Genomic DNA, 57671 nt, shown 5'->3' with positions numbered 1-57671 from the left:
ACATCGGGAACACGAAGTCGCGCACGAATTCTTCGCGCAGGTCTTCAATGAAGATGTTTTCCTGCTTGATGCCGAGTTGCAGGGCTTTCTTGCGCGCCGGTTCCAGCTCTTCGCCCTGGCCGATGTCGGCCGTAAACGTGACGACTTCGGCGTCGTAGTTGTCCTGCAACCACTTCAGGATGACGGAGGTGTCGAGGCCGCCCGAATAGGCGAGCACGACTTTCTTGATATCGCTCATGGTGAACTCGTAGCTGGAGAAAGCGGGAAAACAGGGCGCACCGGGCGTTCCGGAGCGCGGAAAATCACTATTTTGACACTAAACCGCCGGGCGCCCGCGTTTTTGGGACGGCGCGGTGGTGTAGCCGGGTCTGCTTGCAACTGCGGACCGTGGCCGGATGCGTGGCGCTAGCGTGCTTGCCTTGCCTCGCGTGCCGAGGCATCGCCAAGGCCCCATCGCGCTTCACGCAGATGCTGCGCGATGGCTCGCTTAGTGATTCAGCTTGCCGAGCAGCAGATATTCCATCAACGCCTTTTGCACGTGCAGACGGTTTTCCGCCTCGTCCCACACGACGCTTTGCGGACCGTCGATTACTTCCGCGCTGACTTCTTCGCCGCGGTGGGCAGGCAGGCAGTGCATGAAGAGCGCATCCGGATTCGCGCGCGCCATCATTTCGGCATCGACGCAGAAGTCCGCGAACGCTTTCTTGCGCGCTTCGTTTTCGGCTTCGAAGCCCATGCTGGTCCACACGTCTGTAGTGACCAGATCGGCGCCCGCACAGGCTTCGTTCGGGTCGTCGAATTCCTGATAGAAGGGCGCGCTCCCGGCGGCGACCAGCGCGTGGTCGAGCTTGTAGCCCGGCGGCGTGGACAGGCGCAGCTTGAAGCCGAGAATCTGCGCGGCTTCGATCCATGTGTACAGCATGTTGTTGGCGTCGCCGACCCATGCGACCGTCTTGTCGCGAATCGGCCCGCGATGCTCGAAGTACGTGAAGATGTCCGCCAGCACCTGGCAAGGGTGATATTCGTTGGTCAGCCCGTTGATCACCGGTACGCGCGAATTCTCGGCGAAGCGCTGGAGGATGTCCTGGCCGAACGTGCGGATCATGATGATGTCGACCATGCGCGAGATCACTTGCGCCGCGTCTTCGATCGGTTCGCCGCGGCCGAGCTGAGTATCGCGCGTGCTCATGAACACGGCGTGGCCGCCCAGCTGGAAGATGCCGGCCTCGAACGACAGGCGCGTGCGCGTCGAGTTTTTCTCGAAGATCATCGCAAGCGTGCGGTCGTGCAGCGGATGGTAAGTCTCGTAGTTCTTGAATTTGCGTTTCAGAATGCGCGCGCGTTCCAGCACGTACTCGTAGTCTTCCAGCGAGAAATCCTTGAACTGCAGGTAGTGGCGAATTTTCTTGGCGGTCATGAAACAAATACGGCGGTCTCACCCGGCAGAATTGCCGGACGGCGCCGCCGTCGTTTGTGGTAACTCAAAGCAGCATAAAGGATTTTGCTTCGTTTGACGAGTCGGCCAAAAGGCTGGGTAAGCCCGCTGAAAGGCTCGCTCAACCTTCAGACGGAGCTTGTGTGCGCTGCGGAAAAAGGTCCTCTGCGCTATAATCTGCCGGTTATCCCTAAGCCCAGCAGGCCGGTATTGAGCTTGCGGGACACGGCTCGCGCGGTTCGGAAAGTTTCCTCGTGGTGCGCCGTCATGATGAGCGCCGAGGCGGGTCAACCGGCCTTCGCCGTTTTTGGTGGCGCAGCTCGCCAAAGCGGCCTATACGACGGTGGCGACGTGTTCACGCATCCCAAAAGCCGCTTTCAGTCAGCTTGCCGTCATCCCGCTGGGCAGTCACACAGGTATTCCTACATGGCCGAAGCAGCTCCAACCGAATATTTCATTCAGGGCATCACGTCGACCGGAAAAAAGTTTCGGCCGAGCGACTGGTCGGAGCGGCTCGCAGGCGTGATGTCATGCTTCGGTCCCAGCCCGGGCGGCAAGGGGCCGAACGCCTACCTGCAATACTCGCTGTACGTCCGGCCAACCATGCTCGGCGACCTCAAATGCGTGATTCTCGATTCGCGCTTGCGCGACATCGAACCGATGGCCTTCGATTTCGTCCTGAACTTCGCGAAAGACAATGACCTTGTCGTGACCGAGGCGTGTGAGTTGCCACCTGAGCACGGCACGCAACAACCCAAGAACACGCGTTAAGGCTTGCCGCGGGATCGGCAAAACAAAAAACCCGCCAGCAGCGGGTTTTTTTATGCCTGAAGGAAGCGCTGGCTTTAATGAGCAGCCGGTTGACTCGCGAACATGCGCAGCAGCCAGCTGACTCGCAAGCGGACCCTGATGAGTATCTGGATCAGCAATCCCCAAGCAAAAAAGCCCGCCGAAGCGGGCTTTCATGATGCAGCGGAAACAGGAGGTAGCCCACCGAAGCGGGCTGACCGAATTTACTGCGCTGCGGACGCTTGCAGACCCTTGAGGGCTGCAGCGAGGCGGCTCTTATGGCGAGCTGCCTTGTTCTTGTGAACGATTTTCTTGTCGGCGATGATGTCGATGGTCTTCGACGACGCCTGGAAGATTTCAGCGGCCTTAGCCTTGTCGCCGGCGTCGATCGCCTTGCGGACAGCCTTGATAGCCGTGCGGAACTTCGAGCGCAGTGCCGAGTTGTGCGAGTTTGCCTTGGCGGCCTGGCGGGCGCGCTTGCGTGCTTGTGCGGAGTTAGCCATGACGGTTCCTTATCCTGTTCCTGTTTCCAGTACCTGACCTTCAAGTGGTGAGGCGCTGCTTTGAATCCGAACCCCTGGAAGCGATTGCCCAGGAGCGCAAAAGTGTCGAAATAATCAACGAATCAGTCGATCGAACTACGCGAAGGCGGGCTCGTGTTCCGGTGCGATCAGAGGCCGCTTGGAGCCGACCTGAACCCCATCCGAAAATTGAGCGAGCTTCGAAACCGGCAATTATAGCAACAAAATCAGGCACGTGGCAACGGGCAATGAGCAATCCAGATGCGCCGGCGCGGCGCGCGAAGCCTTGCGTTCCGTAAGCCGCCACTTGCCGCGCGCTTGCCGAAGGCCCGCGATGGGCCCGCAACAGGCGGGCGGACCAGCAAGCCAATCAGCAAAAAAGCCGTCTCGATCGGCCGCCCGATCGAACGTCTGCGGCCTAAATCGGTCCGATTCGCTTCCCGGCTCGTCGTCCGCACGTGCGGCACCCGTATAATAAGCGCCCCATGAATCTATTCCGAGCCCTGCTGACGGTCAGCGGCTTCACGCTGCTGTCGCGCGTGACCGGACTGGCCCGCGAAACGTTGATCGCTCGTGCGTTCGGCGCCAGTCAATTCACTGACGCGTTCTACGTCGCCTTCCGTATTCCGAACCTGCTGCGCCGCATTTCCGCCGAAGGCGCGTTCTCGCAGGCCTTCGTGCCGATTCTCGCCGAGTTCAAGAACCAGCAGGGGCACGACGCCACCAAGGCGCTCGTCGACGCCACCTCGACCGTGCTCGCCTGGGCGTTGGCGATCCTGTCGGTGATCGGTGTGGCGGGGGCGTCGGGCGTGGTGTTCATCGTCGCGTCCGGTCTGGCGCACGAGGGCCAGGCGTACGCGCTTGCCGTCACCATGACCCGCATCATGTTCCCGTACATCATTTTCATCTCGCTGACGTCGCTGGCGTCGAGCGTGTTGAACACGTACAAGAACTTTTCGCTGCCGGCGTTCGCGCCGGTGCTGCTGAACGTCGCGTTCATCGTCGCGGCGGTGTTCGTCGCGCCGCATCTGCGAACGCCGGTCTACGCGCTTGCGTGGGCGGTGATCGCGGGCGGCGTGCTGCAGTTCGCCGTGCAGTTGCCGGGTCTGAAGAAGATCGACATGCTGCCGCGCATCGGTCTCAATCCGCTGCGGGCGCTCGCGCATCGCGGCGTGAAGCGCGTGCTCTTAAAGATGGTGCCGGCGATGTTCGCCGTGTCGGTCGCGCAGATCAGCCTGATTATCAACACCAATATTGCGTCGCGGATCGGTCCGGGCGCGGTCTCGTGGATCAACTACGCCGACCGCCTGATGGAGTTTCCGACCGCGCTGCTGGGCGTGGCACTCGGCACAATTTTGCTGCCGAGCCTGTCGAAAGCGCACGTCGACGCCGATCCGCACGAATATTCGTCGCTGCTCGACTGGGGCCTGCGCATCACCTTCCTGCTGGCCGCGCCGAGCGCGATCGCGCTGTTTTTCTTCGCCGAACCGCTCACCGCGACGCTGTTTCATTACGGCAAGTTCGACGGCCACGCGGTGGTGATGGTCGGCCGCGCGTTGGCGGCATACGGCATCGGGCTGATCGGCCTGATTCTCATCAAGATACTCGCGCCCGGGTTTTACGCGAAGCAGGACATCAAGACGCCGGTGAAGATCGGTATCGGCGTGTTGATCGTCACGCAGTTGAGCAACTACCTGTTCGTGCCGATTTTCGCGCATGCGGGCTTGACGCTGAGCGTCGGGCTCGGCGCGTGCGTCAACGCGCTGTTGCTGTTCCTCGGTTTGCGCAAGCGCGGCATTTATATGCCGTCGAAGGGCTGGCTGAAGTTCTTCGTGCAATTGCTCGGCGCGTGCCTCGTGCTCGCCGGCACGATGCATTGGCTGGCGATCAGCTTCGACTGGATCGGCATGCATAGCCGGCCGGTCGACCGCATCGTCTTGCTGGGCGCGTGCCTCGTGCTGTTTGCCGCGCTATATTTCGGTATGCTTTGGCTGATGGGCTTCAAGTACGCGTATTTCAAAAGGCGAGTGAAGTGATCACGATGACGCGAGTTCTCGACTATTTCAGCACGCTCGTCGCCGAAGACGATAGCCTGCCGCTGACCGAGGCGGCGCTCTCGCTCGCGCAGGATGCTTATCCCGACCTCGATCTGCAAGGCACCTTGGCCGAGATCGACGAGTTGGTGGTGCGTCTTCAGCGCCGCATGCCGGACGATGCCGACATCAGGCAGAAGGTCGGCATCCTTAACCGGTTTTTCTTCCGCGAGCTCGGTTTCACCAGCAACCTCAACGACTATTACGATCCCGACAACAGCCACCTGAACGCGGTGCTGAAACGTCGCCGCGGCATTCCGATTTCGCTGGCGGTGCTGTATCTGGAGATGGCCGAGCAGATCGGCATTCCGGTGCGTGGCGTGTCGTTTCCCGGCCACTTTCTGCTGCGCGTGACCACACCCGATGGCGACGTGATGCTCGATCCGACCAGCGGCCATTCGCTCTCCGAATCGGAGATGGTGGAAATGCTGGAGCCGTATGTGGCGTCGGCGGGCGAGTCGGTGAGCAGGGCGCTGCACATGCTGCTGCAACCGGCAACGCGTCGCGAGATCATTGCCCGCATGCTGCGCAATCTGAAATCCACTTATCTTCAGACGGAACGTTGGCAGCGCCTGCTGGCGGTGCAGCAGCGTCTCGTGATCCTGTTGCCGGAAAGTATCGAAGAAGTGCGCGACCGTGGCTTCGCCTATGCGAGGCTCGATTATCTGCGCCCGGCACTCGAGGATCTCGAGCGGTATCTCGGCGACCGGCCGGATGCCGAGGACGCGACGGTGGTGGAGTCGCAATTGCACGAGTTGCGTCAACGCACCCAGCACGACGATCGCGACTGAAAAGCGGTCCCGAACAAAACAAAACGCCTGCACATGATTCATGCGCAGGCGTTTTTCATTGGCGCGGCCGCGTAAAAGCGGCGCACGGCATGCATCGTTACTTGGGCTGCATGCGGATCGCGCCGTCCAGACGAATCACTTCGCCGTTGAGCATCGGATTGTCGAAAATCTGCTTGGCCAGCATCGCATACTCCGCCGGTTTGCCCAGACGCGGCGGGAACGGCACCATTGCGCCGAGCGCGTCCTGCACTTCCTGCGGCATGCCGAGCAGCATCGGCGTTTCGAAGATGCCCGGTGCAATCGTCATCACGCGGATCGCATTGCGCGACAGGTCGCGTGCGATCGGCAGCGTCATGCCGACCACACCGGCTTTCGACGCCGCGTAAGCCGCCTGGCCGATCTGGCCGTCATACGCGGCCACCGACGCCGTGTTGACGATCACGCCACGCTCGCCATTCGCGTTCGGTTCGTTCTTCGACATTGCCGCGGCGGCGAGCCGGATCATGTTGAAGGTGCCGATCAGGTTGATCGAGATGGTGCGCGCAAACGAATCGAGCGGATGCGGACCATCCTTGCCGACCGTCTTGACGGCCGGCGCGACACCCGCGCAGTTAACGAGGCCGCGCAGCGTGCCGAGCTTCGTGGCAGCTTCGACCGCTTGCGTTGCGTCTTCTTCGCGGCTCACGTCGCATTTGACAAACACGCCGCCGAGCTCTTTCGCGAGCGCTTCACCTGCATCCTGGTTCAGATCGGCGAGCACCACCTTGCCGCCGTTTTCGACGAACAGGCGCGCGGTAGCGGCGCCGAGGCCGGATGCGCCACCGGTGATCAGGAATACGTTGTCACGAATCTCCATGTCTTCTCCTTTGCTTCAGTTCGGTAATGTCGAGATCGAATATTTTTTCGATAAACGATTGTAACGACTATGTTGCAGCGCGGAAAGCGGCGCGGCGGCGGGCGTATCGGCTCAGCGTTTCCCATCCGTGAACAACCGCTACGGATGGCTAAATAATGCTGAGCGTGGCGTTCGGCGGTGAGCGCAAGGCACGCGGCCGGCAATAAAAAAACCCGCCGAAATGGGCGGGTTTTTTTTAACAGATCACGCAAAGGCGAATTTACTTCAATGCATCGAACGCACGGGCGCGAATTTCTTCGACCGTGCCGAGGCCCGAAATGCGCCGGTACTGCGGCGCCTTCAGCGGCGACGACGGGTCGCCGTTCTTCGCCCAGTTGTTGTAGTACTCGATCAGCGGCTTGGTCTGCGCAACGTACACGTCCAGACGCTTCTTGACTGTTTCTTCCTTGTCGTCGTCGCGCTGGATCAGCGGCTCGCCCGTCACGTCGTCCACGCCTTCGACCTTCGGCGGGTTGAACTTGACGTGGTACGTGCGGCCCGACGCGGCGTGCGAGCGGCGGCCGCTCATACGCACGATGATCTCGTCGAACGGCACGTCGATTTCCAGCACGTAGTCGATCGCGACGCCGGCCTGCTTCATCGCTTCAGCTTGCGGGATCGTGCGCGGAAAGCCGTCGAACAGATAACCGTTCGCGCAGTCCGGCTGCTGCAGACGTTCCTTCACCAGGTTGATGATCAGCTCGTCCGTGACCAGTTCACCAGCATCCATGAAGCGCTTTGCCTCGATGCCAAGCGGCGTGCCTGCCTTGACGGCCGCACGCAGCATATCGCCGGTGGAAATTTGCGGAATGCCGAACTTTTCCTTGATGAAGTTTGCCTGAGTGCCCTTACCCGCTCCGGGAGCACCCAAAAGGATCAAACGCATGTGATATCTCCAGATCTATGTGAATTCTTTGGCGGCGCTGTAGCCATCCCACGATTCGTCCGGGGACCCGCATCGGCTGCCGCGGCGCGCCTCGCGCCGCGCGTCGAGAACGACGGCGCTGCAAGACGACGACGGCGCGACCGGGTGCCAACCCTGACTCTCGCTTTTAACGGGAGGCGCGCAGAACCGTCTGATTATGCCATGGGTTTTTCTGCTCAAGCCCCGAATAAAGCCTGCACGCGCGCCAGATCGGCGGGTGTGTCGACGCCGGGCAGCGGCACGTCCTGGGTGACGAGCACCGCGATGCGCTCGCCGTGCCACATCGCGCGCAGTTGTTCGAGCGCTTCGGCCTGCTCGATCGGCGAGATCGCGAGACTCGGGTAAGTGCGCAGGAATTGGGCGCGATATGCATACAGGCCGATATGCCGGTGGACGGCCGCGGATGCGGGCGGCGCGGGCATTGTGGCCACATTGGGCCAATACGGTTGATACGCGTCGCGTGCCCACGGAATCGGCGCGCGCGAGAAATACAGCGCGACGCCGCGCGCATCGAGCACGACCTTGACGACATTCGGATTGAAGATTTCGGCGGGGTCGGTGATCGGGTGCGCCGCGGTGGCAATCGCGCAGCCGTGGCTGGCCGCGAGGTGCGACGCAACGCCGCATACCAGCGCGGGGTCGATCAGCGGTTCGTCGCCCTGCACGTTCACGACGATCGTGTCGTCGCTCCAGCCGAACCGCGCCGCCACTTCCGCGAGACGGTCGGTGCCCGACGGATGATCGGCGCGCGTCAAGACGGCTTCGAAGCCGTGCTCGCGGGCCACGTCGAGCACCGCTTGCGCGTCGGAGGCGATCAGCACCTGTTGCGCGCCCGATTCGCGCGCGCGCTCGGCGACCCGCACAACCATTGGTTTGCCGCCGATGTCGGCGAGCGGCTTGTTGGGCAGACGCGTCGAGGCGAGCCGGGCGGGCACGACGGCGATGAACGGGGGAGTGGTGGCGTTGGTCATCGGAAAGATGAGCGGCGATGAAACTGGAAGAAAGCGCCCGCGATTGCACCGCGAGCGCTAACAGGAAAGAACGCAAATGCCGAACACAAATGCGGCAAATGCGGCAAATGCGGATCGGAAGCGCGGGGTTGTCGGAATGCAGCAACGCCGCGTGGGCAAACTCAGGCGACGGAGCCAGGATTCAGGTCGACGGGCGTGCCTTCAACGGTTTGCCGCGCTTCGTCCACGAGCATCACGGGAATACCGTCGCGGATCGGATAGGCGAGCTTGTCGGCATTGCAGATCAGTTCCTGCGCCGCGCGGTCGTAGCTGAGCGGGCCCTTGCAGATCGGGCAGACGAGGATTTCAAGCAGGCGAGCGTCCACGGACTTTCTCCACAACTAATGCAATGAGGCGATGATCGAGCGCGGCTTCGACCGGGACAACCCAGATGCGCGCATCGTGCCAGGACCCTAATTTTACCGCATCCTTTTCCGTAATCAGGATGGTATCGGCGTCCACGTCTGTAAAAGGATTGCGCTCGAACGCGTAGTGATCCGGCAATGCGCGGGTAGCGGGCGTGAGACCGGCGGCGCGCAGCGTCGCGAAAAAGCGCTCCGGCGCGCCGATGCCGGCGGCCGCCAGCACGCGATCGCCGCTGAACTGCGCGAGAGGCCGGCGCAGAGCCGGATTGTCGAGGTGCCAGGCGTCGGCGGGCGCGAGTTGCAGCGCGAAGGTGTTCGGCCACGCGGGCAGCGAGCGCGCATACGGATCGTTGATCAGCGTCGCATCGCGGCGGCGCGACAGCGGCTCGCGCAGCGGGCCGGCCGGCAGCAGAAAACCATTGCCGCCGAGCCGATGATCGAAGACCACCAGTTCGGCATCGCGTGCGAGGCGGTAATGCTGCAAGCCGTCGTCGCTGACGATCACGTCGACCTCGCGATGCGCGGCGCACAGCGCCTGGGCGGCTGCGACGCGGTCCGGGCAGACCCACACCGGTGCGCCGGTGCGGCGTGCGATCAGCAGTGGTTCGTCGCCGCCGACGCTCGCCGCCGACGCGGACGTGACCGGCGTCGGCGCCTTGACGCGCGCGCCGTAGCCACGCGACACCACGCCGGGCGTAAAGCCGGCCGCGCGCAACGCTTCCACCAGCGCGATCACGGTCGGCGTCTTGCCGGTGCCGCCGACGGTCACGTTGCCGACCACCACCACCGGCACGCCGATGCGCACCGATTTCAGCCAGCCGAGCGAGAAGGCGGTGCGGCGTGCGGCGGCAATCGCGCCGAACACGCACGCGAAAGGCGTCAACGCCCACGCGAGCGGGCCGCGCTGCTGCCATTCGCGTGTAAGTCGAGCCTCGAGACGGTTGGTCAGATCGCTCATCGGCAAGCCGCCGGGACGTGCGACGCGCAGCAGCGCACCAGAAGTGGCCGGGGCGGTGGCGCAGAAGCGCAAGGCGCGATACACGGGGCAAGCATCAACGCGGTTCTCCGGGCAATCGAAAAGGCAGTTGAAAATGAGGCGGCGGCATCCGACGCCCAGCGTCCGACACCGTCAGCAGTGTGCCGCAACGGCGAGCGCTGCGGGGCGTCCCGCGCGCCGTCGAACCCGCCACTCTAGCGCGCGGGCGTCCCGCGCGGCAAGTCGCGCGCCGAGCGTCGCACGGCGAATTGACACTTTTGGCGAGGCGCGCAGCCTGTGGATAACTTTGTGGAGAACCTGCCTTCCGACAGGCTGGGAAGGCCGCTCCGAGCGCTCCGTATCGGCAATCATTCTCTTTAACGAGATATAAATGCCATATAAATCAATAACATGCTTCCGATTTTCAAGGCCTGGCGGCCAATTTGGCGGGGTTCGTCTGGCGGCTCCCGCCATGTGGACATTTTTAACAATTCATACGCTGCGCTGGACGTCGGTGGCCGCTCGGTCTATCGTCTGTCCGGCCAGTCAAACATATTCCTCGCATGAATTCCGAAAGCCCTTTTTCGTCGTCGGCCGCACCCGGCGGTGAGGTCGTCATTCCCGTTTCCGCGCTCAATCGCGCGATCGGCACGATGCTTGAACGCTCGTTTCCGCTCGTCTGGGTGGCCGGCGAAGTGTCGAACTTCACACGCGCCGCCAGCGGCCATTGGTATTTCTCGATCAAGGATGCGCAGGCGCAGATGCGTTGCGTGATGTTCCGCGGTCGAGCGCAATACGCCGAATTCATGCCGCGCGAAGGCGACCGCATTGAAGTGCGCGCGCTGGTGACGATGTACGAGCCGCGTGGCGAGTTGCAACTGAATGTCGAGGCGGTGCGCCGCACGGGGCAGGGGCGTCTCTACGAAGCGTTTCTCAAGCTGAAAGCACAGCTTGAAGCGGAGGGCCTGTTTGCCGCTGAACGCAAGCGCGCGTTGCCGGCCCATCCGCGCGCGATCGGTATCGTGACGTCGTTGCAAGCCGCCGCGTTGCGCGATGTGTTGACCACCTTGAGCCGTCGCGCGCCGCATATTCCGGTGATCGTTTATCCGGCGCCGGTGCAGGGCGTGGGCGTCAGCGCGAAACTCGCCGCGATGGTCGATACAGCAAACGCCCGGCGCGAAGTCGACGTGCTGATCGTGTGCCGCGGCGGCGGTTCGATCGAAGACCTGTGGGCCTTCAACGAAGAAGTACTCGCTCGCGCGATTGCGGAAAGCGCGCTGCCGGTGGTGAGCGGCGTCGGTCACGAAACCGATTTCACGATCGCCGATTTCGCCGCCGACGTGCGCGCGCCGACGCCGACCGGCGCCGCCGAACTCGTCAGTCCACAGCGCGTTTTGTTGCTGCGCGAACTCGATCACCGGCATGCGACGCTTGCACGCGGCTTCGGCCGGATGATGGAGCGGCGCGCACAACAACTCGACTGGCTCGCGCGCCGGTTGGTGTCGCCGGCCGAGCGGCTCTCACGGCAGCGTGCGCATTTGCAGCAACTGAGCGTGCGGCTCGCGTCAGCGGGCACACGCCCGGTGCGCGACGCACGAGCGCGTTTTTCGCTGCTGCAGATGCGCTGGCAACGCTGGCGTCCCGATCTTGCTGCGCATCAGGCGAAACTGAAGGGTCTCACGCAGCGTCTCGACGATGCATTGTTACGTCAGCATGAACGTCAGACCGCTCGTATCGCGACGCTCGCCGCTCGGCTCGAGGTACTGAGTCCGCGGCGCACACTGGAACGCGGCTATGCCGCGGTGCTCGATGCGCAGAGCGGCCGTGCGGTGCGCGCGCCGGCGTCGTTGAAACCCGGGCGGCGTCTCACGGTGCATCTCGCCGAGGGCTCTGCGGACATTGCACTCGCCGATGTGCAACCGCGTCTTACTGAGGGTTTCTGACACTTCGCCGACGCCGTACTTTTGACCTTGCAAACGGCATGCGCGAGCACTAATTACGCCATCCGTGCAGCATGTTCGCCGATGCCGGGCATAAAGTCCGTTGGTTTGCGGGGTTATTCCAAGTCGCCTACAATCCAGTGCTCTACAGCGTTATCCGCAGACTCCCCATAAACAGATACAGATAGAAGGAAAAAGCACCATGGAACATACGCTCCCGCCGCTGCCGTTCGCGAAAAACGCACTCGCTCCGCACATGTCGGAAGAGACGCTCGAATTTCACTACGGCAAGCACCACCAGACCTATGTGACTAACCTGAACAATCTGATCAAGGGCACGGAGTTCGAGAACCTGTCGCTCGAAGAAATCGTCAAGAAAGCATCGGGCGGCCTCTTCAACAATGCAGCGCAAGTGTGGAACCACACGTTCTTCTGGAACAGCCTGTCGCCGCAAGGTGGCGGTGCCCCGAGCGGCGCGCTCGCTGACGCGATCAACGCCAAGTGGGGTTCGTTCGACAAGTTCAAGGAAGAATTCGCCAAGACCGCAGTCGGCACGTTCGGCTCGGGCTGGGCATGGCTGGTGAAGAAGGCTGACGGTTCGCTCGACCTCGTGTCGACGAGCAACGCTGCTACGCCGCTGACCACGGACGCCAAGGCACTGCTGACGATCGACGTGTGGGAACACGCGTACTACATCGACTATCGCAATGCGCGTCCGAAGTTCGTGGAAGCGTACTGGAACATCGTGAACTGGGCATTCGCCGAGAAGAATTTCGCGTGAGATTGTCTGTTCCGTCACGATGAAGTTTGGAAACGGCGACAAAGTCTGGAAACGCCGCAGGATGTTTCGCAATAGACTTTGGAAGCCGTAGCCGATCTGAAAGCCCTCCGTCGCGAGGGCTTTTTTTCGTCTGTTTCCGCGCCTGCTTGAACGTTGCTTGACGGGTTGTGGTACGCGCTTCGACTGACGGCCGGCAAGCCCGCCTCAAAGCGGTTTTCGCCGTGGAATTCGGGCCGCTGGGCCTGCGCGCGCAAGTTGGCGCAGGGTGTCCGTGCGACTGTCGGAGGCGGGCACCGGGGACGTAGGCGCCGGGGCAAAGTCACGTACTGCCGCAGCAGCGTTTCGCCGACGACAAATTTATAGCTCATGCAACCCGATGGAAGCGGGGGCTATCCAAAGGTGTGATGGGACATCACAACCTGGCACAACTACGAAGTGTACGGAGACTTGTCCAATATCGGATCAGACGGTTCAGGTCCTGGATTTGATTTGCCTACCTATTGCAAGGCCAGATACGGTGTACCCTTTATCGTTACCGAGTGGAACACGGGTCCTGAACAAACCCACGTCTATCGAGCGAATTACATCGCCGCAAAATTGGCTGAGTTCTATCAGGCAAGGAAGACGGACAATATCCAGTCCGTGATGTACTTCGTGCTTGATAGCGGAGAGAACCCATACGGCGTTATGAATAACGGTGTTGCACTGAATCCCTCGTACAGTGCATTGACCATCTTCATAGCGAGTCACCGTGATAATTAATTGATCCGCTCGTAGCTTACGACGTAGCTATTCCACGCTTGCCTCGCGAGCGGGGAATAGCTGTATCGCGATCTTGCTACAGGTCATACCGATGCCTGCCTGCGGCACCGAGACTGATAGACGGCGTCTTAACCCGCGTCTTGCTACGTGGAATGAGACATCGGCACGCGGGGCGCCTCGATGTTACCGACCGGGTACTCCGCTCAGCAATCTTCCCCACTCGTAGTCAATGCTGTCAGGCGAAAAAGGCAATACGCCAGCGCCGGGTGTGAACGTCAGTTCGCCAAAGTAGACTTCGTTATCGGGAGCATAAAGATCCACGCGAACATAGTCGAAGTCCTCGGATAGCATGGCAGCAGCATTCAGTACTGACTCCAGATTCTCCGGCGGAAGGGCGGGCACGGTGCTGCGTTTGTAGTGGCCGATGGCTACGTCAAGATGATTCCAATTAGCGTCGTACACGTCGCCACGTGTTTTGCTCCCGAATCTGTCCGAGATCACCAGTATGTAGATGATGGGTCGTCCCTGCCGGCCACCGAAGCAGTGCAACTTGTAGTCGGCGGGAATCTGGCCACGCTGATCTAAAAGTAGATGCTCGAAGAAGATGCGCGGTTTGATTTTCAGATAATGCCGCTCTCGCGCGACCCAGTAAAATTCGGTAGACAACCATTGCGCAGCAAGATGCTGCAATTTTTCGAAAGACGTCTCCGACTTGTCTCTAACGATCTCGACGAAATTGCTACCGTGGTTCGCCTTCATTACAAAGGCGCTCGGCAGAGCGTCGAAGACCGCGCGCGTGAAGACCTCCGGTGCTGCGACTAACGGAATGAGGTGCTCATTCCCAAGCTTGGCCGCAACATATTCTCGAACTGCAAGCTTGTCGGCCAGTGTGACGTAGCGTGGATCGGGTCTGAGGCTGCGCTGCAGGATCTTCTCATTGAAGGTGGTGGGGTGAATGAGCTTTGGGTAGCGGCCGATGCATTTATGGTGCAACAGACTCAGAAAAACAGCATCGGGTAGCGCAGACTTTGCAGCCTCCTTGATTCTTCTGACAATTGAAGCGGGGCGCTGCGACGAGCCATGGAGATAACCTGGCGACGCCCTCACATCGTTTGAGCCAACTTCTTCAGGCAGTTCAGCTTCCTTTCGCTGTGGATCGGACGCGCGAGCGTCTCGTTCGAACCGTGCGGGCTTGATTGCTGTCATGTTTCATCCATAACCTGTCGCCTTACAAAGCGGTCTTTAAGGTTGCACGGTCTTCAAGCGATAGCTCGCGCGGGGTATCCCAGCCTTCGTCAGGAGTCAGGTACAGTTCTCCGATTTCAAAGTGCTGGCGCGCGCGGAAGCGCGTGGGCGACATACCGTAACGTTCCTTGAATAGGCGCCCCAGGCGGTTGCCGTCACCCATACCACATCGTCTTGCAATCTTGTCTACTGGCAAATCTGTAGTCCTTAGCAAGATGCGAACGATTTCAAAGCGCGTGCGTAGTAGGTATTCGAGCGGCGTCATACCAAATTCATCCTTAAATCGACGTTGAAAATTACGCTTGCTCATCGCGGCAGATTCCGCTGCCTGGGCGACTGAAATCGGCTTGCTATAGTTTTCCTTGATCCACCGTGCCGACTCGCGAATCTTCTCGGTGGTTGTAACTATGCATACGTCATCTACCTCTGGTTTGGTGTGCTTGATGAAACCTGCTTGCAACACGCGGGCGATTTTTCGAGCGGTGTCCGCATTCAGATCCCGCTCGATTTGTGAAAGTGCCATGTCGGTGGGCGTCGCACCGCTCGTCTGTGTTTCTTCGAATGCATCATCAAAAAGAAATATCGGCACCGTTGACTGCAACGGTTTCTTGCGGACAACGGCCAGGTTCGCTCCGTGCCGGATACCAAATGATGCTATGGAGGCTTGCCGTGTAATCCATGAAAGAAGGCGCTCGTTAGACTCCATTGTTACTGCAGCGTCGCGACAAGCCACAAAGAATGCGTGGAAATCGACCAGGCTGTACCGTTCCAGTCTTTGTGTCCAGATCAAGACGCTGGATGAACTGGTCACAAAGCCGCCCCCGTCTGAAAGCACAGAAAGCCGATAAGGGGGAGCATCGCCGCCGGCCTGTTCGAACTCGTTCGCGAGACGGAAGGCATCTCCGATAGCGCCCGTGATAGCCATGGAGCAGTCGTGAAAAACCAGAAGACCAATATGTTTCCTGGCCTTCGGCTCATCCTGACGATCTTTGACGTGAGACGTTGGGAGGTCGATGAGATCCAGCATCCTTAGTTCTCCGAACAGCAGTATCAATCCACGCACCGAGCATAGCGTACCGAGATGTGAAGGACGATACTTGGCTGGTTATGCCTGGTGAATTGGCGGAATGATCCGGGGGCGGGCAACTGTTACCACGACGTTGATGGACGATGCTTGAAAAGCATCTCCGTGCAGGCAATTTTTTCCGAGGCAAAACGACATGTCGACAGTGCAGTAGGGTGACGGCGAAAAGGCCCTAGGTCCTGCGTGGCAAGGAGATACGGCAGGTGGAAGTGCGTCCGGCCAGGGTTGGGCTGGGATGAACAGTCACTAAAGTTGTGTTACTGATTTTGATGCGTCTCGTATAACTCTGTTACATCAATTGCAGATCGCAACAACGCTTTCTTATGTGTGAAATCTGTAATGCGCTCCACGTAATCGGCCAATAACACCCGAATTTGCGCCGAAGACAATTTGGTCCCTCTTGTGGGCGCTATGCTTCACTGCAACATGGACACAGATATTGTCGATGGACTTCTCGATTGTTGAAATCTGCAAGATGAATGATTGGCCTCGAGAGGCCATCCAACGCTGTCGGAAGGGTTTGTCCAGTCGTCAATGTGCGAGTACCGGCTCGATGGCCTCAGATATGGGTCTGAGGCGTGACGCTTCCTCGGAAGGGTGCGAGCCGGCATAGAGCGGCGCGCATGGAGGTCAAGTTCCCCCCGAGCCGCTTGCAACGAGCGACCATGGTTGGATATCCGCGGCAAGGTTTAGGCGTGCACTGGAAAAAAGTTAGATCCGGTCTGGATTGATTGGCCCGTGTTCCGTTAGCGGAGCGGCAACCCTCAGTGCCAGACCCTGAGAGCTGCGCGGTGGCAAGGTTCTCTCATGAGGTTTTGATCTAACCAGACGGTCAGCATCACCGATACCAACAGGTCAACGTGTCTTCGCCTTCCGGGAACTGAGCAGGGGCTCGTTCGTGGCACACAGCGAGAACGTATTTCGGATTTTTCGTTACACAAATAATTTGTAGTACGAATTGGCTGGAGGTATTGAATGCATCTAAGAAGTTCGTCTATTGAGCACAGAACCGATGAGTTTCTGATGAGGTCATCAACTGTGCTCGCGGTATACCAAAGTCATTACTGCCCGACACCGTTCAGGAAATTTTGAGAGCGGCCAGGCTGCATAACGAAAACCCGTACGGAATTCCAGGGCGCCGCCGGCGAGTGCTATACGCATGTCGGCCGGCGACGGGTCAAGCTCGTGAACGGGTGGTGCCGCGGGAGCGGCTTCACATCATGACTCTGTGCCCATCGAACATGGAAGGATCACGCCGGTGGATTACTACCCTCAAAATTCGCTCCCTCCTGCTGCCGGTATTGAGCGCAGCCAACTCAGCGTAAGAGAGATGCTGAACTTGATGCGGGATCATCTGTGGGAGATTCTTGCCGCCACGGCGGTTGTGCTTACCTTGGCGGTGGTTTATCTACTCATTGCAACGCCAATTTACTCCGCCGATGTCCTCGTGGGGATAGACCCGCCGGAGCCGAATGCGCTCGGCATCGCTATACAGAACCAGGAAGCGCTTCCGCCACCTGCGCCGGCTGCCGTGACGGAGATGGCTGTGATGCGCAGCCGTTCGGTACTTGAGCCGGTGATTGAGAAGTACCGGTTCGATGTTACGGTGACGCCGCACACCATTCCGCTACTGGGCGACATCGCCGAAAAATTGGCCACCCCAGGAAAACCGGCAGCGCCATGGCTTGGTTTGAAGTCTTTCGCGTGGGGGGGCGAGAGCGTTCAGATCGGTGCCCTGGACGTTCCAAAAGATCTCGAAGAAGAGAAACTGACGTTGATCGCGCTCGATGGGGGCGCGTATGAGTTGCGCGGTCCGTCGGATGAGGTCCTGGTCGAAGGCACGGTAGGCACCGTCGCTCACGGCAACGATGTTTCAGTGCTGGTGAAACAATTGACCGCGCGACCGGGTACGAAATTTAAGGTAATTCGCTGGAATGCGCTCGACGCAGTTAAGCGCTTTGGCGATCTCGTGAAAGTCGGCGATAAGGTTAAAGATTCCGGCCTCCTTCAAATAGAGTACGCGGACAAGAATCCGAGTAAAGCCGCCGAAGTCGCCAATACGTTGGGGCAGCAATACCTTGCATCTTCTGTCGCGAGCCGACAGCTGAACGATACGAAAACGCTAGCGTTCATCAACGGCGAGCTTCCCCATTTGCTCGCGGATCTCAGGAAGTCCGAAGACGCACTCAAACGATTCCGGGCGACCTCCCAGTCAATGCAACCTGGTAGCGAGGCGCAAGCCTACCTCCAGGGGGGCCTCGACCTCGATAAGCAAATCGCGGGCCTGCAACTGCAACGTACTCAGCTACTGGAACGCTTCAGGCCCGATAGCCGCTGGGTGCAGACTATCGACACCCAGCTATCGCAATTGAATAAGGCGAAGTCGGAATTTGACAACCGTTTTGGAGGCATGCCAGCGTCTGAACGCGAGAGCGTTGATCTGATCCGTGCGCAGAAGGTTGCAGAAACGATCTATATGGGTATGGTTCAGAAAGCCGAACAATTGCAAGTACGGCGTGCAAGTACTACGGGAGGTGCGCATATCGTCGACGCGGCGATCAGGCCACATCGCCCAGTCAAACCGGATCGCGTGCTCGTACTCTCGGGTGGATTGGTCCTTGGCCTTTTCTCGGGCGCGGTCCTCGTCTTTATGCGCCGCCACGTCATGATAGGAGTAACGGATCCGAAGTACGTTGAACATCGATTGAACGTGCCGGTATTCGGCGAGGTCTTATTTAGCCAGCAGCAGTCGTTGCTTGACCCAGACTCCCCGGGCGGAGTCCGCAAACCTTTGCCGGGCGCCGGAGCGCGAACTACTTTGCCGTTCCAGCGAGGCAGACCCGGTATCGAGTCGCTACGCGGTGCAAGCGAGATGGGTCCAGCAGCATCGTTGCATGCCGGCGGCAGCAGAGTCCTCGCTGCACGATTTCCGCATGACCCATCTGTCGAGGCGCTTCGCGCTGTACGTACAGCGTTGACACGCGACCTTGCGCACACGCGCAATAACATCGTCCTGGTCATCGGGCCGACACCGTCCGCCGGAAAGAGCTTCGTCGCTGCCAATCTGGCGGTCCTGCACGCCGAGATCGGCGCGCGCGTCGTGCTGATAGACGGCGATATGCGCCGGGGGCGCCTTGCGTCGTTCTTCAAGCAAAACAACCGCGGGGGTCTTTCCGAGGTGCTCTCGGAGCGGACGCCCTTACGTAATGCGCTACGGCATACAGGGATTGACGGCCTGTCCTTCCTGTCGTGCGGGACGCGTCCGGAGAATCCCGCCGCATTGTTGATGAACCCGCGCTTTAACGACGTTCTCGAACGGCTGCGCACCCAGTTCGATCTGGTGATTGTGGATACCCCTCCGTTTCTCGCCGTCACCGACGCCTCCATTATCGCGAGCGATGCCGGCGCCTCGTTGCTTGTCTTGCGCTCGGGAATGCAGAGCGAGCAAGAAATTGCCGACACAGTCAAGAAGATGGAGCGCGCCGAGGGGCGCATTGCGGGCGCAGTTTTCAATGGCATCCCGCTACGGCGCAGCACCCGGAACTATGGATATCCGACGAATTACGCCAGCGACTTAACGGATCTTGAAACGGCGAGCTGACCTTGCTCGGTCGTCAGCGAGTTGCGGCCAGAAGTCGCGTGACCTACCTCGTCGAACGGAGAACGCTATGGCCTTCGCAGTCAACGGAAAGTTCACCTCGTAACTCATCACTGGCGTTCAAAGGGTCGCGTATGAACTGACAAGAGCAATGCAAATGCACGCAATTCCTGGCGACGAACTGGAGGTCTTCGTGCCTGAGAACGCGACTGAACCGGGCACATTGCTTAAACGGCAACGGCGCTTGCCCCAGGCAACTTTTTGGCAAGGTCCGGGTTTTAACGTCGACAAAGAACGCTCACGACCATACGAGCGCGCCATGCAGGACCACGTTGAGCGGATCCATATTCCGGCTTCCTAGAACATCCGCAGTTACCAGACGTATGTTGTCTACGGTGCTTTCCGAAAACGACATCGTGATTCAGGTGAGTGCCGGAGCCGGTTGGCGCACAGTCACTGTGGCTGGGGGGCAAGGCGCTGACGTCGCGCCAGCCAAAGGTCGAGTTCATTGACGCCCTGACTGGGGTCGTTGCTCCTCCTGAGGACATCGGTCTGATCTGGGAGGACGATATTTTGAGTATTCGATTTAACGTGCCAGGTCGAGTCGATGGTGCCGACAACGGTCCTGACAACGGTCCACCCAGGCATCGCGCGTATATCGTTGTCCATCCTCAGTCGTAGAAATCAGATGGGCGAAAGGCAATGTTCAATTTGATTGCATTTTCACGCTTGCCAAGTATGTCGTCAGTTTCACGGTCTGTTGATGTCGACCGGCCGAACCCTTTAGATAGCGTCGAGATACTATGAAACAGGTCACTGTCGTCATCTGCAACTATAACTACGAGCGCTATCTGGCCACGGCGATCGACTCGGCGCTGGAGCAGGACTATCCGGGCACGCGCGTGCTTGTCATCGACGATGGTTCGACCGATGGGTCGCGATCGATCATCGACAGGTATGGGGCGCGCCTATCTTCGGTTTTCAAAAAAAACGGCGGTCAGGTGTCCGCTTACAACCACGCGGTAGAAATCCTTGAGGCGGAATATGTGATATTCCTCGATTCCGACGACGTCCTGTATCCGAGTGCCGTATCTGAAGTGATGCGAGTATTCGAAGGCGGTGATTGCACGAAAGTGCAGTTCCGCCTGGATGTTATGGATGCGATGGGAAGGCCGACTGGCGCGTACGTGCCACACTCCGAACCACCCGCCAATTGCGGCAGATTGTTGCTGGGTGGCTGGCTGTATCCGTCGCCGCCTGCATCGGGTAACGCATATCTCGTCAGCGCGCTAAAGCAGATTTTTCCGGTTCCGGAGTCGAATATAAACCGCTACGGAGCAGACTTCTACGCGATCTACGGCGCTGCGTTGGTCGGTACTGTCGTAACTGTTCAGAAATCGCTTGGCAGTTACCGCGTGCATAACGCGGCCGGCTCCGCCGTGTCGTTCGCTAACTCGGAACAGATCAGCAAAGCGCCGAAAGCGTTCAGTATGCGCTGGGAGATATTGAGGGAAATCGCCCGCTCCCGCCTGCAGGTCGAGCTTCCAGCGTTATTTCACGACTTTGCCCATGAGAAGGCTCTATTCTGTTCAAGAGTCTATCGTGCGCCATTTCTAACACGGTGGCGCTGGATGACGCGGGACTCTCACTCCTATCTGCATACGATCGTTGCGAACCCCTTCTGGAGCCTCAAGAAGAAAATCGGCACCCTCGCTCTGTCAAGTCTTTGCCTCGTACCGTATTCGCCACTTTCTGACTTCGTGGTTCGTTACATCACCAACCCGCTTGCCCGCCGTCGTGCGGCCGGGCGCTAATTGTCGGAATGTGCGTTGAGTCGGTCTGAAGGGGGACGGGATGAATAGACGAGAGAACGTTGACGTAATTGCATTGGGATAGTTCGACCTGCATGGGGCGCCCGGGCTCAACCGGGTGCCGCGAAAGATGAATGAAACAGGTTTGCCCCGCGCGAACGCTTGATTGTCGTCTCAAAGAAGGTCGAAGTGAAAGTCGCTATTGTTCACGATTGGTTGGTGGTGTCGGGTGGTGCCGAGAAGGTGCAAAAAAATATCGTTGAGTGCTTCCCGAAAGCAGACATCTTCGCGATTGTAGATTTCATGGAAGACCGAGAGCGTGTGAAAGGAAAATCTGTCGAGACATCGTTCATCCAGAGGCTGCCCTTTGCGCGAAAACGTTACCGGGCATATCTGCCATTGATGCCGCTCGCTATCGAACAAGTCGACCTGTCCGGCTACGATCTCGTCATTTCCAGTTCGCACGCCGTCGCGAAAGGTGTTCTTACCGGGCCGAACCAGTTGCATGTGAGCTATGTTCATTCACCCATTCGTTATGCCTGGGACCTGCAGCATCAATACCTCAGGGAGTCTCAGCTGGCGACTGGCCTTAAGTCTGCAATGGCGCGGATTCTGCTTCACTACATTCGGGGCTGGGACTCCCGCTCGGCGAATGGAGTCGATCACCTTCTCGCCAATTCGCAGTTCATCGCTCGCCGGATCAGAAAAGCGTACCAGCGTGACGCAACAGTCATTTATCCGCCCATCGATTTGAAGAACATGACGATGTGCGCGGAAAAGGATGACCTTTATGTCACGGCGTCACGCATGGTGCCCTATAAGCGTATCGATCTGATCGTGCGAGCCTTTTCGCAGACACCTGAGCGCCGGCTTGTCGTGATTGGGGATGGTCCAGAGATGAAGAAGATCAAGTCCGTCGCTGGGGAGAACGTCACGATCCTCGGCCACCAACCGTTCGATATTCTTGTCGATCATCTGCGGCGCGCGCGCGTTCGTGTTTGCGGCCGAGGAGGACTTTGGCATCTCGGTTGTGGAAGCCCAGGCTTGCGGCACGCCGGTCATCGCGTTCGGCGGGGGCGGGGCGCTCGAATCAGTTGTCGGTCTGCCTCTTGAACGACCGACGGGCGTTTTCTTTGGTGAACAGACACCGGAGTCGCTGCTGGAGGCAGTCAGCCGATTTGAACGCAACGCGAGCCTTTTTGATGCACGGCAATGCCGGCGGAACGCGGAGCGATTTTCGTCCGAAAACTTCAAGGCAGCGCTGACGAATTTCATTGGCACGCGACTTCCGTACGGAAGCGTAGAACAGTTCGTTCCGTATCGTGTCAGCGAACACATTCCGGCCGATGAGCGTCAGTTAGTTGGCGCGGCTTCATAAGTCTGGGTGCGATACCGGATTTGGCGGAAAAGGGCGATGACAGAATGCGCATGGTTGTGGATCGTCGGCGAATGCGCGTCAATTAAATGTTGAAGCGGTGCCGTGTGTCCATAGGCGAGCATCGAGACCAGCAAAAGGCTTACTGTCGACCAGACTGGCCGGAAGCGCTCAAACTCGACGTAACGAGCGGTGCGTAAAAAGACCGCAGCGACAAGTGCGCCTAAAACCCAGCCGGCAAACACTTCGGATAGCGAGTGCGAGTGGTCCATTACCCGGGAAATGCCGGTAAGGAGGCCAACGATCATACCCGCGACGATGCCGAATAGCGGTGGTTGACGCCACCACTTGAGTTGGAGAGTGATTGCCACTATCCATACCGACGTCGATAGCATGGTGTGCCCGCTGATGACACGGAAATCAGAAGCCGGAAAGGATATGCCCCACCCGGCATAGAGGATCTTGGTTACGCCAACCATTGCTATGCCGGCAGCGAGTGCGCCGGTCCATCGGCATGCCAGACGGACATCGAATAGGGCGATCCAGCCGGCGCAAATAGCCGCCACGGGTAGCGTCAGGGCGGCGTCGCCTATGTTGGTGAACATGATCCACATAACAACGTCTTGTCCTCGCATCCTCTACCTTGCAAACCCGCACCTTGTCTATAACAGATCAGGCTGGCCTGCCGACGTTATTGTGCACGCGTGCCGGCGCTTGACCTGTGCGACGCTGCTGAAGCTCGTTTGTGGTGCCGGACCGCGATGCCAGTAACAAGGAGATGACCAGGGAAAGGATCAGAACATTCGATGGCGAAACCAGCCGATGTTCAGTCGCAGCCATAACAAGAAGGCAAACAGACGAGATCTCAACAAATCGGAAGGCGGTGAAGTTCTTTCCACCGCCTGTCAACGCGGCAGCGGCGGCGCCCTCTTTGCCCCACTCAATGAGTCTCCAGTAGAAGCTCAGCATCAGCATGAGTCCGACTATGCCGAGCTCAGCGAGGAAATTCAGATAAGAGTTATGAGCATGAGAGTCACTATGTTCAATGACAACGTCTGAGGGTACGCCCAGGAGATTGAAGTAAGAGGCTACACTGCCGATATGATCATCAAACGACCCAAAGCCGAGGCCTGCGATCGGGCTTTGCCGGAAGTACGTGATAGCCCGCGGCCACAGCCATTCATATCGAATGTCCAGGTTGGCGACTTTCGCATCCTGATTGTGAATGGTGAAGGTGTACCCCATGTAGTCGACTGACGGGTCGGTATGGTAAATGGCCATTGCGACAGAGCCAAGCACGAGGCAGGTCATCAATGTGGCCAGGATCCAGCGCTTACGGCCGAAATAGAGATATGGAAGTATTGCAAGGGCACCCAGCAACGAACCTCTGCTGTAGGTGGAGAAAAGCATCAGCGCGTTGAGGCCGAGCAGCGCTAGAAGCAGGTTGCTTCGTTTCTCCAGGTAGCATGCGACGCCAAGACAAAACAGCATGGCGAGAAAGCCACCCGCAGCGTTGCGAGCGATAAAGTAGCTGCCGAAACTGTCATCGGGGTGGGTGAAGATACTGAGCAATCCATGTGTCAGTATGTAGTAACCGTACAACGGTAAGTTTATGACTACCGCGAACACGAAGAACGCTCGAAGGACTTTGTTCAGATCCCAACGGTGTATGTAGAGGCAACCGGCGAAGATCGGCGCATACGATATAAAGAAGTCGCCGTCGCGGCGATAGAAGTCAAATTCAGTGAATGATCGGGGGTCGTATAGCAGCGTCGAGACCACTGCAAAGAGGGTGAAGGTCGTCAACGGCGTGATAAATGCCGGGTAGCTTCTTCCGACGAAACGCCACGAACAAAAGAAGATGGGTAAAAACCCAACCGCACTGACAGGTAGCAGATTGGTAACTGTCAGGAAAAGTGCAAGTAACGATATGTATGCCATTGCGACCCCATCAAACAGACCACGCACAGTCACTAACGAGATGACGGATTTTCGCGGACGCCTTCAACCGGATAGGACATCGTCGGAGTCCTACCTTTGTGAGGCCGCCGTCGACAAGTTCACTCGAAGGTATCACGTGTAGGCGTTGATTTCCAAGTTGACGCCTCTTTGGGAAGGCCGGAAGACGGGCTGCCCGATGTCGATGAGAATCAGGTACGACGTTCACGGCCAAAACCTCAACGGTTCGCGCCAGACATGCTGTGGTGCAGCGTAACCTGTCTATCATTCATCACATCGAGCACAGCTTTGTCCGCTTCAACCTGCTGGCAGAACTTCGACGCGTGTCGTGCTCCTTGTTACACGTGATGGAGTTGAGGTCAGTCCATGTCACAGCCGAGGCTTCCCGACTCGGATCATATTCGCGGCGTTCGTGTGCGTCCTTTGTAACCGCGGACGGAACGGCTGCGTAGTGGATGAAACCACGTCATTTACAGGGACTATTGGGCAGATGCATCGGCATTGTCCAGTCGATAAGCTTGGCCACGGCCACAAGGCATGCCGGGCGAGACAAACACCAGGTGCGACGGCGCGCTGATTAAGCAGCGTGGCGGCATGACGTCATGTAATGGGTCAAGTGAAGGGACATCGATGCGATTCCCGGCAAAAAAAATATTCGTGGGTGTGGAGACGATCATCATGAAACGGACTTGAACACATAGGAGTGTTAAATGGAAAGCGTAACGGTGAATGCAGGCGAGACGGATGTCGCGACTATTGATGAAGCATTGGTGGATTGTTCGCGGCTGGTGCAGGTGATTCTCGCCGGCGGTTCCGGAACGCGTCTGTGGCCGGTGTCGCGTGAGCAGTTTCCGAAGCAGCTGATAGACGTCGTCGGTAATCAGACGTTGCTACAGGCCACCGTGGCGCGGATGAGTGGTTTTAATCCAGCGTGGGATGTCGCGCAAGAACCTGTGATCGTCTGCGGCGCAGAGCATTACTTTGCAACTTCCGAGCAGACGCGTGAAAGCGGTGTGAACGCGCGCATCGTGGTGGAGCCCACCCGCCGCGACACCGCGCCTGCTTTAACGCTCGCTGCGCTGACCGCTTGCTCTGACGGTCAGGAAGCCATTCTGGTCGCTATGCCGGCGGACCACGCTATTGCCGATCTTGGTGCACTTCATCGCGCGATCGAGGTTGCTGCCCGCTATGCACAAGCCGGCGCTATCGCTACGCTGGGCGTTCCGCCTGCCGGGCCCGACACTGGCTTCGGCTATATCCGCCTCGGCATCGCGTTGCAGGACGGTGCGCACCGAATCGACCGTTTCGTCGAGAAGCCCGCCGCGGAACTCGCCGCTCAATATGTCGAAGCGGGGAATTACTGGTGGAACAGCGGCATGTTTGTCGTTCGTGCGTCTGTATGGCTTGCCGTCATCAAACTGTTTCAGCCGGCCATGCACGCGGCATGTGTCCAATCATATGAAAACGCCAGCAAAGCAGGCGGGTGTGTCAATCCCGGTGCTGCTGAGTTCGAGCGGTCGCCATCCGATTCAATCGATTACGCGGTAATGGAACATCTTGGCAGGCCTGACTCGCCGTTCTCAGGTGTAGTCGTACCGCTCGAAGCAGGTTGGTCCGATCTCGGTTCGTGGGACGCCGTCTGGCAAGCGACTGAAAAGGATGAGTTTGGTAACGCTGCGAGCGGCCGCGTATTGTTCGAAGGGGCGACGACAACTTATGCGCGCTCCCAGGGGGGCAGACTTCTGGCGTGCGTCGGCACGAACGACCTGGTCGTGATCGAGACTGACGACGCCGTGCTAGTTGCCGATCGCTCGCACGTACAGGACATCAAGGGCCTCGTTTCGCGTATCAAGCGGGAGAAGTCGCCAGAGGCCGACGCGCATAGAAAGGTTCGCCGTCCATGGGGTTTCTACGATTCCATCGACCACGGCGACCGCTTTCAGGTGAAACGCATCGAGGTGAGCCCCGGCGCGCGCCTGTCGTTGCAAATGCATCACCACCGCGCGGAGCACTGGGTCGTCGTGAGCGGAACAGCGCTCGTCACTCGGGGAGAAGAACAGTTCCTTCTGGGTGAGAACGAGTCGACTTACATCCCCTTGGGCGTGCGCCATCGTCTTGAGAATCCCGGGCATGTACCTCTCCAGATTATCGAGGTGCAGTCGGGCACCTATCTTGGCGAAGACGACATCGTCAGATTCGACGATAAGTACGGTCGTTGCGGCTAATCAACGGTGGCGGACGAGTACGTGCTCTTAGGGAAATCACGATGCGAATAATCATAGGTCTATCGGCGAGATCGTTCGACGTTGCAATGATACTGATAGGTGCATTCGTCGCATCGCAAATCCGTTTCGATGACGTCTCGCAACGAAGTTTCTATCTGGCCTTCGTCGCCTTCGCGGCGGCGTTTTCGCTCGCCGTCTTTCCCGCGCTGGGCGTCTATGAGTCGTGGCGCGGCCGTTCCAGGAGAGCACTCGCGGGGCAGGTCGCGCTCGGCTGGCTAGTCGTGCAAGCCTGTGCAATGGCGTTGATGTTCTCGCTGCATCGCATCGACTTCGTCTCCCGTCTCTGGTTTGCGTACTGGACGGGCATCTCGGGTGCAGCGATGATTGCCGGCCGCATGATGATGCATAGTTTGCTCGGGCGCGTGCGAAACGCTGGACTGAATCTGCAACAGGTTGCGGTTGCGGCATGTGGAGAACACTGCGACGAGATTATTCGCAAGATGGAGACGGAACCGGCGGCAGGCTTTCGTGCCAAGGCGCTCTATAACCTGCGGTCCGGCACCAGAACGACGATGCTCGTGCCGGTGTTCGAAGAGCATGCAGCCTTCGCAAATTACGTCCGCGAACAGAACATCGGTGAAGTCTGGCTCGCGTTGCCGCTGACCGAAGAGCGCGCCATTCTCAAGCTCGTCGACGAGTTTCGCAACGACCTGATCAATATACGTTTCATGCCCGATGTGCGTACGCTCGCTCTCTTCGAGGGAAGCGTCACCGACTTACTGGGCTTTCCAACGATCAATCTGGCCGCCTCGCCGTTGCCGCCCAATGCGATGGTGAAGAAGGAGCTCTTCGATCGCCTCTTCGCGTTGGGCGCATTGCTCGCCGTGTCGCCAATCCTGCTTGCATGCGCAATCGCAGTGAAGCTGAGTTCGCCTGGACCGGTATTCTTCAAGCAATGCAGGAAAGGAGCCGATGGTCGCGTTTTCACAATCTACAAATTTCGCACCATGCGCCTGCACGAGCAAAAGCAAGGCGTCCTCGAGCAGGCGACACGAAGCGACCCACGCATCACGCGCGTGGGCGGATTCCTTCGCCGCACAAGCCTTGACGAATTGCCGCAATTCTTCAACGTGCTACGCGGCGATATGTCAGTGGTGGGGCCACGTCCGCATGCGCTGGAACACGACGATCTCTATCAGAACATCGTCTCGGGTTACATCCATCGTTACCGGATCAAGCCGGGCATTACGGGCTGGGCGCAGATAAACGGTTTCCGCGGCGAAACCGATCGCATCGAAAAGATGGAGGGCCGCGTAGCACACGATTTGTACTACCTGAGAAACTGGTCATTCGGACTTGACGTGAAAATCATCTGCGCGACGATATTCAAAGGTTTGCATCACGCCAATGCCTATTGATCGTTGAGAGGCGACAGCGTCTCGCCGCTAGTTGCGGCTGAACTGCGGCGCCAAACCTTATTCGATATCGCTTGGACACAACACAATGTTACTTGACGTCGAAGGCGTAGTTAGAGGATCTATAAAGAAGGTGGCGCGTTACAAGTTTCACCGGGACCATGGTGCCCAGGCCAGGAAAATCCTTCGATTCCTGGAGGCGAATTACGGAAAAACCGACCCGACGAACTTGAGGCTGGCTGACACCTATGCGCGCGAGGTGTTTGGGGATCTGCTCTACGCGCCATGGCTTCGTGTCTACACGGCGGTCAGCAGAACGTTCAAGGAAGGTTGGATTCCAGATAACTACTATGGCAGTGTCGTGGTGCCGAATATGAAAGGGTGGTACGGCAAGATATCCGGCCTGAAGACGATATCGCGGTTGATCTTCGATAGTGACGCGTTTCCAGATGTGGCCTATTTCGCGAATGGTCTGTTTTTCACGGATGAAAACGTTGCGATTCCCGAGCACGAGGTCGGGAACGTCGTCTTCCGGGACTCGGAGAGAATCGTTTTCAAGCTGGACGGATCTCAGCAAGGCAGGGGTGTTTTCATCTTCGATCGGGCAACGTTCGATCCCGAAGTCATAAAAGCGCTTGGCAATGGCGTCATGCAAAGATTCATTATTCAGCACCGTTCGTTCAATGAATTTGCTTCGAAATCCGTCGCTACGTTGCGCTTTACGACAGTTGTGGACGACCGCGGCGGCGTCTCTGTGCGCGCATGTTTTTTGCGTTTGGGACGAGCGGAGGATACCCACATTCAGACAGACCGCGAGATCTGCGTTCCGGTCAATCTATCGACTGGCGAGCTTTGCCGGGAAGGTTACTTGAGTAACTGGGTCGATATTGAAGCGCACCCGGATTCCAGGGTCAGGTTTGCTGGGGTAAAGATCCCGGCGTTTTCAAAATGCGTCCTTACCGTCCTTGAGCTTCATAAGAAGATTCCGTTTGCGCGATGCGTAGGATGGGATGTGACCGTCGATGTCGACGAGAACGTACAGGTGATGGAGTGGAACGGCGAACACAACGATGTGAAGTTCAGTGAGGCAACGCAAGGTCCTTGTTTTTCAGACTTAAAGTGGGAACGACTGAACCCGGTTTTTTGAGTGGCAATTTTCAGCGGGAAAGATCTGCGCTGGACAATGGCAACCTGCTTCATTTCGTCAAGGGATCAGCTTGAAATGAAACACAGTTTGCGCGAGCTGCAAGGCGTGGTGGTCTGCGAGTCAGGCGCCGTACCGAAACGGAACGCGAGCGAACGGTTATGGTGCGTCCACCTCGAAGGCCTTGATGACTTCATTGCCGCCAGTTCTCAGGAAGCGGCTCTGCAGGAGGCGTCGGCCATTAACGCGTATATAGACCGGTTCGACAATCGCGAACGCGTTTCGGTCGTGCGGGCTGCGGCAGTCGAATGGCCCTTTACACCCGCGAGTCATGCGCTGTCGCTGGAAGTGGACTGGGATGACCTGCAGCATATGCCGCATCGACGACCGTCCGCCAATCCGCCGGCGAGCGCATTGGCAGCGATCGCGCGACGTGTGAAAGAGCTTATACGGATGGTTGGAGATATTTAATGATTAGCGGATGGTGCCGTCATAGAGGGGGGCGACCGACGCCCGCTGATTGAGCGGGCGTCGCAACCTTCATCCTCAGGCATCCAGATGAATCTGCAGGCCTGACGCGCTATACAGCGCGGTCGCCTTGAAGCCGTCGACTGTCACTGTCGAGAAGCGTCCCTGCAGGCCGTTGCAATCGATCAGCGCGATCGTGTCGCCCACCTTGGGCGTGTAGCCCGCCGCGAACTTCACATGCAGCGTGCCGCCCACGATCGACGTCTGTCCGCCTACCGCCATGCGGCCCTGATCGCCTGCGCCGCGATCGATCTCGAGCGTGCCGCCTGCCAACTGTGTGTACTTGCCGCCGATATTCACACGCGAGGTGGCATTCGCGACCACCGTGCCGCTACCGATATACACGTCGCCTGAACCAAACGCGTTCACCGATCCGGCGACCAGCGTTCCACCCTGGACTTGCGTCCCGCCGCTATACGTATTCGATCCCGCGAGCGTGAGCGAACCCGTGCCGTTGAAGGTCAGCTTGCCCGCGCCCGAGATGTCGTTGCGCCACGTATCGGCCGCATTGAAGCCACCTTGCGAGGCGTCCATCGACACCGCCACGTTGCCCGCGAACGCGCCATAGCCGTCTGCCGCGGCGAACAGGTTCAGGCGGCCCCAGCCTTCCGCATCGTCGAGGACCGGGAAGCCCGACGTGAGCGCGGTCGTCTTCAGCACCACGCGGCGCTGATCCGCGCTCAGATACGGAAGGCGCGTTTCGAGCAGCACTTCGGCGCTTTTTGGCACGACGGCGGCGGTCGTGGTCGTGGCGATCGGCGCGAAGCCGAAGGTCAGCCGGCGCATGAAGTTCGCCTTGTTGGCCGCGTAATCGGCGAAACGGTCGGTAGCCGTCGTGCCCGATTCGGCCAGCGCGCGGAAGGTGGTCGCATTCGTGTTGGTCATCGTATACAGCGTGCTATGCGCCTGCGTGATCGCGGTCTGTTTGAGCGTCGCATTGTTCGGATCGACGAGGTTCGCGGCGACCACTGCTTCAGCCAGGATGCGTCCGCCGATCACGTCGAGCGGCGAGTGCATACCGGCCAGAATGCGGTTTTCGCCGAGTTCGAGACCGCGCGCCAGCATCTCCTGATAGCGTTCGGGCAGCGCGTAGGCCATCGCCAGCGCGTCACGCGTCGCTTCGGCGGAGTGTCCACTTGGGAAGCCGCCGTCAGTCGACGGCGTTGTGCTTTCAGCCGGCACGAGCGTCGGCACGACGACTACGCTGGTACTCCACCGGAACGGCCGCTCGTATTTGTAGAAGCGCTTCGCCGGTTCCGCGGACCCATTGGTGCCCATCGCGTTGATGAAGTCGACCACCGAGCCGAACTGCGCGTTCGCCGTGCCGCCTACGCCCGTGTTGTTGCCGGTGTCGTTATACGCGGTGGTCGTGGCGTTCGCCGGAATACTCGTGATGCTGGTGGTCTGCTGCGCGGCGCTGCGCCACACGTTGGTGAGCGGGCCCATGCCGTCGGACACGCTATAGCCTTTGCCACGACGGTCGTCGTAATACGCGGCCTCGGCCTGCGCGGCCGTGCGCTGCGTGGTCGCCGTGACCACATATTGGACATTCGCGTTCAACACCGTGGCGTTCAGCGGTGTGCCGTTGGGCGTGCCGTCCGTCGGCACGCCAGTCCACGTCGACGCCACCACAGCCGGAAAACTGCCCACGGCCGGCGCGCTGACGCCGGCGTCGACAATATCGGTCAACGGTTGCCACAGCGTACGAAAGCCGTTGAGCACACGCACGCCCGCGTTGGTGGCCATCGTCGCGTAGCGCGCGTCGCCTCGCTGGTTGCTGAAAGCGTTGTCGACGAACGCGGCGACCGAAGTCTGGACCGGCGCGCTATCGACGAACCCGGGATCGGCCGGCGGCGCCGGCACCGCCGCGACTATCGCGGCGGAACTGTTGCCGTCATTGACCTGGCCACCGCACGCACCAAGCAACAACGCGGCGCATGACAGGTTAAAAAGGAGGCCGAAACGATGTTGCTTTGATGAGGGCATGACGCGCGTTTCCTCTGAAAGAAGATTTGAGAACGCGCGAAGTCTATCGGCACCTTATGAAGCTCCGGTTACACAGCCCGTTATATTCATCCCGAAGCCAACGACGTACTCGGCGTTCGAGGCACTAGTTCAGTGCTCAGGCGTGCCAATTCCCAGCATCTGGGTACGTGCCGCGAGATCACTACACATACTCAATCACAGGCGTGTTCTTTCATCTGCTTCTCCAGGACAAGACGCTCCAGCTGCTGCGCCCACTGCATCGGTTGACCCAGCCACGCGCCGATTTCCACCAACGTCACTTCGCCTTGCCCATCTTCGAGCGCAAACGTTGGAAAGCCCCGGCCGCCCACACGATCGAGCCGACGTCTGCCCGCCTCGATGTGCTCGCGCGTTGCCGCAACGCAGAGTCGAGCGAAGTGCGCGCCGAACCCCTCTGCTGCTCGCCCCAGTTCCATCGCGACTTCATGCAGTACAGCGGTGTCGGCAATCCGCCGGCCTTGCGCGTTGTGCGCCTGCTGCCCCGCTATCAGCCGCAAACGCTCGGCATTCATGGCATCTACAGTTCCCGGCGCCAGATGCCGTTGGCGTTGCGAGCCATGCTCGATTTTCTGGTTGACTGGTTTGCAACGCATCAGGCCGCGATGAGTCACGCGAGTTGAATTGAAAAGGCCCTGTCCGTTGCGGACAGGGCCTTCCTGTTTGCGGCGCATGGGTTGCTGCGTTCGGTATGTTTGCTGCGGGCCTCTTATGCGAGGCCCGTGTAAGACGCTTACTCCGCGTCGCTAGTCGCCGCCGTTTTATGCGGGCGGCGGCCGCGCGGCGCGGATTTGCGCGCGGCCTTTTTTGCCGCTACGGGCGCTTCTTCCTGCACAGGCTGCGCTGGTGCCTCAGGCGGCGCCGCGATCTCCGGTATGTCAGCGACCGTTCGCTGCGCGGTCTTCCTGGTTTTCTTCGCGGCTGTCTTGCGCGGTGCACGTTCCTTACGGCGCCTGGCTGGCGTGCCGCTCGCTTCTTCCCAGCCCGCTTCTTCGACGACGGCTACCGGCTCTGCGGCGAAGGTCTCCGGTTCTATCCACGCATGTTTTTGCGGTTCCGGAACGGGCGCGCTGACCACCGGCGCATGCACGTCTGTTTCAGCTTCCACTTCCGTGTCGCGGCCGTGTTCGACAGATGCGTGCTCGTCGCGGATGACTTCCTGCTGGCCACGTGACCCCTTGCGACTCCCGCGTCCTCCTCTACGGCGTGACTCATGTTTGCCGCCCGACTCGGCGCTCGCCGTTTCCGTCACCTGCGCTTCATACATCTGTTCCGCGGGTTCTGCCTGTTCGGCTTGCTCGCTCGCGCTTTCGCCGGTCACATTCGCAGCCGTGCCCCGATAAACATACGCGCCCGACTTTTCATCGCGGCCAAATTCGAGCAGTCCACGTGCGTGAGCCTCTTCGAGCAGATTGCCGAACGCGCGAAAACCGTAGTACGTCTCGTTGAAATCTGGCTTGCGGCGCTTGATCGCGTTCTTCAGCACCGAGGCCCAGATCTTGCCGCTGTCGCCGCGCTCGGAAGCAAGCGCGTCGAACGTTTGCACGGCGATCTCGATCGCTTTGGTGCGGCGTTTTTCGAGGTCCTCCTTGCTGCGGCTCTTTTCTTCGTCCGGCGCGCGTTTGGCCGTCGGCTGGGCGGTCTGCTGCGGGCGCGACGACTCGCGTTTGGCCACCGCGCGCTGACTTTCGCGCACGAGGTCGTCGTAAAAGAAAAACTCGTCGCAGTTCGCGATCAGCAGGTCGGAAGTGGATTGCTGAACGCCGACACCGATTACCTGCTTGGCGTTCTCACGCAGCTTCGACACCAGTGGCGAAAAGTCCGAGTCGCCGCTGATGATGACGAAGGTATTGACGTGCGATTTGGTGTAGCAGAGGTCGAGCGCGTCGACCACGAGCCGGATATCGGCCGAATTCTTGCCCGATTGGCGCACGTGCGGAATTTCGATCAACTCGAAATTGGCCTCGTGCATCGCGCCTTTGAAACTCTTGTAGCGGTCCCAGTCGCAATACGCTTTCTTCACGACAATGCTGCCTTTGAGCAGCAGACGCTCGAGCACCAGCTTGATGTCGAACTTGTCGTACTTCGCGTCGCGCACGCCGAGCGCAACGTTTTCGAAGTCGCAGAATAGCGCCATGCTGACGGTTTCACTGGATGACGCCATGTATATCTCCTTTGAAGCGATCGTCAAACTCGACGAATCGCGACCATGATAGCGATTCCTGCGAAGGTGATCAGCTTTTGTGTTCGGCGCGCACCGATGCAGGAAGCAAAAAGCCCTCGGAATCGAGGGCTCTGTGTCCTATGCGCGAGCCGGGCGGGCGCTTGAGGAGCCGGGCGGGCGGCGTTCTGCCTCGCTACCAGTTGTGGTAACCGGACGCGCCGCTTAGCGCTGCGCGCGTTTCGAGCACGTCGTCGATCAATCCATAGACCTTTGCGCTGGACGCCGACATGAAGTTGTCACGGTCGGTGTCGCGCTCGATCTCCTCGATCGTGCGCCCCGTGCGCTCGGCCATCATTGCGTTCAGCCGTTCTCGCTGATACAGCACCTCTTTGGCCTGAATCTCGATGTCCGCGGCCGTGCCCTGGCTGCCGCCCGACGGCTGGTGAATCATGATGCGCGCGTTCGGCAACGCGTACCGCTTGCCGCGTTGGCCGGCGCTCAGCAAGAACGTGCCCATGCTCGCGGCAAAGCCGGTGCACAGGGTCGACACTTCCGGCTTGATGAACTGCATCGTGTCGTAGATCGCGAGGCCGTCGTACACCGAGCCGCCCGGCGAATTGATGTAAAAAGAAATATCCTTGTCGGGATTCTCGGATTCAAGAAACAGCAACTGCGCGACGATCAGACTGGCCGACTGTTCGTTCACCGGGCCGACCAGGAACACGATGCGTTCGCGCAGCAGGCGGGAATAGATGTCGTACGCGCGCTCGCCGCGGCCGGACTGCTCGATCACAGTGGGCACGAGGCCGAGGCCGGTGACGGATGGATAGCTGGAGTGCATGCGGGCCTCGTCGATGTGGCGCGGTAGGCGGTAGTTAGCCGATCAGGAAACCGTGCACCTGCTGCACCGGTTGTTGTCCCTATGACGAAGGCGGGCACGGCGGTGTGACGGATTTATTTTTGCGCCGGGTTGTCACATCGGCGGGTGCTCGAGCGTCAAGCTAAAAAGGATGCCGTTGGCGGCGCGCGCCCGCGAAACGGCGCAGGCAAGCAGGGCGGGAGCGCTTTTCACCACGCACGATCTGGGAGGTCGACGAATGACGGAACAAGAAATCGACAAGGCATCCGCCTTCGAAGCCGTGCGCGCTCGCCTGCTCGCGCTGGCATACCGGATGCTCGGCAGCCGTGCCGAAGCAGAAGACGTGGTGCAGGATGTGTGGCTCAAATGGCATCTCGCCGATACGCACGAGGTGCTGACCCCGGCCGCCTGGCTCACCACGATCGCCACGCGCGCAGCCATCGACCGGTTGCGGCATGTGCGGCGCGAGCGCGCGTCGCAGGCCGCCGGCTGGCTGCCGGAGCCGCGGCTCGACGAGTTCGCGCCGTCCGCGGAAGAACTGGCGTTGCGTGCGGCGGAAATGTCGTACGGCGTGATGCTGCTGCTCGAACGTCTGAAGCCCGACGAGCGGGCGGCGTTCGTGCTGCACGAAGCCTTCGATTGCGACTATGCGGAGATCGCGAAAATCATCGAGCGCACGCCGGCCAATTGCCGGCAGATGGTCCATCGGGCCAGGGCGCGTCTGCAGCGCGCGGGCGCGCCGCTGGAACGGCCCGATCCCGCCGCGCATGCCCGAATCGTGGAGCGCCTGCGTACGGCGCTGGAGGCGCAGGATCGGGCCGGCTTGCTGCGCCTCTTCAGCGACGCACCGGAAGTCGTCAGCGATGCGCCGGTGTGTACACAGGAACCGGCAGTGTCGGGCTGGGTGGACCAGGTGGCATCGCTCGCGCAGCGGGCGAGCCATGCCGAGGTGGTGTCGATCGAAGGGGCAATGTGTATCGCGCTGCTCTTCGAAGGCGAGGTGGTCGGGGTGATCGACGTGTCGACGGACGGCGCAACCAGGATCGTCGCGTTGCGCGCCGTGACCAGCGCGGCACGTTTGCAGTCCGTCAATCGCGTGCTGGGCCGCACGGCTGTCGCGCGCTTGCTCGCGTGCATCCGGCGGACCTCAATTACGATGCGCCGCTACTTCCCAGTTGATGTCGACGCATAGTACCTGGGTGCCGTGCGGCGTATGCGCGGCGATCGAAGCGGTCACGCACAGGTGCGCTTCGTTGATCGACAGATAGGGTGGGGTGAGATGCACATGGCCGGGCGTGCGCATCGCCTGAATAAAGTACGGGCGGCGCTCCCAGCTCGCGCCTTCGGAATGCAGCAGCGGCCGGAAGCGCTTCGCGCGTTGCGAGGCGCGCCCCGGCGGCAACACGTTGTCGCCGATCTGGCGGCCCGACCCGTCGAGCACGAAGCAGCGCGCCGTCTTACCGAGCTTGAGCAGCGGCGCCGTTGCCTGGGCGACCGATTCGCCGGCCACCAGTTGCGCGCTCGCGGTTTCCAGCGCCGTGACGTACGGTGCGAGCCGGGCGGACTGCGCGCGTTCGCGAGCGGCGACCCGTTCGCGCAGCGCTGCAGAGAGCGCGTCCATCAAACCGGCCGCGGTTTGCGGCTTGACCGGCTCGACGCTTGGACCGGCAAAGTACGCGCCCTGCACGAAGTCGACGTTGCATTCGAGCGCGATCAGCGCGTCGCGCTCGGTGGTCAGGCCACCCATCAGCACCAGTTGCCCGGATTCGTGCAGCAGCGAGACAAGCCCCGGCAGCACGCGTTCGATATGCGAGTGTTCGCTGGCTTGCGCGAGGATGAAGCGGTCGAGCGTGACGATGTCGGGCCGCAGATTCCACACGCGATCGACGTTCGAATGCTTCGCGCCGAAACCGTCGAGCGCGATCAGGAAACCGGATTTGCGCAGCGCGTCGATGATGTCGGCAAAACGCGTGGTTTCGCCGCCGGCCTGCTCGGACACTTCCAGCACCACGCGTTGCGGCGGCAGGCCCAGCGCCTTGAGACCGGCGAGCAAGGCGTCGCCGTAGCTAGTGTCCATCAGCGCCGCCGGGTGCAGGCTCAGGAAAAGCCACTCGTCGTGACTATCGAAGGCGTTGAAGTTGCCCAGATGCAGCGACTCGGCGAGCCGCCCGAGTTCGAGCAGGTCGCCGCGCCGCGCGGCCTGTGTGAAAACTTCGTGCGACGGCACCTGCAGCGCATGTTCGTCGTGTGCGCGCAGCGAAGCGTGATAACCGATCGCGCGCCGGTGCGACACCGAGAAAACCGGCTGGAATACGCTGAAAACGGTGTAGCCGCCGTATAGCACGGTGCGCCGGGAGCCTTCGTCGCCGGCCATCGGCCGCGGCGGCTGGAAGCCGGGAGGATCGAGTTCGATCATGCTCATCATGTCAGTCGTCTGGAAGTGGCGGTGCGCTCGGCATGTTCGACACGAGTCCGCACGCGCAAAGCGTGAGTTTATAGGATAGCCGAGCAAGAACTATGCGCGTGCGCAAAGCACGCCGTATGCGCTATGAGGCCCCTCAGTGACGACGATTGTGCGCCAGCGCGGGCGCGAGGGCGATTATTCGCACTTCGCTGGTGCGGCTTACGCCCCGTTGCGGGTCGGCGGCGCAGGCCGCTCGCAGATGAATTCGCGCGTGAGTGCGCGCATGTTCCCGCGCAAGTCACCTGTTACTTTGCCCGCCAGGCAGCCGGCTGAGCTGCTCATTGAGCTGCAAACCGAGCCATCCGTCAGGTCCGCTCCGAAGGATCGGTTTTGTTCGCGGGCGTGCGGATGTCCGGCGCCAGTTGCGCGAAGATCCACGAGGAGCCTGCCGTGATGATGCCGACACACAGGAAGGTCGCATGAAACGCGGGCAGCGAGTTGGCCGCCGTCACGCGCGGCAACAGGCCGGTGAAGGTCGCGAGCAACGCACCGGCCACCGTCACGCCGAGACTCATCGACAGCATCTGAACGAGCGAGAACAGGCTGTTGCCGCTACTCGCACCGCCGGTGCCGAGGTCTTTTAGCGTCAGCGTGTTCATCGCGGTGAACTGCATCGAGTTGACGCCGCCGAAGAATGCCAGTTGCACCAGCCGCAGCCACAGCGGCTGGCCGGCGCTGGTGAGCGCGAAGCTCGCCATCGTCAATCCCACCAGCACCGTGTTGACGATCAGTACGCGTCGATAGCTGTACTTGATGATCAGCCTGGTGACGAGGCGCTTGGACGCCATGCCTGCCGCCGCCACCGGCAGCATCATCATGCCGGCTTCGAATGCGCTATAGCCGAGACTCACCTGCAATAGCAGAGGGATCAGATAGGGCATCGCGCCGCTGCCGATCCGGGCGAACAGATTGCCCAGCAGGCCGACGCTGAAGGTATGGATCTTGAATAGATCGAGCGAGAAAATCGGCGCGGGCTCGCGCACGGCATGCAAGCCGTAGGCGACAAAGCACGCAAGACTCAGGATCAGCAGCACCAGCACAGTCGCATGCTGGATGCCGAACTCGGTATGGCCGTCGAGCGCGAACGAAATCGCCACCATGCCGACGATCAGCAACAGATAGCCTTTCAAATCGAACTTGCCGGTGTGCTCATTGCGGCTATCCGGCATGAAGATGAACGTCGCAATGCAACCGACGATGCCCACCGGCACGTTGATCAGAAAGACCCAGTGCCATGATGCGATCTTCACGAGCCAGCCGCCGAGCGTCGGTCCGATCAGCGGCCCGATCAGCCCCGGAATCGCGACGAACGACAAAGCCGGCAGGTAGCGTTCCGCCGGAAAGGTGCGCAGCACCGCGAGCCGCCCGACCGGCAGCAGCATTGCCCCGCCCACGCCCTGCACGACGCGGAAAACCACCAGTTGATTCAAGGTGTGCGCGTTCGCGCACAGCAAGGAGCCGACCGCGAACACGAGGATCGCGCTGAAGAACACGAGCCGCGTGCCGAATTTGTCGGCGAGCCAGCCGGACACCGGGATCATCACCGCCATCGTCAGCGAATAGGCGATCACCACCGATTGCATGCGCAACGGCAACTCGCCGAGGCTCGTCGCCATCGCCGGAAGCGCGGTGTTGACGATGGTCGAGTCGAGCGTCTGCATGAAGAAGCCGGTGGCGACGAGCCACAGCATCACGGTAAGCGAGCGGGCCGGGGGGGCGACTGTCTGGGCGGCAGTAGCGGCGGAGGCGGGCAGGGTCGGCGGCGTGGACATGGAGGGCGGCTAGGCGCGCAGGGACGGGCTGGGGAGTCGCTATTCTAGGGAAAAGCGCGCCCCGGCGCAGCGAGCGGGCGGCGCGGATGGCCCCGCGGCGGCCCGAACCGCGTGCTTTGTGCGTGTTCCCCAGATCAGGCGGTCAGCGCGCAGGCAACGCAACCGCGGCGTGGAAAAACGCCTGGGCGCGCGGCTCGTTGCCGAACGCCACGTGAATCCTGATCCACGGACTCACTTCCATGTTGGGCCGGAAATAGCTGCCGGGCACTACCGTCACGCCGAGCGGCACACCGCATTCGACCAGCCGTCCGGCATCGTCGATATGCGGCACGCGCGCCCACACGAACTTGCCGCCCACCGGTTTTTCGAATAGTTCCCAGCCGGCGTCTTCGAGCGTCTGAATGGTCGAGCCGAGCGCATCGCGCATGCGCCGGCGCAGCCGCTCCAGATATTTGCGGTACGCGCCGCGCTCCAGCATCGACACCGCGACCGCTTCGGCAAAGCGCGAACCGCCGATGCTCGTCAGCATCTTGATGTCGACCAGATCCTTGATGATCGCCGGGTTCGCCACCACGCAGCCGATCCGCAGCGACGATGACAGCGTCTTCGACAGGCCGCCCACGTAGATCACGTGTTCGAGTTGATCGAGGGTCGCGAGCCGGTCGGTGACGTCGGTCTGGAAATCGGCGTAGATGTCGTCTTCGATGATCGAGAAACCGTGTTCGCGCGCCAGTTGCAGCAGCCGGAACGCAACCGGCGGCGCGACCGTGGTGCCGGTCGGATTGTGAAACACGGTGTTGATGAAAAACAGCCTTGGCCGATGCAACTGCAACTGCGCTTGCAGCACGTCGAGATCGGGACCGTTGCGGGTGCGCGGAATGCCGATCAGCTTTACGCCGTGCAGCTTCAGCAGGCCGTACAGGTTGTAGTAACCGGGGTCTTCGACGAACAGAGTGTCGCCGGCTTTCAGCATGTAGCGCATCAGCAGGTCGAACGCCTGGCTCGCGCCGTTGGTGATCAGAATCTGCGACGCGTCCGCCTGAATCCCCAATTGGCCGATGCGGCTTTGCAGATGCTCGCGCAAGGTCAGGTTGCCGAGCGGCGTCGCGTAGTCGACCATACTCGCGGGGTCGGTGCGCGATACGTGACGGATTGCCTGCGCGATGCCGTCTATGTCGCGCCAGGCTTCGGGGATGAAGCCGCTGCTGAGCTTGAGCGTCTCGCCCTGGTGGTTGAACTGCTGCATGATATGCCCGGATTCATCCTCGGCGCGGCGCGGGTCCGACGTGCCCTGGCAACGCATGACCGCCGGCTGGCGGTCGGCCACATAGAAGCCCGAGCCGTGCCGCGAGTCGACATAGCCGAGCGACACCAGCCGGTCGTATGCCTCGATCACCGGGAAGCGGCTCACGCCGTAGTCGGCGGCGAACTGGCGGATCGACGGCAGCTTCGAGCCGGGGCGCGCGATGCGCGAACGGATCCAAACGGTGACGCCCGTCACGATCTGCTCGGTGAGCGGGACGCCGCTGTCGCGATCGAGTTGGATATCGAGTTTCATGCGGTTCTTTCCTGGTCGCCGGACTGCCGCGGCGGTGCCTGGGTTGGATCGCCAGTCCCAAAGCGCGACCGTGACAACTGTCCGGTTTTTCGACTGAACAGTTCCGATGGAACTGTTCGGAACTGTGCATGGGATTGCGATCATCGCACGCCAATAATGGGACAACACAAAAGTTCTTTGAAGGAGAACGGCGATGCGTGAAGTCCGTATTTTCGAGCTGGAACATGGCGAGCCCGCGGCGGCCTGGCGTGTCGCGCGTCCGTCGCTCTTCAAGGTGATCTCGGGCGAAATCTGGCTGACCGTCGAAGGCGACGCTGAGGATTACTGGCTGGCAACCGGCGAATCGTTCGAGTTGCCGCGCGGCACGGCGGCGTGGGTCAGCTCGGGCCAGGCGGGTGCGCGCTTTGCGCTGGCTAGCGGCTCGGAGCAGTCCGCCGCGATGCCCGCGCGCACCTTGCCGATGTTGAACTGGCTGCCGCGCTGGTTGGGCGTGGCTTGAACGGGCTGGTGTTGCGACGTAGGCGGCGTCTCAATCTGCCGCCTCATATTCTCCGATATAGCGCGCGCGTGGCCGGATCAGCCGGCCGTCGCGGGTCTGTTCCATCGCGTGCGCGATCCAGCCGACTACCCGGCCGACCGCGAACAGCGTGAACGCGGCGCCGGCCGGCAGGCCGAGCACCCGTTCGATGGCGGCGAGCGCGAAGTCGACGGTCGGTTCCGCGCCGGTCGTGTCGCGCACCGTGCGCGCGAGCGCATGTACTTCGCCGAGCGGCGAACGGGCCGGCGCACAGTCGGCCAGCAGGTCCAGCAGCAGACGCGCTCGCGGGTCCCCTTCCGGATACAACGGATGGCCGAAGCCCGACAGCACCGGCCCATGCGCGCCGTGTTCGTGGCGCGCAAGCCGGTTCGCCAGATAACGGTCGAGATCGGGCGCGCGCGACGCTTCATCCAGCAGCGCTGCGATGCGCACGGTCTCACCGCCGTGGCGCGGCCCGGCCAACGCGGCCAGACCGCCGGCAACGGCGCCGAACAGATGCGTGCCCGTTGACGTGATGCAGCGAACCGTGAAGGTCGACGCATTCAATTCATGATCCGCGCAGGCCACCAGAGCCGCGCGCAGTAGTCCGGTCTGCTGCCGGTTGCGCACATTCCACGCAGAAGCCAGTTGCCGATGAAGCGGTTCGTTCGACGGCGCCGCCGAGATCATCGCGGCGGCCAGCAGCCGCATCACGGCGCCGCCTGTATCGAGTTGCGCATCGCGGCCGAGCGCCCAGACACGCGGCATTTGCGCCGCGGCGGCCGGCAGCAGCACGAGCGCGCGATCGAGCGGCGTGCTGTCGCTCCAGAGCTTGAGCCACGCGGCCCATTGAGCGGTGGTGAGCGGTACCGGCGGCGCGTCGGTAATGCGCGTTGCGCCGCACTCCCACAACAACGCGGCGATATCCTCCAGCGATGCCGTGCGCGCCAGTTCCATCGCGTCGTGTCCGCGATACAGCAAGCGGCCGTCGGCCACCAGCGTGATCGACGATTCGAGCACCGGCACGCCCCAGTCCAGCACCTTCTGCGCGACCTTGCCGGCGCGCTTGCCGTCTTCCTTGCGTTTGGCGAGGCGCCGTACTTCGGTGGCATCGTAGAGCCGGTGCTTGCCTTGAGCGTCCGGCGCCGAACGAAGCATGCCGCGGCTCACGTAGGCATAGAGCGTCGGCACGCTGATGCCGAGCGCGGCGGCGGCTTCGGTCGCAGTGAGGGAGTTCGAGGTTGGCATGGAAAAGCGCGGAAACCGAAGAAATCAATATATGTTGATTATCATAATCAAGATTGATTGCAGCGGGTCGGAATTCTAGACTCGGTTCACTTCCTTTCTGCTGCAACGTGAACGCCATGACCCCTGAACTCGCTCTCTCGTATCTGTGGAATGCCGCCGGCTGCGACCCGGCCGCGCTCGAATCCGTGTCGCTTGCCGGCGGCGATCCGGGGCTGCCGTCGGTGTATCGAGTCGGCACGTTGGCCTCGGCGACCATCGCCGCGACCGGCCTCGCTGCGGCCGAATGCCTCCGCTTGCGCACTGGTCGCCGGCAACGTGTCGCGGTGGAGATGCGGCGCGCGCTGGCGTCGTTTCGCAGCGAACGCTATTTGCGCGTAGACGACGGTCCGCCGCCCGCTTTGCGCGATCCGGTGACGGGTTTTTACGCGACCCGCGACGGCCGCTGGATCCAGTTGCACACGAATTTTCCGCACCACCTCGCCGGCGTGCTGAAGGTGCTCGGCTGCGCGAACGATCGAGGCGCGGTGGCTGCCGCGATTCGTGGCTGGGACGGCGCGGTGCTCGACCAGACGCTCGCCGACGCCGGCCTGTGCGCCGCGTTGATTCGTACACCCGACGAGTGGGCCGGGCTCGAGCAGGCGAAAGCAATTGCCGGGTTGCCGCTGTTCGAAATCGAGCGGATCGGCGACGCACCGGTTGAGCCGCTCGGACGGGGTGATGCGGATCGGCCGCTGGCCGGTGTGCGGGTGCTGGATTTGTCGCGGATCATTGCGGGGCCGGTGGCGGGGCGGGCGCTCGCGCAGCACGGCGCTGAGGTTTTACTGATCAACGGCCCGCATTTGCCGAATATTGCACCGTTGGTGATCGATAACGGACGGGGTAAGCGTTCGGCAGTGGTGGATTTGCGTGATGCGGCTGGGCGCGAGACGTTGCGTGGGTTGGCCGGTGGCGCGGACGTGTTTTTGCAGGCGTATCGGCCGGGGGCTTTGGCGGCGCGAGGGTTCGGTCCTTCAGATCTGGCGCGGGTGCGGCCGGGGATTGTTTATGTTTCCGTTTCTGCGTATGGACAGGAGGGGCCTTGGGCTGGGCGGCGCGGGTTTGATAGCCTCGTGCAGTCGGCTAGTGGGATTGCTTTTACTGAATGCCTGGCGGCGGCGTGGGATGAGCCTAAGCATTTGCCTTGTCAGGCGCTGGATCATGCTACTGGGTATTTGGCCGCCTTCGGCGCCATGGTCGCTCTTGGGCGGCGGGCCGCTGAAGGTGGGAGTTGGCATGTGAAGGTTTCGCTCGCGCAGACTGGGCGGTGGTTGCAATCGTTTGGTGTTCTACCCGAGGGGTGGAAGATCGATGACGTTTCTATCGATGATGTGCGCGACTGTTTGGCGCGCGTTGATTCGGAGTTTGGAAGTGTTTTGGGTGTTTTGCCTGCTGAGGTTTTGTCGGAGACGCCAGCTTATTTTGGGCTGCCGCCGGCTAGGGTTGGGGCGCATGAGGCTAAATGGAAATAGGGGTTTTTGCCTTTGGCGGCGGCATTCTTGTGTACGCCTGCGGTGTTGGCTTTTCTTTTGTTCTGTTTGTGCCTGCGCGGTGCTTTTTGTCTGTGTGCCTATGGCGTTGCCTTTCCTTGCTTTCTTAGTGGTCTATTAGCTTCGCCCCTGTGCGGGGCAGGCACTTACTTTCTTTGCCGCCGCAAAGAAAGTAAGCAAAGAAAGCGGCTTCACACCGCCAATTCTTAAGCGGGTCCCCTAGCTTGGAGGGGATAGTGGAGCATCTGGAATCGGTGTTCCCGCACACTCCGCGCTGGTGACAAGGCAGTCATACTTCCGGCGGCGCTGTGCGCGCCACGGCGGTACTTCATCAAACCGCCTGGCGGTTTGGGCGCCTGCGCCTGGTTCGGCGCGGGCCTGCCCTCGTGTCCCCAATGCCTCGCTAAGGCAAGAGCATCTCACTCGGAATGGTGACCGCACTCGCACACCCAGGCACGTCGCCTCGGTGAGGCGCCGAAGTGATTTGCGGCTTGCGCTTTATGGATTGCCGGAAAAGTAACGTCCAGCAGTTTATTCGGCGGGACGCAGAATGCCACGGCTTGAAAAGTACCGCCGCGGTTGCTCAACGTGCCGCGGAAACGACCAGATGGTTTTGTGAAGCACCACGTCGGCGCGCGCAGCGCCGCCGGAAGTATGACTGCCTTGTCACCGGCGCGGAGTGTGCGAGAACACCAATTCCAGATGCTCCACTATCCCCTCCAAGCCAGGAGACCCGCTTAAGTGTTAGCGGTGTGAAGCCGCTTTCTTTGCTTACTTTCTTTGCGGCGGCAAAGAAAGTAAGTGCCCGCCCCGCACAGGGGCGACGCTAATAGACCAATAAGAAAGCAAGGAAAGGCACCGCCGTAGGCACACAGAAACAAGCGCCGCACAGGCAAAAAACCCAAGAAAAGACCAACGCCGTAGGCACACAGACCATGTCACCGCTAAAGGCAAAAACTACTTCCTGAGCTCCGCGACAAAATCATAGTAATCATTCCGACAGTAAGTATCGGTCAACTCAATCGCCCGCTGATCAGCGGTATAACCGACGCGGGTTATCAACAACAACGCCTCGTTAGGGGCAATACTCATCTGCTGTGCGATTTCCTCACTCGCATTCACCGCCCGGAAATGCTGCAGCGCACGGACAATCGACAACCCGCGATTCTCCAGATACGTATACAAAGAATCGCCAATCGCCTGCGGATCAGGAATAACCGCCGCAGGAAAGGTGGAATTCTCCACAGCCATCACAATGCCGTCAGCCAACCGCAAGCGTCGCAGCCTGGTCACAGCCGCCGCAGGCGATAACCCAAGCTGAATCACCTCGTCCCGGTTAGCCGGCAGAATCTCTCGCGATAGCCACTTGGAGCTCGGCGTGAAACCGCGCCGCCGCAACATCTCGCTAAAACTCGACAGCCGCGACAGCGGATCTTCATAACGCGGTGTAATAAAACTCCCCGCACCCTGAGTGCGGCGGATCAAACCCTGCTCGACCAGCAAAGCAATCGCCTTGCGCGACGTGATCCGCGAGACGCCCAGCGCCTCGGATAGCACGCGCTCCGATGGAAGCGCCTCGCCAGCGTTCCAACGGTTCTCGTGAATCGCATTGCCGAGCTTGCGGGCAAGTTGCAAATATAGCGGCGTGTCGTTTTCCGGGTCCGGGCGCAGGTCGCGCCAGCGGTCTTCCGAGGCAGAGGTCATGGGGCTCACGCAAGAAGGGCAAGCGGCAATTCTATGACATCGGCGCGCTCCGTTATAGCGGGCTTTTGCCTGGTGGCCGATCTAATGCTCATTCAACAGCTAAACTCGTCACTAAAATGTCCACTGAAATGGGCGGCGCACGCGCGCGTCGTCGCACCGTCAGCCACCTCAAGGAGAAAGCATGACGACCGATATTGCCGCCGTGAGCTTGCCTGACGGCGAACGCATTCCGAAACTGGGGCAGGGCACGTGGGAGATGGGCGAGCAGCCGGCGCGGCGCTCCGCCGAAATCGCCGCGTTGCGCTGCGGCATCGAATTGGGTATGACGCTGATCGATACAGCGGAGATGTACGGCGATGGCGCCACCGAATCGCTCGTCGGCGAAGCGCTCAGCGGCCTGCGCGATCAGGTGTTTCTCGTCAGCAAGGTGTATCCGCATAACGCCAGCCGGCGCGGTGTGATCGCGGCCTGCGAACAGAGTCTCAAGCGTTTGAAAACGGATCGGCTCGATCTGTACCTGTTGCACTGGCCCGGCTCGGTGCCGCTCGCGGAAACCGTCGAGGGCTTCGAGGCGTTGCGCCGCGCGGGCAAGATCCGGCATTGGGGCGTGAGCAACTTCGATACCGACGATATGGAAGAACTCGTGGCGACGCCGGGTGGCGAAGCTTGTGCGACCAATCAGATCCTCTACAACGTCGCGCGCCGCGGGCCGGAATTCGACTTGTTGCCGTGGCTCGCCACACGCCATATGCCGGCGATGGCGTACAGCCCGGTCGATCATGCACGCCTGCCGAAGCGCTCGCCGCTCGACGACATTGCCGACGCGCGCGGCGTCTCGGTGTTTCAGGTGGCGCTCGCGTGGGTATTGCAGCAACCCGGCGTGTTCGCGATTCCGAAGGCGGCCCGCATCGAGCACGTGCGCGACAACCATCGCGCGTCGCAACTGCAACTCGGCGCCGATGAACACGCCGCCATCGACGCGTACTTCAAACCGCCGCGCAGCAAGCGTCCACTCGACATGCTGTAAGCCGAGCGGCGGCCGTCATCGAAACGCAGGCGGCCGTTTGCGGCGCCTCGACTCGTTGTGCCGGCGTCAGTTGCAGCCGTGGTGCATGTGCACGGAACCTAGTACGGCGACCTCCGCGGGGGTGTGCTTGAGCGAATCTTCGTTGACCTGGGCGGCATCGGCGACGAATTCATCGACGATCGACGACACCTGCGTGTTGCGCAGACACAGCGACACCCGTTGAGTTTCGTTAGCCGGCAGCGATGCACGCTGTCCGAGGAACAGCACGCCGTACTGATAGCCGCGGATGATGCCGCGAATCGCGCCGACGCATTGGCCCTGCGCGACATTGTCGTTTTTCTGCTTGCAAGTCTGCGCGAGCGAGTAGGCGGAGAAGGTCGGATCGACCGGCGGCGCAGCTTGCGACAGCGTTTGTGGCTGCGTTTGCGCCGATGTTTGCGCGGGCGTTTGTGCATGAGCGAGCGATGCGAGGCCGAGGGCGGCGACCATTAGCAGGCCAGCTGCTGTGCGCGCTGCGGAGTGGGGGACGTTTCGTTGCATGTTGTAGGGCCCTCATATCGAACGTTGAACTTGATATGAGGCAATCGCTGCGGTTTGGTTCCAGTCGCACCACGCTGCGATCGATTGTTTTGCTTTTAAGCGCGCGCGAGGTGATGGGTTGCCGCTCTGGCCGGCTTCCCTGCGCCGCTGTTCGCTGGCGAATACGACCGGTCTCGGGCGGTGACGCTCGACCGGGGGATCGAGACATCACCGCCGATGCCGGCGGGCTGCAGCCGGAATGCCGGCGTGTGTCATGAGCGACGGGTAGGGCGCGGGGGACCCCCTACCTGTGGAACGAACGCCTGCTAGTGTCCGCTCCCGCCGCCATTGCCTCCGCCGTTACCACTGCCGCCCTTGCCTCCGTGACCGCCGCCGAAGCCTCCGCCAAAGCCCCCGCCAAAACCGCCACCGAAGCCGCCGCCAAACCCACCACCGAAGCCACCACCAAAGCCACCACCAAAGCCACTACCTTTCCCACCGCCGTTAGCGCCACCGCCGCAACCGCAGCCACCATTTCCACCGCCGCTGCTTCCACCGCCGCTGCTTCCACCGCCGCTGCTTCCACCGCCGCTGCTTCCACCGCCGCTGCTTCCACCGCCGCTGCTTCCACCGCCGCTGCTTCCACCGCCGCTGCTTCCACCGCCGCTGCTTCCACCGCCGCTGCTTCCACCGCCGCTGCTTCCACCGCCGCTGCTTCCACCGCCGCTGTTTCCGCCGCCGCTGCTTCCACTGCCGCCCTTACCGCCGCCCTTACCGCCGGAGTTTCCGCTACCCGAGGCTGCCGCGCCGCCAGCACCATTGCCGCTCGCTCCCGCGCCACTGTTGCCAGAACTCGCCGCGCCGTTGCTGCCGCTCCCGCTCCCGCCGGCACGCTGCCCACACGCGGCGTTGTTCGGGCCGGTGCAGTCGCGTGGCTGAAAGACTGTGGCCGCATCGTCCGCAGCGTCGGCGGCAGTCATGATGCCGGGCGCTACGCCGGCGGCCGATGCGTTTGCGGCTACACCGGCGGCCACTGCGCCCGCCGCCGACCCGTCGTCCTGCCCGAGCTGCGTCGCACCAAGCGCACCGCTGGCAGGCAGCGGCGCCTCGGCAAGCACGATCCACTTGGGGATCACGTCGATAGAAGCCGGATACGCGGCCTCGGTCATCAGCAAAGCCAAGCCGGCCACAATCGCTGCACCCCGTACAACTCTGCAGCAGTACTGATTGAATGATCTTGTTTTCATCACATCTCTCCCCGAGGGAACACAGGCACCTCGCTGCCACCATCTCTCACGCTGATTCATCAGCGGCGGGCCTGTCTGGGCGCGGGCCTCGTCGCCCCCTCGAGTTTGTTGTGCAGATGCCGGTACAACACCTTCACTGTCTTCCCGGCTGTGTAGCCAGTGCGCTCATATGCGCTTCAGCAGTTTCGCGTCGATGCGCACAATCGCGCCTCGCCGCGCGGATGAGCATGTGGCAGCCGCGCTCCCGATTCCTTGGTCTTCAGTGTCTGGACCCACACTTAGCGATATCCATGCCATTGCCCGCGGAGCCTTGCGGCATGTGGCACTGGAGAGGGCAGTTCGATGCGCGCGAGAAAAAAACGCACGAAAACGTTTCGGCGATGAAACGAGCAGCAAGAAAGGCGCGTTAATCGTTGCGCGCGGCGCTTTCCGGCGCCTGGCCGGTGGCTTTGCCGTTGCCGTCGAGGACGACCGATTGCAGCACGCGCAATTCATCGACGGGGATATGGCAGCGGATCCGATGAACGGCCGGCCGGCCAGCGTCGTGGGCGTCGACATCGGCTTCGCGGAACGGCGGATCTTGCTGCTCGCAAATCGTCCCGAGCTTGCGCGGGCAACGCGTATGGAACACGCAGCCGGACGGCGGCGATGCCGGGCTCGGCAGATCGCCCGACAAGCGTATGCGTGCTTTGCTGTCGTGGCCGTCGAGCGTCGGTACCGACGATAAAAGCGCTTCGGTATAAGGATGATGCGGTCCGTCGAACACGGCGGCGGCAGGTCCGATTTCCAGCAGCCTGCCGAGGTACAGCACCGCGATGCGATCCGACAGATAGCGCACCACGTGCAGATCGTGAGAGATGAACACATAGCTCACGCCGCGTTCGCGCTGCAGATCGGCGAGCAGGTTCAGAATCGCGGCTTGCACGGAGACGTCGAGCGCGGAAGTCGGTTCGTCGCAGACCACCACACGCGGCTCGCCGGCGAACGCACGCGCGATCGCCACACGCTGCTTGAGTCCGCCTGACAGTTGCCGCGTGCGCGAGCCGAGATAGCGTTCGGGCAAACGTACGGCGGCCGTCAACGTGGCGAGCCGCTCGTCGATAGCAGGGCCGCGCAACGCGGTGAGGCGCGAGAGCGCGCGGCCGATCAGCCGCTTCACCGAATGCGCGCGATTGAGCGCCGAGTCCGGATTCTGGAACACGATTTGTAGCGACTTGACCTGCTCATCGTTGCGTCGTGTGACGCGTGCGGCGAGTTGCGCGCCGTCGAGTTCGAGCACACCGCCTGCATCCGGTGCAAGCAGGCCGAGCATCAGCTTGGCGAGCGTCGTCTTGCCGCTGCCCGATTCGCCGACAAGGCCGAGCGTTTCACCACTCGCGAGATCGATCGAGACATCGTCGACGGCGCGCAGCGGTGCACCGGAAACGTGGAAGGTCTTCGAGAGTTTTGCCGCGCGAAGCACGAGGCCCGGGCGCTCGCCTTCATGGGCCGCATTTTGCTGCGGCAGTGCTTCCGGCGTCACGCGCGGCAGTTCGGTTGCGCGTTCGTGGTGATGGCAACGCGACATCTGATCGCCGTGCGCGGCGCTCACCCGATAGGGTGGCGGCGCTTCGCGGCGGCAACGGTCGTCGGCAAGGCGGCAACGGTCCGCGTAGATGCAGCCTTGGGTGGCCGAGCCGGGCAATGGCAGGTGACCCGCGATCGTATCGAGCCGTTCGGTGTCCTTGCTGCGCCCGGCAGTGGGCAGGCAGCGCAGCAGTCCAACCGTATAAGGGTGGCGTGGCCGCGCGAACACATCCTGGGTCGCGCCTTCTTCGACCAGCTTGCCCGCATACAGTACGCCGACGCGCTCGCACATGCGCCCGATCACCGCGAGGTTGTGGCTGATGAACAGCACGGCGGTGCCGAGTTCTTCGCGCAGTTGCGCGACGAGGTCGAGCACTTCGGCTTCGACCGTGGCGTCGAGACCGGTGGTCGGTTCATCGAGAATCAGCAGCGCCGGGTTCGACGCGAGCGCCATCGCGATCACCACGCGCTGCTGCATGCCGCCCGACAGTTGATGCGGATAGCTGTCCATCACGCGCTCGGGCGCGGCGATGCGCACACGCTGCAGTATCTCGAGCGTGCGTTGCACGGCATCCTCACGTGAAACACCGGCGGCTTCGAATGCCTCAGTCACTTGCCGCGCGATCGTCAGCGACGGATTCAACGCACGGCCCGGATCCTGGTAGACGATCGAAATCGCGTTCGCGCGCATCCTGCGCAATGCATCGGCGTCGAGCTTCTGCACGTCCTGGCCGGCGATGATGATCTTGCCGGCCTTCACCTTGCCGTTGCGCGGCAAATAGCGCAGCGCCGCCATCGCCACCGTCGATTTGCCGCAACCGGATTCGCCGACGAGGCCGTACGCTTCGCCACGCCGCACACGAAACGACACGTCTTGCAGCACTTCGCGATCGCGTCCGCGGATCCGGTACGTGACCGTCAGACCGACGACGGTTAGCGCATCCGTGCGATCGCTCTTCGATACGTCGAAGGCGGGAAACGAAGCGGGCGGCGGGCCGTTCATCGGTCGAGGACTCCTTGCACGCTGTCGGCGATCAGATTTACACCGACCACCAGCGTGGCAATCGCGCCGGCCGCGAACACGACCGTCCACCATGCGCCGCCCGCCATCAGCGTGTATGACTCGGACAGCGCGAGCCCCCAGTCGGCGGAAGGCGGCTGAATGCCGAAGCCGAGAAACGACAGCGTCGCGACCGCGAAGATCGCGTAACCGAGGCGCACTGTCGCCTCGACGATGATCGGCGGCAGCACGTTCGGCAGGATCTCGGCGAACATGATGTACGGCGCGCGTTCGCCGCGCAGTTGCGCGGCGGCGACGTAGTCCAGATGCCGCTCGGCGAACACGGCGGCGCGTACTGTACGCGCGGTGATCGGCGTGAAGGTGATGCCGATCACGAGAATCACCGTGAAATTCGAGGCGCCGACCGCGGCCAGCGCGAGCAGTGCGACGATCACGAGCGGCAGCGCGAGCACGGCGTCGATCGCGCGGCCGACCACGTTATCGACCCAGCCCTCGAAGTAGCCGACGATCAATCCCAATGCGGTGCCCGCCAGCGTGCCGAGCAAGGTCGCCAGCGGCGCGATCGTCAGAATGTCGCGCGCGCCGACGATTACCCGCGAGAACACGTCGCGGCCGAGCTGGTCGGTACCGCACCAGTGCGTGCGGTCGGGCGGCATCAGCGAGTTGAGCGGATCGGACGCATACGGATCGATCCGCACGAACCATTGCCCGGCGATGGCGCAGACGATCCACCACGCGACGATCAGCACACCAATCACGAAAGTGGGCGAACGCAGCAGCACGCGCAACTGGTCGAAGCGCGGTTCGGTAGCCGGATGTGGAGTAGGCGGCGCGGCCGGCGGAACGATGGTGCTCATTCGGCGCCCCTCACCCGCAGCCGCGGATTGAGCAGCACATGCAGCGCATCGGCGACGAGATTGGCGACGGTGTAGATCACGCCGACCGTCAGCACGCCTGCTTCGAGCATCGGAAAGTCCTTGGCCTTCGCGGCGTTGTAGATCAGCGAGCCGATGCCTTGATAGTGGAACAGTGTCTCGACGACCACGAGGCCGCCGATCATGTAGCCGAGCTGGGTGGCGGCGACCGTGATGGTCGGCAGCAGCGCATTGCGCAATACGTGTCGCCAGATCACGGTGCGGCGCGGCAAGCCCTTGAGGATCGCGGTACGCGTGTAGTCGGCGTCGAGTGCTTCAACGGTGCCCGCGCGCGCCATTCGTGCGATGTAGCCGAAGAACACCAGCACCAGCGGCAGCACCGGCAGAATCAGATACCGCAGCTGTTCGAGCGCGCTCGCTTCGGGCGGATACGACGCTTCGATCGGCAGCCAGCGCAGCCACACGCCGAACACCAGAATCAGCACGATCGACGAGACGAACTCCGGCACCACGGTGGCCGACAAACCGGCGATGCTGATTGTGCGATCGAGCCAGCGGCCCGCATGCATCGCCGACCACACGCCGCCCGCAATGCCGAGCGGCACGACGACGATAAACGCGAGCAGGCCGAGCTTCGCCGAATGCGCCATGGCGTCGGCGATAAACGGTCCGACCGGCTCGCGGTACGCATACGAGAGCCCCATATCGCCACGCACGAAATGCGTGATCCATTCGATGTATTGCGTCAGCAGCGGCCGGTCCGCACCAAGCTGATGATTGAGCGCGGCCACCGCGCGTGCATCGGCAAGCGGCCCCAGTACCGCGCGGCCGATATCGCCGGGCAGCAACTGGCCGCCCGCGAACACGATCACCGACAGCAGCCACAGCGTGATCAACGACAAGCCTACGCGCGCCGCCAGAAAACGCACGATGCGGGCCGCGTTGCCGCCCGCGTTGCCACCCGAGGCACGAGGCGCGGAAGGGGTCACCGTGGTCGACATCGCAATCTCCCGCCAAAGCGCAGTGCGCTCACGCGCTCAACACCGCGCGGTCGAAATAGAGTTGCGCGAGCGCGGTGAAGCGCACGCCGTTCACGCCCTTGCGCATCGCGATCAACTGATCGTAGAAGAACGGAATGATCACGGGTGTTTCGTCGAGCAGCAGCGTCTGGATCTGTCCGGAGAGTTTCTTCTGCGAGCCGAGGTCGACTGCCGCGACGAACTGCGCGACCAGTTGATCGTATTGCGGGTTCCTGAAGTGCGCGGCGTTCCACGTGCCGTTGCTCGTGAGCGGCGCATTCAGAAACACGTTCGGCACGCCGCGATGACCGTAGTCGGTAATGCCGAGCGGCGAATCGAGCCAATCCGATTTGCCCGGCGTGCCCGCGCCGTAATACAGCGACTGGCTCTCGACCTTCAGGTTGATGCGCACGCCGATCGCCTTCGCCGCGTTCTGCACGACAACGGCAAGGTCGGGAATCTCCATGTACTTTTCGGTTGTGAGCGTCACGTCGAAACCGTTCGGCACGCCCGCTTGCGCAAGCAACTGCCTGGCCTTCGCGACGTCGATCCTGCGTTGCGCGACGCCCGCGTCCGAGGACGGAAACACCGGCGCAAACGGGCTGTCGTTGCCGAGTTGCGCACGGCCCTTGAACAGGCCACGCACCAGCACGTCGCGATCGAGCGACAACGCCAGCGCCTGGCGCACGCGCTTGTCTTTGAACAGCGGATTGTCGTTGCGCATATGGATCTGCCGATGCGCGCTCGACTTCACGCCGACTGCCTTGAAGTCGGGATTGTTCAGAATGCCGGCGCCGCCCTGCACGGTAAAGGTGCCCATCACATCGGCCTGGTGGCCCTGCAGCGCGAGCATCTGTGCCTGTTCGTCGGCGTAGAACGAGAACTGTACGCGTTGCGGTAACGCTTTGTCGCCCCAGTAATCTGGATTGCGCACGAACGACGCGCCGACCTTCGCCTGATATTTTTCGAGCTTGAACGGACCGGTGCCGATGAAGCTCTTTTCATAGCCACCCGCATAGTTCGCCGGCAGGATCACGGCGTTGTAATTGTCGGAGGAAACGTAATACGGGAAGTTGCCGTTCGGGGCGTCGAGATGAAACGCCACGGTCTGGTCATCGACCACTTTCGCGCCGCCTTTCGACAGCACGCCCTTTAGCACCGAGAGCGCCGCCGAACCGCTGGCCGGATCGGCGAGACGATCGAAGGTGGCGACCACATCTTTCGCCGTGAACAGCTGGCCGTCGTGGAACTTGACGTTCGGGCGCAGCTTGAAGGTCCATACGTCGCCCTTATCGTTCGGCTTCCACGACAGCGCCAGCGCGGGCTTCAGCATGAGGCGCTCGCCGTCGTCGTCGATCAGGAATTCGCCGGTTTGATTCAGTAGCGCGAGACTCGCGGCGTCGGTGACGGTCAACGGATCGACCGCGCCGGCAGGCGTCAGATGAGCGACGCGGATCGTCGCGTTAGACGGGCTCTGCGCGCCTTGCGCACGCGCTTGCGGCGCGTTCAGGATGCCGCCGCCAACCAGCGACAAACCGATCACGCTCGCGTAGCGCAGCAGCTCGCGGCGCGAGATGCGGCCCGCGAGGAATTCGTCGATGGCGTGGTTGCCGTAGGGGTCGGCGGTACGGCGGGCTGTGTCGAGTTGGGGAAATCGGTCCGCGGGAGTCTTCATCGATGGAGTGTCCAGTCCGTTCTGCTGTCGGTTCTGAAGGGCCGCGCCGGATGCACGCGACAGGGCGATGTTATTGCTATGGCAAAAAGCGCAACGACGAAAAGCGGTTTCAGTGTAAGCGATTGCCCGCGAATTCGGAGCACCTGCGAGGGCGTCAGGTTCACGTTTGGCAGATAAAAGGGTCGGCGTGTGTCGTGACGACAACGCTTGTTGAAACCGCCGTGCGGCGTACGGCGCGCGACGCCCGACGCCCGACGTGGCTGATGCCGCAGCGCGGGAATCGCTGCGGCCGTGCGATCCTTACCGATAGCCTGCCGGAAACAAGGTGGATTTACCTTGCCGCCGTGGCGGGGCGGCGCCAGCGATGGAACAGCACCGAGCCGATCCAGCACGCCATGAACGTCGCGACGATGCCGTAACCGAGCACGCCGAAGCGCTCGTTGAGGCTCGCGGCCGCATCCCATATGCCGCCGCTCAAACCGAGTTTGTCCGACAGCAGGCCCAATACTTCGACGCCGCCGATCACGATCGCCACCGCCGCCGATACGAACGTGATGCTCGCGTTGTAGTAGAGCTTGCGTTTCGGGTCGTCCATCGCCCAGCCGTACGCGTGGACCATCAACACGTTGTCGGTCGAATCGACCAGCGTCATGCCGGCGGTGAAGAGCGCCGGAAACACAAGAATCGAATAGAGCGGCAGACCTTTGCCCGCTTCGGCCGCGGCAATCGCCAGCAGGCCGATCTCGGTCGCGGTGTCGAAGCCGAGTCCGAACAGCACGCCGACCGGGTACATGTGCCAGCTTTTCGTCACGAGCCGGAACATCGGCCGCAATGCACGCGACAGCAAACCGGCGGGCGCGATGGTGTCCGTCGTTTCAGCAGTCAGTTCGCCGCCACGTTGGACGTGACGGTAACGGCGCCAGACGTCGCGCAGAATCACGAGGTTCACGCATGCCAGCGCCAGCAGAAAGACCGCCGATACGATGGTGCCGACGGCGCCGCCCACTGCCTTGAAGGTTTCGAAGCGGCCCTGCAGCGAATGCGCGGTCCACGCAATGCCGATCGTCGCCGCGATCACGATCGACGAGTGACCCAGCGAGAACGACAGGCCGACGCCGAGCGGGCGTTTACCCGCTTGCATCAGCTTGCGCGTGACGGCGTCGATCGCTGCGATGTGGTCTGCATCGACCGCGTGACGCAGCCCGAAACCATACGCGAGCAGCGCGGTGCCGAGCAGCAGCGGATAGTGGCGAAACGCGATCAGCGCCCACGCCCACGCGCCGAGATTGGCGGCGATCAGGACGGCATACAGCGTGATGAGGCGAGGGCGTAGCGAAGCGGTCGGCGTCATGAGTCGCGTCGGGAAGAATTAATGATCGTGCGGATGCTTGTGAATCGGATCGACCCAGTAGACCGTTTCCGGCGCTTCGACCGCGTCGATGTTCAGGTTCACCACCACCGCCTCGTTGTCGCTGCGCACCAGCACGCATTCGAGCGGATCGTCGGTGCTCGCATTGATTTCCTGATGCGGCACGTAGGGCGGCACGAAAATGAAGTCGCCCGGACCGGCCTCGGCGGTGAACTCGAGATGCTCGCCCCAGCGCATGCGTGCCTGGCCGCGCACCACGTAGATCACGCTTTCGAGCGCGCCGTGATGATGCGCGCCGGTCTTCGCATTCGGATGGATCGTCACGGTGCCGGCCCAGAGTTTTTGCGCGCCGACCCGCGCCGCGTTGATCGCGGCCGCGCGATTCATACCCGGAGTCTGCGCGGTGTTGCTGTCGAGTTGATCGCCTTTGATGACCTTGACGCCGTGTTCGCGCCAGTCGATGGACGCCGACGCTTGCTCGTCACGGTAATGCGGGTGTTCGTGCTCCTGGCTCATGGTGTGTCTCCTCGTGGGCGTGAATCCGGACGATAAACGCGGCGCCGTCTGACATTTTTGCACGTTCAAAAACGCGTGTGTGGCTGGGTGTGGCTCGGTGTGGCTGTCTGTAACCAAGAGGCGTGAGCGGCATCGCGGACGAAAAAAAGCCCGTCAACAAGGGACGGGCTTTAGCGTTTGCCTAAGTGCAAGTGCAGCACATGACGTGTTGCGCAAGCTTCAGCGCTTACCGCTTACTTCTGTTTCGCGTTGATCACGGCTTCGGCTACGTTGTTCGGCGTTTCAGCGTAGTGCTTGAACTCCATCGTGTACGTCGCGCGGCCTTGGGTCGCCGAACGCAGCGACGTCGAGTAACCGAACATTTCCGCAAGCGGCACTTCGGCGCGCACCAGTTTGCCACCGCCGCCGGCGATGTCTTCCATCCCTTGCACGAGTCCACGACGGCTCGACAGGTCGCCCATCACGTTGCCCATGAAGTCTTCCGGTGTTTCCACTTCGACGGCCATCATCGGTTCGAGCAGTACCGGCTTGGCGCGGCGCATGGCTTCCTTGAACGCGATCGAACCGGCCATGCGGAACGCGTTTTCGTTCGAGTCCACGTCGTGGTACGAACCGAAGGTCAGCGTGACCTTCACGTCGACCACCGGATAGCCTGCTAAAACACCGGCCTTCAGCGTTTCCACAATGCCCTTGTCGACCGCCGGGATGAACTCGCGTGGGATCACACCGCCCTTGATCGCGTCGACGAACTCATAGCCCTTGCCTTGCGGCGCCGGTTCGAGCGTGATCACCGCGTGGCCGTACTGGCCGCGGCCGCCCGACTGCTTGACGAACTTGCCTTCGACATCCTCGACCTTGATGCGCACCGTTTCGCGGTACGCGACCTGCGGCTTGCCGACCGTCGCTTCGACGCCGAACTCGCGCTTCATCCGGTCGACCAGAATTTCCAGGTGCAACTCGCCCATCCCGGAGATGATGGTCTGGCCGGATTCTTCATCCGTTTGCACGCGGAACGACGGGTCTTCCTGCGCCAGGCGATTGAGCGCGATACCCATCTTTTCCTGGTCGACCTTGGTCTTCGGCTCGACTGCCTGCGAGATCACCGGCTCCGGGAAGATCATCTTTTCAAGGATGATCACGTGGTTCGGATCGCACAGCGTGTCGCCCGTGGTCGCTTCCTTCAGGCCGACCGCCGCGGCGATGTCGCCCGCGTAGACTTCCTTGATTTCCTTGCGCTCGTTCGCGTGCATCTGCAGGATCCGGCCAAGGCGTTCCTTCTTTTCCTTGATCGCGTTGTAGACGGTGTCGCCCGAATTCACCACGCCCGAATACACGC

Annotated in this window: 45 protein-coding genes and 4 pseudogenes (2 of these 49 only partly in view); 19 read left to right on the top strand and 30 right to left on the bottom strand. The window is 61.3% G+C overall.

What is annotated here, in order from left to right; translation table 11 throughout:
* Window positions 1–238: the 5' portion of an argininosuccinate synthase gene (locus tag AC3WOG_RS17065; protein WP_492579068.1), read on the bottom strand. It extends 989 nt beyond the left edge of the window; only the first 238 of its 1227 coding nucleotides appear in the window; it begins with the start codon at window positions 236–238; its stop codon lies beyond the left edge, outside the window.
* Between the two features lie 249 nt (window positions 239–487).
* The gene (gene argF, locus AC3WOG_RS17060; protein WP_341314458.1) at window positions 488–1417 is read right to left on the bottom strand and encodes an ornithine carbamoyltransferase; all 930 of its coding nucleotides are present in this window, start codon (window positions 1415–1417) and stop codon (window positions 488–490) included.
* Window positions 1418–1861: 444 nt separating this feature from the next.
* Between argF and AC3WOG_RS17055 the strand changes: the two genes are divergently transcribed.
* Window positions 1862–2206 (top strand): DUF3579 domain-containing protein, encoded by a 345-nt coding sequence (locus AC3WOG_RS17055; RefSeq protein ID WP_492579827.1) that lies wholly within the window; start codon window positions 1862–1864, stop codon window positions 2204–2206.
* A gap of 242 nt (window positions 2207–2448) precedes the next feature.
* On the opposite strand, the gene rpsT is transcribed toward AC3WOG_RS17055, so the two are convergent.
* Window positions 2449–2727, bottom strand: a complete 279-nt coding sequence (gene rpsT, locus AC3WOG_RS17050; protein ID WP_341314460.1) for a 30S ribosomal protein S20 — start codon at window positions 2725–2727, stop codon at window positions 2449–2451.
* A 503-nt stretch (window positions 2728–3230) separates the two neighbouring features.
* Here rpsT and murJ point away from each other — a divergent pair.
* Window positions 3231–4781 carry a murein biosynthesis integral membrane protein MurJ gene (gene murJ / locus AC3WOG_RS17045; RefSeq protein WP_492579067.1) on the top strand — a complete coding sequence of 517 codons (1551 nt, stop codon included), beginning with the start codon at window positions 3231–3233 and terminating at the stop codon, window positions 4779–4781.
* Window positions 4782–4786: 5 nt separating this feature from the next.
* Window positions 4787–5629, top strand: a complete 843-nt coding sequence (locus AC3WOG_RS17040) for a SirB1 family protein (RefSeq protein WP_492579066.1) — start codon at window positions 4787–4789, stop codon at window positions 5627–5629.
* Window positions 5630–5726: 97 nt separating this feature from the next.
* Here the strand turns inward: AC3WOG_RS17040 and AC3WOG_RS17035 are convergent, their stop codons facing one another.
* The 5 genes from AC3WOG_RS17035 to lpxK form a co-directional block, all read right to left on the bottom strand.
* On the bottom strand, window positions 5727–6485 hold the full coding sequence (locus AC3WOG_RS17035) for a 3-hydroxyacyl-CoA dehydrogenase (RefSeq protein ID WP_492579065.1): 759 nt from the start codon (window positions 6483–6485) through the stop codon (window positions 5727–5729).
* A gap of 259 nt (window positions 6486–6744) precedes the next feature.
* Complete coding sequence (adk, locus tag AC3WOG_RS17030) at window positions 6745–7410, bottom strand: adenylate kinase (protein WP_341314463.1); 666 nt, start codon at window positions 7408–7410, stop codon at window positions 6745–6747.
* Between the two features lie 215 nt (window positions 7411–7625).
* Window positions 7626–8420, bottom strand: coding sequence for a 3-deoxy-manno-octulosonate cytidylyltransferase (gene kdsB, locus AC3WOG_RS17025; protein ID WP_492579064.1), 795 nt, complete (start codon window positions 8418–8420; stop codon window positions 7626–7628).
* Between the two features lie 161 nt (window positions 8421–8581).
* Complete coding sequence (locus AC3WOG_RS17020; protein WP_007180583.1) at window positions 8582–8785, bottom strand: Trm112 family protein; 204 nt, start codon at window positions 8783–8785, stop codon at window positions 8582–8584.
* Window positions 8766–9782, bottom strand: a complete 1017-nt coding sequence (gene lpxK, locus AC3WOG_RS17015) for a tetraacyldisaccharide 4'-kinase (RefSeq protein ID WP_492579063.1) — start codon at window positions 9780–9782, stop codon at window positions 8766–8768. Before lpxK ends, AC3WOG_RS17020 begins: the two co-directional genes overlap by 20 nt.
* Window positions 9783–10363: 581 nt before the next feature.
* Between lpxK and xseA the strand changes: the two genes are divergently transcribed.
* The 3 genes and pseudogenes from xseA to AC3WOG_RS17000 form a co-directional block, all read left to right on the top strand.
* The gene (xseA, locus tag AC3WOG_RS17010) at window positions 10364–11743 is read left to right on the top strand and encodes an exodeoxyribonuclease VII large subunit (RefSeq protein ID WP_492579062.1); all 1380 of its coding nucleotides are present in this window, start codon (window positions 10364–10366) and stop codon (window positions 11741–11743) included.
* Between the two features lie 199 nt (window positions 11744–11942).
* Complete coding sequence (gene sodB, locus AC3WOG_RS17005) at window positions 11943–12521, top strand: superoxide dismutase [Fe] (protein ID WP_492579061.1); 579 nt, start codon at window positions 11943–11945, stop codon at window positions 12519–12521.
* Window positions 12522–12887: 366 nt separating this feature from the next.
* Window positions 12888–13283, top strand: a pseudogene (locus tag AC3WOG_RS17000) (hypothetical protein); the annotation flags it as partial.
* A gap of 183 nt (window positions 13284–13466) precedes the next feature.
* On the opposite strand, the gene AC3WOG_RS16995 reads toward AC3WOG_RS17000, so the two are convergent.
* Together AC3WOG_RS16995 and AC3WOG_RS16990 are read right to left on the bottom strand one after the other, a co-directional pair.
* A complete protein-coding gene (locus tag AC3WOG_RS16995) occupies window positions 13467–14489 on the bottom strand; it encodes an ATP-grasp fold amidoligase family protein (RefSeq protein ID WP_492579059.1) in 1023 nt (340 codons plus the stop codon).
* A gap of 22 nt (window positions 14490–14511) precedes the next feature.
* Window positions 14512–15453 carry a GlxA family transcriptional regulator gene (locus tag AC3WOG_RS16990; protein ID WP_492579826.1) on the bottom strand — a complete coding sequence of 314 codons (942 nt, stop codon included), beginning with the start codon at window positions 15451–15453 and terminating at the stop codon, window positions 14512–14514.
* Window positions 15454–16870: 1417 nt separating this feature from the next.
* On the opposite strand from AC3WOG_RS16990, the gene AC3WOG_RS16985 reads away from it, so the two are divergent.
* The 4 genes and pseudogenes from AC3WOG_RS16985 (at window position 16871) to AC3WOG_RS16970 (ending at window position 22399) form a co-directional block, all read left to right on the top strand.
* Window positions 16871–19213 (top strand): polysaccharide biosynthesis tyrosine autokinase, encoded by a 2343-nt coding sequence (locus AC3WOG_RS16985; protein ID WP_492579058.1) that lies wholly within the window; start codon window positions 16871–16873, stop codon window positions 19211–19213.
* Between the two features lie 106 nt (window positions 19214–19319).
* Window positions 19320–19478: pseudogene (locus AC3WOG_RS16980) on the top strand (glycosyltransferase family 4 protein); the annotation flags it as partial.
* Window positions 19479–20013: 535 nt separating this feature from the next.
* On the top strand, window positions 20014–21024 hold the full coding sequence (locus AC3WOG_RS16975; RefSeq protein ID WP_492579057.1) for a glycosyltransferase family 2 protein: 1011 nt from the start codon (window positions 20014–20016) through the stop codon (window positions 21022–21024).
* A 186-nt stretch (window positions 21025–21210) separates the two neighbouring features.
* Window positions 21211–22399 (top strand): annotated as a pseudogene (locus AC3WOG_RS16970) (glycosyltransferase family 4 protein).
* On the opposite strand, the gene AC3WOG_RS16965 reads toward AC3WOG_RS16970, so the two are convergent.
* Both AC3WOG_RS16965 and AC3WOG_RS16960 read right to left on the bottom strand, forming a co-directional pair.
* Complete coding sequence (locus tag AC3WOG_RS16965) at window positions 22375–23010, bottom strand: phosphatase PAP2 family protein (protein WP_492579056.1); 636 nt, start codon at window positions 23008–23010, stop codon at window positions 22375–22377. The pseudogene AC3WOG_RS16970 and the gene AC3WOG_RS16965 sit on opposite strands and share 25 nt — an antisense overlap.
* Window positions 23011–23068: 58 nt before the next feature.
* On the bottom strand, window positions 23069–24337 hold the full coding sequence (locus tag AC3WOG_RS16960; protein WP_492579055.1) for an O-antigen ligase family protein: 1269 nt from the start codon (window positions 24335–24337) through the stop codon (window positions 23069–23071).
* A gap of 728 nt (window positions 24338–25065) precedes the next feature.
* On the opposite strand from AC3WOG_RS16960, the gene AC3WOG_RS16955 reads away from it, so the two are divergent.
* From AC3WOG_RS16955 to AC3WOG_RS16940, 4 genes are all read left to right on the top strand, one after another.
* Window positions 25066–26580: a mannose-1-phosphate guanylyltransferase/mannose-6-phosphate isomerase gene (locus AC3WOG_RS16955; RefSeq protein ID WP_492579054.1), complete on the top strand. Its 1515-nt coding sequence runs from the start codon at window positions 25066–25068 to the stop codon at window positions 26578–26580.
* Between the two features lie 41 nt (window positions 26581–26621).
* Window positions 26622–27998 (top strand): undecaprenyl-phosphate glucose phosphotransferase, encoded by a 1377-nt coding sequence (locus tag AC3WOG_RS16950; protein ID WP_492579053.1) that lies wholly within the window; start codon window positions 26622–26624, stop codon window positions 27996–27998.
* An 85-nt stretch (window positions 27999–28083) separates the two neighbouring features.
* Window positions 28084–29142: a sugar-transfer associated ATP-grasp domain-containing protein gene (locus AC3WOG_RS16945; RefSeq protein WP_492579052.1), complete on the top strand. Its 1059-nt coding sequence runs from the start codon at window positions 28084–28086 to the stop codon at window positions 29140–29142.
* A 75-nt stretch (window positions 29143–29217) separates the two neighbouring features.
* Window positions 29218–29610, top strand: coding sequence for a hypothetical protein (locus AC3WOG_RS16940; RefSeq protein WP_492579051.1), 393 nt, complete (start codon window positions 29218–29220; stop codon window positions 29608–29610).
* 75 nt (window positions 29611–29685) lie between these two features.
* Here the strand turns inward: AC3WOG_RS16940 and AC3WOG_RS16935 are convergent, their stop codons facing one another.
* The gene (locus AC3WOG_RS16935; RefSeq protein WP_492579050.1) at window positions 29686–31653 is read right to left on the bottom strand and encodes an acid phosphatase; all 1968 of its coding nucleotides are present in this window, start codon (window positions 31651–31653) and stop codon (window positions 29686–29688) included.
* A 191-nt stretch (window positions 31654–31844) separates the two neighbouring features.
* Window positions 31845–32204, bottom strand: a complete 360-nt coding sequence (locus AC3WOG_RS16930; protein ID WP_492579864.1) for a hypothetical protein — start codon at window positions 32202–32204, stop codon at window positions 31845–31847.
* Between AC3WOG_RS16930 and AC3WOG_RS16925 the strand changes: the two are divergent.
* A pseudogene (locus AC3WOG_RS16925) lies at window positions 32154–32312 on the top strand (LysR family transcriptional regulator); the annotation flags it as partial. The gene AC3WOG_RS16930 and the pseudogene AC3WOG_RS16925 sit on opposite strands and share 51 nt — an antisense overlap.
* Window positions 32313–32422: 110 nt before the next feature.
* Here AC3WOG_RS16925 and AC3WOG_RS16920 read toward each other — a convergent pair.
* Together AC3WOG_RS16920 and clpP are read right to left on the bottom strand one after the other, a co-directional pair.
* Window positions 32423–33853, bottom strand: coding sequence for an NYN domain-containing protein (locus AC3WOG_RS16920; RefSeq protein WP_492579049.1), 1431 nt, complete (start codon window positions 33851–33853; stop codon window positions 32423–32425).
* Window positions 33854–34046: 193 nt separating this feature from the next.
* Entirely contained in the window at window positions 34047–34694 is a 648-nt protein-coding gene (gene clpP / locus AC3WOG_RS16915) for an ATP-dependent Clp endopeptidase proteolytic subunit ClpP (protein ID WP_492579048.1), read from the bottom strand.
* Between the two features lie 256 nt (window positions 34695–34950).
* Here clpP and AC3WOG_RS16910 point away from each other — a divergent pair, with 256 nt between their 5' ends.
* The gene (locus AC3WOG_RS16910; protein ID WP_492579047.1) at window positions 34951–35904 is read left to right on the top strand and encodes a sigma-70 family RNA polymerase sigma factor; all 954 of its coding nucleotides are present in this window, start codon (window positions 34951–34953) and stop codon (window positions 35902–35904) included.
* Here the strand turns inward: AC3WOG_RS16910 and AC3WOG_RS16905 are convergent.
* The 3 genes from AC3WOG_RS16905 to AC3WOG_RS16895 all read right to left on the bottom strand — a co-directional run bounded on the left by AC3WOG_RS16905 (window position 35860) and on the right by AC3WOG_RS16895 (window position 40506).
* Window positions 35860–37134 (bottom strand): EAL domain-containing protein, encoded by a 1275-nt coding sequence (locus tag AC3WOG_RS16905; RefSeq protein ID WP_492579825.1) that lies wholly within the window; start codon window positions 37132–37134, stop codon window positions 35860–35862. The genes AC3WOG_RS16910 and AC3WOG_RS16905 overlap by 45 nt on opposite strands.
* Before the next feature lie 347 nt (window positions 37135–37481).
* A complete protein-coding gene (mdtD, locus tag AC3WOG_RS16900; RefSeq protein WP_492579046.1) occupies window positions 37482–38948 on the bottom strand; it encodes a multidrug transporter subunit MdtD in 1467 nt (488 codons plus the stop codon).
* A 142-nt stretch (window positions 38949–39090) separates the two neighbouring features.
* Window positions 39091–40506 (bottom strand): aminotransferase-like domain-containing protein, encoded by a 1416-nt coding sequence (locus AC3WOG_RS16895; protein WP_492579045.1) that lies wholly within the window; start codon window positions 40504–40506, stop codon window positions 39091–39093.
* A 193-nt stretch (window positions 40507–40699) separates the two neighbouring features.
* Between AC3WOG_RS16895 and AC3WOG_RS16890 the strand changes: the two genes are divergently transcribed.
* The gene (locus AC3WOG_RS16890; RefSeq protein ID WP_492579044.1) at window positions 40700–41005 is read left to right on the top strand and encodes a DUF2917 domain-containing protein; all 306 of its coding nucleotides are present in this window, start codon (window positions 40700–40702) and stop codon (window positions 41003–41005) included.
* Window positions 41006–41035: 30 nt separating this feature from the next.
* Here the strand turns inward: AC3WOG_RS16890 and AC3WOG_RS16885 are convergent, their stop codons facing one another.
* Window positions 41036–42271, bottom strand: coding sequence for a citrate/2-methylcitrate synthase (locus tag AC3WOG_RS16885; RefSeq protein ID WP_492579043.1), 1236 nt, complete (start codon window positions 42269–42271; stop codon window positions 41036–41038).
* Between the two features lie 116 nt (window positions 42272–42387).
* Here AC3WOG_RS16885 and AC3WOG_RS16880 point away from each other — a divergent pair, with 116 nt between their 5' ends.
* Window positions 42388–43779, top strand: a complete 1392-nt coding sequence (locus tag AC3WOG_RS16880; protein WP_492579042.1) for a CoA transferase — start codon at window positions 42388–42390, stop codon at window positions 43777–43779.
* 975 nt (window positions 43780–44754) lie between these two features.
* Here AC3WOG_RS16880 and AC3WOG_RS16875 read toward each other — a convergent pair.
* Window positions 44755–45501, bottom strand: a complete 747-nt coding sequence (locus AC3WOG_RS16875; RefSeq protein WP_492579041.1) for a GntR family transcriptional regulator — start codon at window positions 45499–45501, stop codon at window positions 44755–44757.
* A gap of 181 nt (window positions 45502–45682) precedes the next feature.
* Between AC3WOG_RS16875 and AC3WOG_RS16870 the strand changes: the two genes are divergently transcribed.
* Window positions 45683–46528 carry an aldo/keto reductase gene (locus AC3WOG_RS16870; protein ID WP_492579040.1) on the top strand — a complete coding sequence of 282 codons (846 nt, stop codon included), beginning with the start codon at window positions 45683–45685 and terminating at the stop codon, window positions 46526–46528.
* Window positions 46529–46594: 66 nt separating this feature from the next.
* Here the strand turns inward: AC3WOG_RS16870 and AC3WOG_RS16865 are convergent, their stop codons facing one another.
* The 9 genes from AC3WOG_RS16865 to fusA form a co-directional block, all read right to left on the bottom strand.
* Window positions 46595–47068, bottom strand: coding sequence for a hypothetical protein (locus AC3WOG_RS16865; RefSeq protein WP_492579039.1), 474 nt, complete (start codon window positions 47066–47068; stop codon window positions 46595–46597).
* A gap of 305 nt (window positions 47069–47373) precedes the next feature.
* A complete protein-coding gene (locus AC3WOG_RS16860; protein ID WP_492579038.1) occupies window positions 47374–48294 on the bottom strand; it encodes a hypothetical protein in 921 nt (306 codons plus the stop codon).
* A gap of 406 nt (window positions 48295–48700) precedes the next feature.
* The gene (locus AC3WOG_RS16855; RefSeq protein WP_492579037.1) at window positions 48701–50863 is read right to left on the bottom strand and encodes an ABC transporter ATP-binding protein; all 2163 of its coding nucleotides are present in this window, start codon (window positions 50861–50863) and stop codon (window positions 48701–48703) included.
* Complete coding sequence (locus AC3WOG_RS16850; RefSeq protein ID WP_492579036.1) at window positions 50860–51738, bottom strand: ABC transporter permease; 879 nt, start codon at window positions 51736–51738, stop codon at window positions 50860–50862. Before AC3WOG_RS16850 ends, AC3WOG_RS16855 begins: the two co-directional genes overlap by 4 nt.
* The gene (locus tag AC3WOG_RS16845; RefSeq protein WP_492579035.1) at window positions 51735–52757 is read right to left on the bottom strand and encodes an ABC transporter permease; all 1023 of its coding nucleotides are present in this window, start codon (window positions 52755–52757) and stop codon (window positions 51735–51737) included. The genes AC3WOG_RS16850 and AC3WOG_RS16845 overlap by 4 nt, the downstream gene beginning before the upstream one ends.
* A 28-nt stretch (window positions 52758–52785) precedes the next feature.
* Window positions 52786–54450 carry an ABC transporter substrate-binding protein gene (locus AC3WOG_RS16840; RefSeq protein ID WP_492579034.1) on the bottom strand — a complete coding sequence of 555 codons (1665 nt, stop codon included), beginning with the start codon at window positions 54448–54450 and terminating at the stop codon, window positions 52786–52788.
* Window positions 54451–54781: 331 nt separating this feature from the next.
* Window positions 54782–55801 carry a HoxN/HupN/NixA family nickel/cobalt transporter gene (locus AC3WOG_RS16835; RefSeq protein ID WP_492579033.1) on the bottom strand — a complete coding sequence of 340 codons (1020 nt, stop codon included), beginning with the start codon at window positions 55799–55801 and terminating at the stop codon, window positions 54782–54784.
* Window positions 55802–55819: 18 nt separating this feature from the next.
* Window positions 55820–56335, bottom strand: a complete 516-nt coding sequence (locus tag AC3WOG_RS16830) for a cupin domain-containing protein (protein WP_492579032.1) — start codon at window positions 56333–56335, stop codon at window positions 55820–55822.
* A gap of 233 nt (window positions 56336–56568) precedes the next feature.
* Window positions 56569–57671: the 3' portion of an elongation factor G gene (gene fusA / locus AC3WOG_RS16825; RefSeq protein WP_492579031.1), read on the bottom strand. Its footprint extends 1003 nt past the window's final position; the window shows 1103 of its 2106 coding nt (coding positions 1004–2106); the start codon falls outside the window, past its right edge — the gene reads right to left on this strand; its stop codon occupies window positions 56569–56571.

It is taken from the genome of Paraburkholderia sp. FW306-02-B, from assembly GCF_058782725.1.
This window is presented reverse-complemented; position numbering and strand designations above follow the sequence as displayed.

What these genes read in the sequence shown, in the direction of transcription:
- AC3WOG_RS16935 (WP_492579050.1), bottom strand. Translation starts at nt 31,653, where the DNA reads ATGCCCTCATCAAAGCAACATCGTTTCGGCCTCCTTTTTAACCTGTCA.
- AC3WOG_RS16965 (WP_492579056.1), bottom strand. Translation starts at nt 23,010, where the DNA reads ATGTGGATCATGTTCACCAACATAGGCGACGCCGCCCTGACGCTACCC.
- AC3WOG_RS16885 (WP_492579043.1), bottom strand. Translation starts at nt 42,271, where the DNA reads ATGCCAACCTCGAACTCCCTCACTGCGACCGAAGCCGCCGCCGCGCTC.
- AC3WOG_RS16870 (WP_492579040.1), top strand. Translation starts at nt 45,683, where the DNA reads ATGACGACCGATATTGCCGCCGTGAGCTTGCCTGACGGCGAACGCATT.
- AC3WOG_RS16890 (WP_492579044.1), top strand. Translation starts at nt 40,700, where the DNA reads ATGCGTGAAGTCCGTATTTTCGAGCTGGAACATGGCGAGCCCGCGGCG.
- AC3WOG_RS16975 (WP_492579057.1), top strand. Translation starts at nt 20,014, where the DNA reads ATGAAACAGGTCACTGTCGTCATCTGCAACTATAACTACGAGCGCTAT.
- AC3WOG_RS16845 (WP_492579035.1), bottom strand. Translation starts at nt 52,757, where the DNA reads ATGTCGACCACGGTGACCCCTTCCGCGCCTCGTGCCTCGGGTGGCAAC.
- AC3WOG_RS16865 (WP_492579039.1), bottom strand. Translation starts at nt 47,068, where the DNA reads ATGCAACGAAACGTCCCCCACTCCGCAGCGCGCACAGCAGCTGGCCTG.
- sodB (WP_492579061.1), top strand. Translation starts at nt 11,943, where the DNA reads ATGGAACATACGCTCCCGCCGCTGCCGTTCGCGAAAAACGCACTCGCT.
- AC3WOG_RS16950 (WP_492579053.1), top strand. Translation starts at nt 26,622, where the DNA reads ATGCGAATAATCATAGGTCTATCGGCGAGATCGTTCGACGTTGCAATG.
- AC3WOG_RS16990 (WP_492579826.1), bottom strand. Translation starts at nt 15,453, where the DNA reads ATGGCTATCACGGGCGCTATCGGAGATGCCTTCCGTCTCGCGAACGAG.
- AC3WOG_RS17035 (WP_492579065.1), bottom strand. Translation starts at nt 6,485, where the DNA reads ATGGAGATTCGTGACAACGTATTCCTGATCACCGGTGGCGCATCCGGC.
- AC3WOG_RS16880 (WP_492579042.1), top strand. Translation starts at nt 42,388, where the DNA reads ATGACCCCTGAACTCGCTCTCTCGTATCTGTGGAATGCCGCCGGCTGC.
- lpxK (WP_492579063.1), bottom strand. Translation starts at nt 9,782, where the DNA reads ATGAGCGATCTGACCAACCGTCTCGAGGCTCGACTTACACGCGAATGG.
- AC3WOG_RS16855 (WP_492579037.1), bottom strand. Translation starts at nt 50,863, where the DNA reads ATGAACGGCCCGCCGCCCGCTTCGTTTCCCGCCTTCGACGTATCGAAG.
- AC3WOG_RS17040 (WP_492579066.1), top strand. Translation starts at nt 4,787, where the DNA reads ATGACGCGAGTTCTCGACTATTTCAGCACGCTCGTCGCCGAAGACGAT.
- AC3WOG_RS16835 (WP_492579033.1), bottom strand. Translation starts at nt 55,801, where the DNA reads ATGACGCCGACCGCTTCGCTACGCCCTCGCCTCATCACGCTGTATGCC.
- AC3WOG_RS16945 (WP_492579052.1), top strand. Translation starts at nt 28,084, where the DNA reads ATGTTACTTGACGTCGAAGGCGTAGTTAGAGGATCTATAAAGAAGGTG.
- AC3WOG_RS16995 (WP_492579059.1), bottom strand. Translation starts at nt 14,489, where the DNA reads ATGACAGCAATCAAGCCCGCACGGTTCGAACGAGACGCTCGCGCGTCC.
- AC3WOG_RS16930 (WP_492579864.1), bottom strand. Translation starts at nt 32,204, where the DNA reads ATGAATGCCGAGCGTTTGCGGCTGATAGCGGGGCAGCAGGCGCACAAC.
- clpP (WP_492579048.1), bottom strand. Translation starts at nt 34,694, where the DNA reads ATGCACTCCAGCTATCCATCCGTCACCGGCCTCGGCCTCGTGCCCACT.
- kdsB (WP_492579064.1), bottom strand. Translation starts at nt 8,420, where the DNA reads ATGACCAACGCCACCACTCCCCCGTTCATCGCCGTCGTGCCCGCCCGG.
- AC3WOG_RS16920 (WP_492579049.1), bottom strand. Translation starts at nt 33,853, where the DNA reads ATGGCGTCATCCAGTGAAACCGTCAGCATGGCGCTATTCTGCGACTTC.
- AC3WOG_RS16840 (WP_492579034.1), bottom strand. Translation starts at nt 54,450, where the DNA reads ATGAAGACTCCCGCGGACCGATTTCCCCAACTCGACACAGCCCGCCGT.
- AC3WOG_RS16875 (WP_492579041.1), bottom strand. Translation starts at nt 45,501, where the DNA reads ATGACCTCTGCCTCGGAAGACCGCTGGCGCGACCTGCGCCCGGACCCG.
- rpsT (WP_341314460.1), bottom strand. Translation starts at nt 2,727, where the DNA reads ATGGCTAACTCCGCACAAGCACGCAAGCGCGCCCGCCAGGCCGCCAAG.
- argF (WP_341314458.1), bottom strand. Translation starts at nt 1,417, where the DNA reads ATGACCGCCAAGAAAATTCGCCACTACCTGCAGTTCAAGGATTTCTCG.
- AC3WOG_RS17055 (WP_492579827.1), top strand. Translation starts at nt 1,862, where the DNA reads ATGGCCGAAGCAGCTCCAACCGAATATTTCATTCAGGGCATCACGTCG.
- mdtD (WP_492579046.1), bottom strand. Translation starts at nt 38,948, where the DNA reads ATGTCCACGCCGCCGACCCTGCCCGCCTCCGCCGCTACTGCCGCCCAG.
- AC3WOG_RS16860 (WP_492579038.1), bottom strand. Translation starts at nt 48,294, where the DNA reads ATGAAAACAAGATCATTCAATCAGTACTGCTGCAGAGTTGTACGGGGT.
- AC3WOG_RS16955 (WP_492579054.1), top strand. Translation starts at nt 25,066, where the DNA reads ATGGAAAGCGTAACGGTGAATGCAGGCGAGACGGATGTCGCGACTATT.
- xseA (WP_492579062.1), top strand. Translation starts at nt 10,364, where the DNA reads ATGAATTCCGAAAGCCCTTTTTCGTCGTCGGCCGCACCCGGCGGTGAG.
- AC3WOG_RS16830 (WP_492579032.1), bottom strand. Translation starts at nt 56,335, where the DNA reads ATGAGCCAGGAGCACGAACACCCGCATTACCGTGACGAGCAAGCGTCG.
- murJ (WP_492579067.1), top strand. Translation starts at nt 3,231, where the DNA reads ATGAATCTATTCCGAGCCCTGCTGACGGTCAGCGGCTTCACGCTGCTG.
- AC3WOG_RS16905 (WP_492579825.1), bottom strand. Translation starts at nt 37,134, where the DNA reads ATGAGCATGATCGAACTCGATCCTCCCGGCTTCCAGCCGCCGCGGCCG.
- AC3WOG_RS16895 (WP_492579045.1), bottom strand. Translation starts at nt 40,506, where the DNA reads ATGAAACTCGATATCCAACTCGATCGCGACAGCGGCGTCCCGCTCACC.
- adk (WP_341314463.1), bottom strand. Translation starts at nt 7,410, where the DNA reads ATGCGTTTGATCCTTTTGGGTGCTCCCGGAGCGGGTAAGGGCACTCAG.
- AC3WOG_RS16940 (WP_492579051.1), top strand. Translation starts at nt 29,218, where the DNA reads ATGAAACACAGTTTGCGCGAGCTGCAAGGCGTGGTGGTCTGCGAGTCA.
- AC3WOG_RS16850 (WP_492579036.1), bottom strand. Translation starts at nt 51,738, where the DNA reads ATGAGCACCATCGTTCCGCCGGCCGCGCCGCCTACTCCACATCCGGCT.
- AC3WOG_RS16960 (WP_492579055.1), bottom strand. Translation starts at nt 24,337, where the DNA reads ATGGCATACATATCGTTACTTGCACTTTTCCTGACAGTTACCAATCTG.
- AC3WOG_RS16910 (WP_492579047.1), top strand. Translation starts at nt 34,951, where the DNA reads ATGACGGAACAAGAAATCGACAAGGCATCCGCCTTCGAAGCCGTGCGC.